The sequence below is a fragment of the Yimella lutea genome (genome assembly GCF_006715095.1).
GTDB lineage: Bacteria > Actinomycetota > Actinomycetes > Actinomycetales > Dermatophilaceae > Yimella > Yimella lutea.
This window is the reverse complement of sequence record NZ_VFMO01000001.1, coordinates 1541620-1598419: the sequence shown is the minus strand read 5'-3', so window position 1 is coordinate 1598419 and position 56800 is coordinate 1541620. Positions and strand designations below refer to the sequence as shown.

Below are 56800 nucleotides of genomic sequence, written 5' to 3'. Positions count from 1 at the left end.
ATAGGTCAACAGCAGGCCGGACATCGGACGCCCGTCGGTGGCGGCGAGTTCGTCCTTCACCGTCGGGTTCCGGCGAAGTTCGCCGTCGGTTACCAACGACAGAAACGGCAGCATGAGTTGGTTGAGCGCAGGCACTGCGGAGTGGGTGAAGATAGTCGTCCGTGCCGGATCGATGCCGGCGGCGAGGTAGTCCAGGACGCAGCCGAAGACGTTCGTCCCCAACTCACCGACGGCGTCCCGGTCGGTGATCACCTGGTAATCGGCGATGATGACGAAGGAGTCGATTCCCTTGTCCTGCAACTCGACCCGGTTGCGAATGCTGGCGAGGTAGTGGCCGACGTGCAGCGGGCCCGTCGGTCGGTCACCGGTGAGCACCCGCAGCTTTCGGCGGGCCGGTGAGTCGGGACCGTCGATCACCGCCTGCACCGTGTTGCTGCGGACCCGGGCGGCCTCGAAGGATTCGTCTGACATGGTTCTGCTCCTGATCGAAGCAGCCGCCCCGCCCGTCGAGACGCTCGCGCATGCGAAACGCCGCCTCGTGCGAGGCGGCGCGAGTGAAGTGGGTATGTCGACACGGCCGCCTAGGAGGACGGCCACCACCCCTGGGCGAGAGTGTTCGACATGCGGATCAGGATACGCCCGACGCACGAGTGGCTGCGCATCGCCTTCGCAGCAACGGAATGATCACGGCCAGAGCAAGCGCCAGCGCGAACAGCACGCCGACGTAGACGACGACGCCCGCCCAGCCGTCGGCCGCGAACCACAGACCGGCCAGAGCGCCGAGCACCGAACTCCCGAGATAGTAGGCGAACAGATAGAGCGCGCTCGCCTCGGCGCGGTGTGCGTCGGCGGTTGCGCCGACCCAACCGCTGGCCACCGAGTGCGCTGCGAAGAAGCCTGCCGTGAACAGCAGGACTCCCCCGAGTACGGCGGGCAGGTTCGCCGGCAGCGTGATCAGTAAGCCGATCACCGCCACCAGCTCAGCGACGACGAGGACGGTCTTGCGCCCGAAACGGTCGGCCAATCGACCCGCGGCGGCCGACGAGACCGTACCCGCCAGATAAAGCAGGAACACCAGCCCGACGGCGGACTGCGGCAGTCCGAACGGCGCTGCGCTCAAACGGAATCCGATCATGTTGTAGACCGCGACGAATCCACCCATCAGCAGAAACGCCGTCACGTACAACGCGACCAGGCGGGCGTTGTGCAGGTGGCCGACAACATTCGTAGTGGTCGCGCGTAGACCGACAGGTTGTGGCACAAAGAACCGGGACCCCGGCGCCCGCCACAGGAACAGCCCGGTGAACGCGAGGGCCGCGATACCGGCTGCTTCGAGCGCCCATCGCCAACTCGCGTGGTCCAGCACGAGAGCGGCCAGCACCCGTCCGCTGAGACCGCCGACAGTGGTGCCGGCGATGTAGCGCCCCATCGCGCTACCGAGATGTTCGGCGTCGACCTCCTCTGTGAGGTAGGCCATCGCGGTGGCGGGCACCCCGGCGAGGCACAGGCCTTGCAAGCCGCGCAGCAGCAACAGGACTTCCATCGACGCTGCCAGCGGCATGAGGCATCCGAGCAGCGCGGAGGCCAGCGCTGCGAAGGCCATCACCCGGACGCGTCCGAATCGTTCGGACAGCGCACTGGCCGGGATGATCGCGAGCGCCAACAACCCGGTGGTGGCCGAGATCGCAAGAGCGGAGGTCGCCGGGCCGACGGAGAATTCGTCCGACAGTTCCGGCAGGACGGCCTGAGCCGAGTACATCGCCACGAAGGTCGCCATGCCCGCCGCGAACAGAGCCAGGGTGATGTTGCGGTAGCCGACGTCGCCGCGCCGGTACCCCTGAAAACTCACGCCTGCCAGTGTCCACCTCGTGGGTGCGACATCGGCGGACGGGTCGAGTCGCGGTGCGGTGGCCCGAAGGGTCAGTCGATACCGCAGGCAGGAACCTGCACGGGTGCGGGTTGTCCGATCGAGGGCATGCCGAGTGCGACCTTGGGCTTGACGGTCGCGCCGTCGGCCTTGCCTTCCTGCAACGCCTGCCACGCGTCACCTCCACGGGAGCGGCGGACGGAGAACGTTCCGCCGCCCAGCACACCGTCGGCGATCAGGTGGTGCCCGGCACCGTAGGTCACGTCGACGGTGGCGAAGTCGCCCGGACGCGGCAGCTCGACGCCCTCCCCGGTCGGCACTGCGAAGTGGACGAGGCGGTTGTCCTGCGCGCGACCGGACATGCGCCCGGTCCGGCTGTCGCGGCGTCCCTCGGTCGGCGCGACGAGCACCTCGATGGTGCGGCCCTCGATCTCGCGGTTCTCGGCCCAGGAGATCTCCTCCTGCAACTGCAGCAACCGGTCGAACCGTTGCTGCACAACGGCTTTCGGAAGTTGTTCGGGCATCGTCGCAGCCGGCGTGCCGGGCCGGATGGAGTACTGGAAGGTGAACGCCGAGGAAAAGCGGGCCTCGCGGACGACGCGCATCGTCTCCTCGAAGTCGGCCTCGGTCTCGCCCGGGAACCCGACGATGATGTCGGTGGTGATGGCAGCGTGTGGGATGCGGTCGCGCACCCGGTCGAGGATGCCGAGGAACTTCGCCGATCGGTACGAGCGCTTCATCTCACGCAGCACCTTGTCCGAACCGGACTGCAGCGGCATATGCAACGACGGCATGACATTCGGGGTCTCGGCCATTGCGTCGATGACGTCGTCGGTGAACGCCGCTGGGTGCGGTGAGGTGAACCGCACTCGCTCAAGCCCTTCGATGTCGCCGCAGGAACGCAGCAACTTGCTGAACGCCTGACGGTCACCGAATTCCACGCCATAGCTGTTGACGTTCTGCCCGAGCAGGGTGATCTCGACGACCCCCTGATCGACCAGCGCCTGGATCTCGGCGAGGATCTCGCCCGGACGGCGGTCCTTCTCCTTGCCGCGCAGGGCAGGGACGATGCAGAAGGTGCAGGTGTTGTTGCAGCCGACCGAGATCGACACCCAACCGCTGTACGCGGAATCGCGGCGTGTCGGCAGCGTCGACGGGAAGGTCTCGAGCGATTCGAGGATCTCGACCTGGGCCTCGGCGTTGTGCCGGGCGCGTTCCAACAGCACCGGCAGCGCGCCGACGTTGTGGGTGCCGAAGACCACGTCCACCCAGGGCGCGCGATCGACGATGGAGGCACGATCCTTCTGAGCCAGACAACCACCGACGGCGATCTGCAGGTCGGGGTTGATGTTCTTCCACGGACGCAGGTGGCCGAGCGATCCGTACAACTTGTTGTCGGCGTTCTCACGGACCGCGCAGGTGTTGAAGACGACGACGTCGGGGACATCGGGACGAGTGTCCGACGACACCGACGCGACGTCGACGTAGCCCGCGGACTCCAGCAGGCCACTGATCCGTTCGGAATCGTGGACGTTCATCTGGCACCCGTGGGTGCGCACTTCGTAGGTCTTCGCCGCGTTCGTCATGACCGATCAAGGGTACGGCGTCAGCGGGGTGGGGCCGAATCACCACCGAGCCCGGGTGAGAATGGGCCCGTGAAGACGCTGCTTAACATCATCTGGTTCGTGTTCGCGGGGTTCTGGCTGTGGCTGGGCTACGCCGTCGCCGGGCTGATCATGTGCCTCCTGGTCGTCACGATCCCGTTCGGGATAGCCTCGTTCCGGCTCGGCAACTTCGCCGTCTGGCCGTTCGGCCGGGCGGTGATCGACAAGCCGACGTCCGGTGTCGGCTCCGCGATCGGCAACGTGCTGTGGTTCCTGCTGGCCGGTATCTGGCTGGCCATCGCCCACGTCGCCACCGCCTGCGCCCTGGCGATCACGATCATCGGGATCCCATTCGCTTGGGCCAACCTGAAGATGATCCCGGCTGCGCTGTTCCCGCTCGGCAAGCAGATCGTCGACGAGCGTGCGCTGCGCGCCGGCGCGTACTACCGCGCCTGAGGTCGGCACTCCGCGTCACTCCGCGGGCCCGCTCGGGTATCCCTCAGTCCCGCTGCCGCTCCGGGGCGTCGTGGCGATCGCCTCACGGATCACTGCCCAGGAGATCGACGAGGAGTAGCCCTTGCGGGCGAGCATGCCGGCCAACCGTCTGGTCTGCACGGTGGCTTCCAGCCCGTGCATCGAACGCATCTTCTTGGCGACGAGCGCGCGGGCGCGCTCCTTCTCCTCCTCGGGATCGACCTCGTCCAACGTGGCTCGGGTGATCTCGTCATCCACGCCCTTCTTGCGCAGTTCCTGGGCGAGCGCACGCTTGGCGAGGCCACGGCCGGCCTGCTGCGAACGCACCAGCATCCGGGCATAGGCCTCGTCGTCGATCAGCCCTACCTCGGTCATCCGGTCGAGGACCGCATTCGCGATGTCTTCGTCGCACCCGCGCTGAGCAAGCTTGTCGGCCAACTGTTTCCGGCTGCGCGGGGCCATCGTGAGCTGACGCAGCACGATCGTCTTCGCGACGTCGTACGGGTTGGCGTCCGGGTCTTGTTCGGGAGCGGGCGCCGGTCGTCGGCGCTCCTGGTCGCCGCCGGCACCGCGCCGGCGATGTCCGCCTCTTCGTCGTTGCCGCGGACCGCGTGCAGGCGATTCGGTGTCGTCGGGCGACGCTTCACCCCAAGGAGTTTCCTCGACGGGTACCGATGCGGCCGAGTCCGCCGGATCAACGAAATCCGGCGGACTCGACTGTCGGTCGAAAGGATTCATCGAACCGATCAGAAGTCGACCGAGACGTCCTTGAGCACCGGCTTGCCGGGCTTACCGGTGTCGGCGGTCAGGTCGACCGGCTCGGCAACCGACTCGGCTTCTTCCTCGGTCCTCGGACCGACGCCGAGCTTCTCCTTGATCTTGCGCTCCAACTCGTCAGTCATGTCGGGGTTGTCCTTGAGGAAGTTGCGAGCGTTCTCCTTGCCCTGCCCCAACTGGTCACCGTCGTAGGTGTACCAGGCGCCAGCCTTGCGGACGAAGCCCTGCTCGACACCCATGTCGATCAGCCCACCCTCTCGGGAAATGCCCTGGCCGTAGAGGATGTCGAACTCGGCCTGCTTGAACGGCGGCGACACCTTGTTCTTGACGACCTTGACGCGCGTGCGGTTACCGACTGCGTCCGTGCCGTCCTTCAGGGTCTCGATGCGACGCACGTCGAGGCGAACGGACGCGTAGAACTTCAGCGCCTTTCCACCCGTGGTGGTCTCGGGCGAGCCGAACATGACGCCGATCTTCTCGCGCAACTGGTTGATGAAGATCGCGGTGGTGCCGGTGTTGTTGAGGGCACCGGTGATCTTGCGCAGCGCTTGGCTCATCAGGCGGGCCTGCAAACCCACGTGGCTGTCGCCCATCTCGCCCTCGATCTCGGCGCGCGGCACGAGCGCCGCGACGGAGTCGATGACGATCATGTCGAGCGAACCGGAGCGGATCAGCATGTCGGCGATCTCAAGGGCCTGCTCACCGGTGTCGGGCTGGCTGACCAGGAGCGAGTCGATGTCGACGCCGAGCTTCTTGGCGTACTCGGGGTCGAGCGCGTGCTCGGCGTCGATGAAGGCGGCAATACCGCCGTTCTTCTGCGCGTTCGCCACCGCGTGCAGCGCGACCGTCGTCTTACCGGAGGACTCCGGGCCGTAGACCTCCACCACGCGACCGCGGGGCAGACCGCCGATGCCGAGCGCGACATCGAGTGCGATCGAACCGGTCGGGATGACCTCGATCGGCGGACGGATGTCGTCGCCGAGGCGCATGACCGAGCCCTTGCCGTGGGCCTTCTCGATCTGGGCCATGACGGCGTCGAGCGACTTGATCTTGTGCGAGTTGTCGGTGGGGTCGAGCCGGGTGCCTGTTGCTGCTGCCATGAGCGGTGCTCCTCATTGAATCTCGTGGTGAACGCGCCTACCGGCGACCGTCCGGAACCTGCGTGTGTGTTCGGATGAGGTCAGACGCTAGGTGCCACCACCGACAACCACCGCTCCCATCCGCACGCCTGTGGACGAAGTGACCTTGGCTCGGCACCTGTGGACAACCCTACGCCACGAGGTCGAACACGCGTACGAAGATGGTTCCCGCGTGTCGCGCGGCCGGCTGCGGACGAAGCAGTCCACTCAGTCGGCGCGGCCACCCTCACGGATCGGTTTGTCGCGGCCGAGCCAGCGCTCCTTCGGCACGTCCATCTCGATGCACAGCGCCCGCCAGACATGTTTGGGGTGCGTACCGTCGGCGAGCGCGTCCGCGCCGGTGCGGTAGCCGAGTTCGCCGAGCACATGCGAGTCGACCAGGACGCGACCGTAACCGTCGCCGAACTCCTCCTCGACCAGTTGCCAGAACTCGCTCATCCGCATTCGACAAGTCTCGCAAAGCTTCGATGTGAAAGTTCCGGCAGGCGTCGGCCATACTCTCGGACTATGCAGTTGATCACAGCATCCGAGGTGCCGATCTCCCTCGCCCGTGTCGACGAACCCGTCGCCGCACCCGTGCGTGTCGCTCTGGTGCAGCACCACTGGCGCGAGGACGCAGGCGAACTGCAGCAGGCGTTGCGGGGCGGCATCGAGCAGGCGGCGAAGGCGGGCGCCCAGGTCGTGTTCCTTCCCGAACTGACTCTTTCCCGCTACCCGGCCGACACCCTGCCCGAAGGTGCGCCGGACCAGACCGCAGAAAGCCTCGGCGACGGCCCGACCTTCACTTTCGCGGCGCAGGCGGCCAAGGACTTCGGCGTATATGTGCACGCCTCGCTGTTCGAGAAGGCGCCCGAGGCGGACGGCCGCGGCCTGAACACCGCGATCCTCGTTTCCCCCGACGGCGAACTCGTCGCCCGCACCCGCAAGACGCACATCCCGGTCACCGCGGGCTACTACGAGGACAAGTACTTCCGTCCGGGACCATCGGACAATGCCTATCCCGTGGTCACACTTGACGATCCGTCGGTGAAGCTCGGCATGCCGACCTGCTGGGACGAGTGGTTCCCCGAGGTCGCACGCTCCTACGCCCTCGGTGGAGCGCAGTTGCTGGCGTACCCGACCGCGATCGGATCAGAGCCGGATCACCCCGAGTTCGACACCCAGCCGCTGTGGCAACACACCATCGTCGGCCACGCGATCGCCAACGGAGTGTTCGTCGTCGTGCCCAACCGCACCGGCAGCGAGGGTTTGATCACCTTCTACGGGTCATCGTTCATCGCCGACCCCTACGGACGCGTCCTGGTCCAAGCACCGCGCGACACCGAGGCCGTCCTGGTCGCCGATCTCGACCTGGCCCAGGGCAAGGACTGGATCGACCTGTTCCCGTTCCTGTCGACCCGTCGCCCGGACACGTACGCGGCGCTGGCCGAACCGATCAAACCCGAACACGTCCGCGCCGACCCGAACGCGTGACGATGACCTGGCGAATGCCCGCCGAATGGGCGCCGCACGATCGCGTATGGATGGCGTTCCCCAGCCAGGGATACACACTCGGCGAGACGGACGCCGAGGCCGAGGCTGCCCGGCGCACCTGGGCGAACGTCGCCAACGCCGTCGCCCGGTTCGAACCCGTCCACATGCTCGTCACGACCGACGACCTCGGCAGTGCACGAGACCTGTTGCACGACAACGTTGTTGTGCACGAAGCCGAGCTGGACGACGCGTGGATGCGTGACATCGGCCCCTCCTTCGTACTCGGCGAACACGGAGAGCTCGGTGCCGTCGACTGGGTGTTCAACGGTTGGGGCGCGCAGGCGTGGGCCAGCTGGGACAAGGACGCCGGTGTCGGTCGTCGTGTCGGCGAGCAGGCCGGCGCCACGGTCGTCGATTCGCCGATCGTCAACGAGGGCGGCGGCATCCACGTCGACGGCGAAGGCACGGTGCTGTTGACCGAGACGGTGCAACTGGATCCGAGTCGCAACCCGCAGGCGTCCAAGGCCGACATCGAGGCCGAGATGGCTCGTTGCCTCGGTGCCTCGACATGCATCTGGTTGCCTCGTGGGCTCACCCGCGATTACGACGAGTTCGGCACCCGCGGCCACGTCGACATCGTCGCGACCTTCACCTCCCCCGGCGTGGTGTTGGTGCACCACCAGGAGAATCCCGACCATCCCGATCACCAGGTCAGCCGCGAGATCATCGCGCTCCTGGAGAACAGCACCGACGCCGCCGGGCGAACTCTGACGGTCGAGCGAATCCCCGCTCCCGCAACGCTTTTCGACGACGACGGACCGGTCGACTACAGCTACGTGAACCACCTCGTCGTCAACGGGGGTGTCATCGCCTGCACCTTCGACGACGAGCACGACGACCGCGCGCTCGACGTGCTGCGTCGGGTGTACCCGGGCCGCGAGGTCGCCGGGGTCGACGCACGCGAGATCTTCGCCCGCGGCGGCGGGATCCACTGCATCACCCAGCAACAGCCGTCCGTCCCGCGCTGATCTCATAACCCCGGACGCGGCCGCGTGAACTGGGTCACTTGATCAACTAGCGTGGCCGAATGAGTGCTCACGAAGGTCGACGTGTCCTGATCACCGGAGCAGCACGAGGCATCGGTGCCGCCCTGGCCGAACGACTCGCCGCACAGGGGGCGAAGGTCGCGCTGCTCGGCATCGAAGCGGAGATCCTCGAGCGGACCGCAGCCCGCTGTCCCGGCTCGATCTGGCGCGAGGTCGACGTCACCGACCAGGACCAGGTCACCGACACGATCGACGAGGTCGCCCGAATGTGGGGTGGACTCGACGTCGTCGTCGCGAACGCCGGCATTGCCTCGCAGTTGCCGTTCGACGGCGGTGACCCGGAGGTCATGCGCGCGCACATCGAGGTCAACGTGATGGGCTGCTACTGGACGCTGCGCGCTGCCGCACCGCACATCAGCCACCTCGGCGGGTACGCCGTGGCAACCGCGTCGCTTGCCGCTGCCGCACATGCACCGATGATGGGTGCGTACAACGCGTCCAAAGCCGCCGTCGAAGCGCTCGGGAACACCCTGAGGATCGAGCTCAAGCCCACCGGCGCGAAGGTCGGTGTCGCCTACTTCGCCGAGATCGACACCGACATGACCTCACGTGGGTTCGGGACCAAGGCCGCCACCACACTGACGGGCGGGGGGACGATCCTCGGTGTCGCGCCGCTCAAGAGCGCGATCGACGCCCTCGACCGCGGCATCAAGAACCGTTCGCGACGCATCTGTGCACCTCGCTGGATCGCTCCGCTCCTGCCCGCGCGGATGCTTGCCCAGCGGGTCATGGAATTGCGCGGCTTTCCCGAACTCGGCCTCGCCCTGCAGATCGCCCGCGAGGAGAACGCGCAACTCACGACCGTCCAGCGAAAGAAGGTGACCTCGTGAGCACGGATGCGAAATCGGCGGTCGCCCGCATCTCGCCCGGCACCCTGAAGGAGCTCGGTGCGCCGGCGTTCGCGATGAGCCGGATCGCCGGCAAGGTCACCGGCACGAAGCCGCCGGCGATCTTCACCACCCTCGCACGAGCCAAGGGCCTGTACTGGGGCTGGCTGCACTTCGCGGCCCGCCTGATGCCGTTCGGTTCGCTCCCGCGCCGCGAGAGCGAACTGGTCATCCTGCGCGTCGCGAACCGCCGTGGGAGTGCGTACGAGTGGGCACACCACCAGCGGCTCGACGTCCGAGTCGGCGTCACGGCCGCGGATACCGATGCGCTGCAACAGGATTCATCGCCCCACTGGAACGAACGCGAAGCCGTGCTCATCGACTCGGCGGACGCACTGCTCGCCGACCGTGACCTCGACGACGCACAGTGGTCACGCCTGCAGGCCAAGCTCTCCGAACGCGAATGTGTGGAGTTCCTCCTGCTGGTCGGGCACTACGACATGCTCGCGACCACGCTGCACACCCTTCGGGTCAGCCCCGACCCGAAGGCCTGACTCACCGAGTGGCCGGGCTATGAATCAGCGGCCGGGATATTGCCCGACCACCAGTTCATAGCCCGGCCACTCGGTGGGAAGTGTCGGTCTGTCGGTGCTGCGTGGGAAGCTGAGCGGCGATGAACTCCCCAATCACCGAACGCTTCTCCCCTGCCACCCGTGCGTGGTTCGAGGGGTCGTTCAGCGCGCCGACCGCCGCCCAGGAGGGCGCGTGGGATGCGATCAGTTCGGGCCAGCACACCGTCGTCGTCGCACCGACCGGCTCGGGCAAGACGCTCTCGGCGTTCCTGTGGGCGATCGATCGGATGGCCGCGACGCCGCCGCCGAAGGACCCGCTCGAACGCTGTCGGGTGCTGTACATCTCCCCGATGAAGGCGCTGGCCGTCGACGTCGAACGCAACCTGAGGGCGCCTTTGGTCGGCATCAAGCACGCCGCAACCCGGCTCGGGCTCCCCGAACCGGAGGTGAGCGTGTCGGTGCGATCCGGAGACACTGCAGCGGCCGACCGCCGTGCGTTCGCTCGACGTCCGACCGACATCCTGATCACGACCCCGGAGTCGTTGTTCCTGCTGCTGACCTCGGCCGCACGTGAAGCCCTGCGTGGCGTCGAGACGGTGATCGTCGACGAGGTGCACGCGGTGGCGGGCACCAAACGCGGTGCGCACCTGGCGGTCTCGCTCGACCGGCTGGATGCGCTCCTGCCGAAGCCGGCGCAGCGCATCGGACTGTCGGCGACGGTCCGTCCGGTCGAGGAAGTGGGTCGCTACCTCACGGGCGGGCGTCCGGTCACCATCGTGCAGCCGCCGTCGACCAAGGAGTGGGAGCTCGAGGTCGTCGTCCCCGTGCCCGATCTCGCCGACCTAGGTAACCAGCCCTCCGACCTCACCGGTCCGGACGACCCCACGCGCTCGGCGTCCGTATGGCCGCACGTCGAGGAGCGGATGGTCGACCTGATCAGCAGCCACCGCTCGACGCTGGTGTTCGCCAACTCACGGCGCCTGGCAGAACGCTTGACCGCCCGCCTCAACGAGATCTGGGCCGACCGCAACGACATCGCGCTGGACGATGAATCCTCTTCTCCCCCGGCCCAATTGATGGGTCAGGCGGGCAGCAGTCACGGCGCGGCGGCGGTGCTCGCCCGCGCGCACCACGGTTCGGTGAGCAAGGAACAACGGGCCGACATCGAGGACGCCCTGAAGGCCGGACGCCTGCCGGCCGTGGTCGCGACGTCGTCCCTCGAACTCGGCATCGACATGGGCGCGGTCGACCTCGTCATCCAGGTCGAGTCACCTCCCAGCGTGGCCAGCGGACTGCAGCGTGTCGGACGCGCCGGACACCAGGTCGGCGCGGTCTCCCACGGGGTGCTGTTCCCCAAGTACCGCGGCGACCTCGTTCAGACCGCCGTCGTCGTCGAGGGCATGCGCGCCGGCACCATCGAGCAACTCAAGATCCCGGCCAACCCGCTCGACGTACTGGCTCAACACATCGTGGCCATGTGCGCGATGGACGACTGGCCGGTCGACGATCTCGAGCAACTCGTCCGCCGCTCAGCGTCGTTCGCGGCGTTGCCACGCACCGCACTCGAAGCCGTGCTCGACATGCTGGCCGGACGCTACCCGAGCACCGACTTCAGCGAACTGCGGCCACGCATCGTGTGGGATCGCACCACCGACACGCTCAGTGCCCGCCGCGGTGCGCAGCAGCTCGCCGTGATCAGCGGAGGCACGATTCCCGACCGTGGGTTGTACGGGGTCTTCCTCGCCGGCGGTGAAGGTCCCGGACGCAGGGTCGGTGAACTCGACGAGGAGATGGTCTACGAGTCGCGCGTCGGAGATGTGTTCACGCTGGGCACCAGCAGTTGGCGGATCGAGGACATCACCCACGACCAGGTGTTGGTCACGCCCGCACCCGGCCAACCGGGACGCCTGCCGTTCTGGCGCGGAGACGCGCTCGGACGTCCTGCCGAACTCGGCCAGGCCGTCGGCAAGTTCGTCCGCGAGGTCGGTTCGCTGCCCGACGAAGGCGCCCGCGAGCGGGTCACACAAGCCGGACTCGACACCTGGGCCACCGACAACCTGATCACCTACGTCCGCGAACAGCAGGAGGCCACCGGCCACCTGCCGACGGACAAAACGGTTGTGGTGGAACGCTTCCGGGACGAACTCGGCGACTGGCGGGTCGTCATCCACTCCCCCTTCGGCGCACCCGTCCACGCCCCCTGGGCACTGTGCATCGCGGCACGCATGCGCGAGCGGTACGGCGTCGAGGTGCAGGCGATGCATGCCGACGACGGCATCGTGCTTCGCCTGCTCGACATGGAGATGGGTGACGGAGAAAACCCCGCCGACGATCTGACCGACGTGCTGGTGCTCGACCCCGACGACGTCTCGCGCATGGTCACCGACCAGATCGGCGGCTCGGCGTTGTTCGCCTCCCGGTTCCGTGAGTGCGCCGCACGCGCGTTGCTGCTTCCCCGGCAGCGCCCGGGACGCCGACAGGCGTTGTGGCAGCAGCGCCAACGATCGGCTCAGTTGCTGGAGGTGGCCAGCCAGTACCCGTCGTTCCCAATCGTGCTCGAAGCCGTGCGCGAGTGCGTCCAGGACGTGTTCGACGTACCCGGGCTCACCGCGCTGATGCGCGATATCCAGTCGCGCACGGTGCGCACGGTCACGGTCGAGACGCCGACCGCGTCCCCGTTCGCCAAGAGCCTGCTGTTCGGATACATCGCGCAGTTCCTGTACGAGGGCGACTCCCCGCTGGCCGAACGGCGTGCGGCCGCGTTGGCGCTCGACCCGTCACTGCTGGCCGACCTGCTCGGTCACGGTGAGGGCGCTGCGCTGCGCGACCTGCTCGACAGCGACGTCGTCGCCACCACCGAGGCCGACCTGCAACGACTCACCGAGAGCCGACAGGCGCGGCACGCCGACGATGTCGCCGATCTCGCCCGCGCACTGGGACCTTTGACCCGCAACGAGATTCGCGCGCGTACTCGTCCCGACGTGACCGACCTCGACGAGATCCTGGACGTTCTGGTCGCCGACCGCAGGCTGATCGTCGTGCGCTGGGGCGACACCGAACGCTTCGCAGCGGTCGAGGACGCTGCGCTGCTGCGGGACGCCCTCGGCGCTGCCCTGCCGACCGGTGTCCCGGCTGCCTTCCTCGAACCCGCCGACGACCCGCTGACCGACCTGATCACCCGGTATGCCCGCACCCACGGCCCCTTCACGGCGTCCGACGCCGCCCAGGCGTTCGGTCTGGGCCGCGCCGTCGTGCACGACACGCTCAAGCGATTGGTGCACCGCGGACGCATCGTCGAAGGAGAACTGCGACCGCTCGGCACCGGCGACGGCCTGTCCGACTTCTGCGACGCCGAGGTGCTGCGCATCATCAAGCGCCGCTCGCTCGCAGCCCTGCGCTCCGAGGTCGAGCCCGTCGCGGCCACCGACTTCGCTCGCTTCCTCCCGCCCTGGCAGGGTGTCGGCACCGGCCAACGCGGGCTCGACGGCGTGCTCCGAGCGGTCGAGCAGTTGGCCGGCGCGAAGGTGCCGGCCTCCGCACTCGAATCGCTTGTCCTGCCTGCACGGGTTGAGCGCTACACGGCCGGAATGCTGGACGAGCTGATGACGGCCGGCGAAGTGATCTGGCAGGGGCACGGCTCCCTGCCAGGTGACGACGGGTGGATCAGTCTGCACCTCGGCGACCAGCTCGACGCAACTCTCAGGGCACCCGACGAGGGCGAACTCGACGACCTGCAGCGCGCCGTCCTGGACGCCATGGCCGGTGGTGGCGCCCACTTCTTCTCCGCGGTCAGCGCTGCCGTCGAGGGCGGCGAGACTCAGATCGCCGAGGCGATGTGGCAACTCGCCTGGGCCGGGCGGATCACCGGAGACACGCTCGCACCGGTGCGAGCCCTGCTGGGTGGAGGTCGAACGACGCACCGCAGCCGCACGGCAGGTCCGCGCCGGTCACGGTACGGACGAAGCGCCGGCCTGCGCACGGGCCTGGCCCGACCCTCGTCCGCCATCCGACCTATCACCACGCCGACCATGGTCGGAAGGTGGTGGGTGCTGCCGCAGTTCGAGTTCAACCCAACCCAGCGGTCGTTGGCGACCACCGATGTCCTGCTCGACCGCTACGGCATCGTGACGCGCGGAAGCGTTGTCGCAGAAGGGATCTCCGGCGGTTTCGCCGAGATCTACCGGGTGCTCGCTGCCGCGGAGGAGCGCGGAAAGGTGCGACGCGGGTACTTCATCGAAGGTCTTGGGGCCGCCCAGTTCGCGGGCACGGGCGCCATCGATCGACTGCGTGCGCGGCCGGCGAACGAGGTCACCCCTCGTAACCCTTGGGACGTCGCGCCGGTCAAGACCATTCCTGCGTTGGTGCTCGCGGCCACGGACCCGGCGAACGCCTACGGGGCCGCGCTCGCCTGGCCGCCGCGCGAGGGCGACACCGGCCACAAACCCGGGCGTAAGTCGGGTTCGCTGGTCGCTCTCGTCGACGGGCAACTGATCGCCTACATCGAGCGCGGCGGACGGTCAGTGCTCACCTGGGACGACACACCGACCCACGCCGACGCAGTCGCCAAGGCACTGGCCGAGATCGTCCGCAGCGGACGCCTGGCCGACCTCAGCGTCCACTCGATCGACGGCACTGCGGCGTTGAGTTCGAGTCATCCGTTGGCAACGGCGTTGACCGACAACGGATTCCACACCACACCCAAGGGCCTGCGGCTGCGCCGATGAGTGCCGATGCCTGAAGGAGACGCCGTCTGGCGCACCGCGCGCCGACTCGACCGGGCGCTGCGCGGTGATGAACTCGTCGGCGTCGATCTACGCATGGGTCGGCTGCCCGAGGTCGAGCTGCGCGGTCGTCGAACGATCGAGGTCGTGCCGCGTGGCAAGCACATCCTGCACCGCATCGACTCCGGGTGGACGCTTCACTCGCACCTGCGGATGGACGGTTCGTGGCGGGTGGTTCCCACGCCGCGGGTCAGTCCTCGGTTCGCGGCACATGCCGACATTCGAGCGCTCGTCGCGACAGCCGAGAAGGCCTGTGCCGGACGCAAACTGGGGATGCTAAACCTGGTCCGCACGCGCGACGAGCACCGGCTCGTCGGGCACCTGGGTCCCGACATCCTTGGCGCCGACTGGGACGAGGATGAGGCACTACGTCGGTTGCGGGCTAACGGCGGACGGCCGATCGGCGCAGCGCTGCTCGATCAACGCAACCTCGCCGGACTCGGCACCATCTGGACGACGGAGCCGCTGTTCGAGCGAGGCGTCGACCCGTGGCTGCCGGTCGATCGATTGGACGAAGGCGACATCCGCGATGTTCTGCAGATCGCCTACCGCATGTTGCACGACGCGATCGGCGAAGGCCGTCACGTGCCGCAGGCGTACGAGCGCAAGGGCTGGCCGTGTCCGCGTTGTGGAGCCAAGCTGCGGATCGGGATGATCGGCGACGCTCCGCAGGCAAGACAGTTGACCTATTGCCCGTCGTGTCAACGGAATCCGACCCACGGCTGAGTCCCAGCGCACCTCACCAGGTTTCGGCGCATGCGGATTCGTTCCTCATCCGCATGGCTCAACCAGCGAGTAAATCCAGTTCCCAGCACGCGTTCCCGGCTTCCGGCGTCGGCGTCGGCGAATAAGCCTGAGCCCCAACCACGCCCGCTGGTTGGGCCGCAAAGATGAGCTTGCGAATCCTCGCGTGCCGAAACCAAGGCGACGCGATACGAAAAGCTCAGGCAGCGGAGACGACGGCGCGGTCGGTCTTGACCGGCAGCGGCACCGGAGCGGTCAGCGCCTCGACACCGGCAACACGCTGCGAGACCAACGAAAGAGTCTGCGACAACGGCATACCGAGCGCGTCACAGATGTGGGCGAGCAACTCCGAGGAGGCTTCCTTCTCGCCGCGTTCGATCTCGCTGAGGTAGCCGAGCGAGACCTTGGCGTCGGCGGACACCTCGCGCAGGGTACGTCCCTGCTCCTGGCGCAGCTCACGCAGAACGTCGCCGAGTTCTTGACGCAGCAAGATCATGACGACTCCTGATTCAACGAACCGAACGGATGAACGAGTCCACGATAACCGCAGGCACCATCACCGTGCGCGGCCATTCCGAACGCTTGTGTACAAGGTGGACCCGTGGGACTGACAACTCTCATCCCGGGCCGGTCATTCCACATCCCCGTGCCCCAGATGCGCAAGGGCGAGCCGAAGTGCTGCGGTGGTGGCCGAGCGACGGATCCGTTCGCGATCGCCGTCCAGGTCGAGGCGGTCGCTCATCACACCGTCCGCCGTCGCGATCGCGATGAACACGACACCGACCTCGACGCCGTCCTGTGGATCGGGCCCGGCGACCCCGGTGGTCGCGAGCCCGTAATCGGCACCGAACACCGTGCGCACCCCGGAAGCCATTTGTTCGGCGACCTGCGCCTGCACCGCTCCCCCGCGCGCGAGCAGTTCTTCGTCGACGCCGAGCAGCGACGTCTTGGTGTCGGTCGCATAGGTGACCGCGCCCCCGCGCAGCACCACGCTGGCGCCCGGGACGGAGGCGATGGTCGCGGCGACCATTCCGGCAGTGAGCGATTCGGCGACCGCGATCGTCTGTCCCAGCCCGGTCAGGTGGGCAACCAGTTGCGTCTCGCTGGGGAACATCAGGCCGCCTTCGCCGTCCGCCGCAGTGACAGCGCGCGGAAGACGTAGTCGACGCCGGTCACGACGGTGACCACGAGAGCGGCGGCCATGACGATCCAGGCGATGACGACGAACGCGCCGGCGTACGGGAGCACGAAGAATCCGATCGCGACTGCTTGCAGGAAGGTCTTCAGCTTGCCGCCGCGGCTGGCCGGGAGCACCCCGTGCCGGATCACCCACAGGCGCAACAGGGTCACGCCGATCTCGCGCACCAGGATCACGATCGTCACCCACCACGGCACCCGATCGATCATCGAGAGTCCGACCAGCGCCATGCCCATGAGGGCCTTGTCGGCGATCGGGTCCATCATCTTGCCGAAGTCGGTGACCAACCCACGAGCACGGGCGATCTCACCGTCGATGCGGTCGGTGATCGACGCGGCGATGAAGACCGCGAACGCGCCCCAGCGGTAGGCGTTGTTGTCGCCGTCCTGCGTCAGAAGCAACCATCCGAACAACGGCACGAGCGCGATCCGCAGCATCGTCAGGACGTTCGCGATGTTCCAGTTGCTGACGTCCTGGCTGGGAATGTCGGCCGGGTCGGGTCGAAGCTCGGGCGCGTGCAGCCGGATCGGCGTGCCGTCCGGACTTCGCAGCGGTTGCCACTCACGCCAGTCGCGCGGCCGGGCGTCCTTGCCGCGGTGCGGGGTGGGTTCGGTCATCCGGTCGGCTCCGCGACGAGGTCGATGCCGATCGTGTCGACCACCTGTACCGTCACGATGTCGCCGATCGAGGGCAGTTCGCGGGCGTCCGGCCAGGTCAGCACGGTCTCGCCGTCGACGTCCGGGCCCTGCTGTCCGGCCCGTCCACGAATCTCGATCTCGCCGGTGTCCTCGTCCTCGATCTGCTCGACGAGCACCTCGAGGTTCTGACCGATGCGCTCGGCGGCACGCTGGTGGTTGAGTTCTTCGACCAGCGAGCGGATGTGCTCCACGCGATCGTCGATCTCGTCCTGCGGCAGCTTCGCGTCGTACGTCTCGGCCTCGGTGCCGTCCTCGTCGGAGTAGCCGAACACACCGGTGACATCGAGGCGGGCCGCCAACAGGAAGTCGGCCAGCACATTGACGTCGTCCTCGGTCTCACCGGGGAAACCGACGATCACATTGGATCGGACGCCTGCCTCCGGCGAACGGTGCCGCACTTGCTCCAGCAGGCCCAGGAACGACTCGGCGTCACCGAACCGGCGCATCTTGCGCAGCAACGGACCACTCGCGTGCTGGAAGGAGATGTCGAAGTACGGGACGACGCCGGGCGTCGAGGTCATCACATCGAGCAGGTCGGGCCTGATTTCGGCCGGCTGCAGGTAGGAGACGCGAACTCGCGAAATGCCATCCACGGCAACGAGTTCGGGCAGCATCGTGTCAAGCAGACGCAGGTCGCCGAGGTCCTTGCCATAGGACGTGGAGTTCTCGCTGACCAGGAAGATCTCGCGGACGTCGTGCTGCCCGAGCCAGCGCGCTTCGGCCAGTACGTCCGCCGGGCGACGCGACACGAACGCGCCACGGAACATCGGGATCGCACAGAACGCGCACCGGCGATCGCACCCGCTGGCGATCTTCAGCGGAGCCCACGGACGTCCGTCCAGACGGGCTCGGATCACCCGCGGTGCCGCGACCGGCGACTCGATGCTGACGTCGGAGGGACGCCGCATGTCACCGTGGCCGGGAGTGGCGACGTCCGAACCCTGACGCGCCAACGGTGACAGCGGCAGCAGCTTGCGCCGGTCGCCCGGCGTGTGCGACGCCGGACGCTCCCCCGCCAGAATCGAGGTCAGGTGGGAGGACATGTCCTGGTAGCTGTCGAACCCGAGGACCGCGTCCGCCTCGGGCAACTGCTCGGCAAGCTGGTTGCCGTACCGCTCGGCCAGGCAACCGACCGCCACCACGGCCTGGGTGCGACCGGTCTGCTTGAGGTCGTTGGCCTCGAGCAACGCGTCGATCGAGTCCTTCTTGGCCTGCTCGACGAATCCACAGGTGTTGATGACGGCGACGTCGGCGGCGGATGCGTCGTCGACCAGCGTCCAGCCCTGCGCGGACAGGCGTCCGGCCAGTTCCTCGGAGTCGACCTCGTTGCGGGCGCACCCGAGGGTCACCACGGCCACACTTCGGGAAGTCATGACGCTCACTGTAGTTGTCCCGGACGCGTCGACCAGCGACCCTCGGCGGGTGGTGCCGTGATTGCATGGGCCCATGTCCAACACCGCTGAACGTATCGCCGCACTGCTGCGCGAACACCCGCTGATCGACGGCCACAACGACCTGCCGTGGCACGCGCGTACGGAAGCCGGCTACGACTTCGACAAGCACGACATCGCCGGCGATCTGAGCGGACGCGGGCACACCGACATCCCCCGGCTGCGCAAGGGCGGCGTCGGAGCACAGTTCTGGTCGGTGTTCGTGCCGTCAAACCTGCCCGGCGGCACAGCAGTTACCGCGACCCTCGAGCAGATCGACGCGGTCCATCAGATGGTCGCGCGCTATTCCGACGATTTCGGGCTCGCCCGCACCGCCGACGAGATCGAGCGCGTCTTCGCCTCGGGGCGCATCGCCTCCTTGCTCGGCGCCGAGGGCGGTCAGTCGATCGACAGTTCGCTGGCGACGCTGCGGATGTTGTACGTCCTGGGCGTGCGCTACATGACGCTCACGCACAACGACAACAACCCGTGGGCCGACTCCGCGACCGACGAGCCCGTGCACGGCGGGCTCACCGCGTTCGGCGTCGAGGTGGTTCGCGAGATGAACCGAATCGGCATGATGGTGGACCTGTCGCACGTGTCGGCCGAGACCATGCGCGATGCGCTCGCCGCGTCTACCGCGCCGGTGATCTTCTCGCACTCCTGCGCCTACGCCGTCTGCTCGAGTCCACGCAACGCACCGGACGACGTCCTGACCACGTTGAAGCAGAAGAACGGCGTGCTCATGGCGACGTTCGTGCCCGACTTCGTCTCCCAGGCGTGCGCCGACTGGCGGGCCGAGTCCCGCGAGGCCGCACTTGCCGAGGGTGTGGACCCCAAGGACCACATCAAGTTCACCGAGTTCAACAAGCAGCGGGCGCAGCAGCACCCGAAGCCGGTGGCCACGCTGGACGACGTCGTCGCCCACTACACCTACCTGCGCGAGGCGGTCGGCGTCGATCACATCGGCGTCGGTGGTGACTATGACGGTGTCGACCGACTGCCCGACGGGCTGGAGGACGTCTCCACCTACCCCGCGTTGTTCGTGGCGCTGGCCGAGCTTGGTTGGTCGGACGACGACCTCGCAAAGGTTGCCGGCCGGAATGTCCTGCGGGTGATGCGGGACGTCGAGGCTGTGGCCAGGGACGAACAGCAGACCCGCCCACCGTCCTTGAAGACGATCGGGGAACTCGGCCACTGATCCCGCTCTAGAATCGTCCTCATGCCTTCGGCCCCCTGGATCGTCGCCGCACTGCTGCTCGTGCTTGCGTTGGTGGTGAGTGCCGCGTTCAAGGTTCGTGACCCGCGCACGACCGAGGACGCCTTCCTCAGCCTGCGGCTGCCGGACGCACTGCGCTCCATGAAGGCGCCGCAGCTGCTGCCGTACGCCGAGTTCGCGCTCGCCGCAGCGCTACTGCTCGTGCCTTCACCGTTGTACGTCGTCGTGGCCGCGCTCGCTCTGGCGTTGTTCGTCGCATACCTCGTGGTCGTCGTCCGCGCCCTCGGGTTCGACGAGCCGGTCACCTGCGGCTGCTTCGGCAAGCTCGGCCTCGGCGAGATCGACAAACGCACCGTGGTCCGCAACGTCCTGCTGGTGGGTGCGGCCGCGCTCGCTCTGGTGGACGCCGTGCGCGGCGGTTCGATGATCGAACGCATCACCGATTTCGGTGGAACCGAATGGGGTTGGGTGCTCGGCGTGCTCGCCGCCGTCGCCCTCACCGGGCTGGTCGTGCACGGGGGCAGCGCAGAGACGACCCCGGTCGCTGAGTCGCTCGAGGACGGCGAAGAGTTCGACTACGTCCGTCAGCCGATCCCGTACGGGGCGCTGATCGCCCGCGACGGCGAAACGGTCGCGCTGCACTCGATCGCGATGAGCAAGCCCGTCCTGCTGGTGTCGGTGAGCCTGGGCTGCGGTTCGTGCATCCGGACGATGGAGCACGTGCCGCCATGGGCAGCCGAGCAGCCGATGCTGCGCGTAGTGATGATCGCTGCGGGCACGCAGGCCGAGGACGCGCCCGACCTCGGCGAGCATGTCGAGTGGATGACCGACCCGAACGGCATCACCACACGGACGCTCGGCATGGCGTACCCGTCCGCGGTCCTGCTGGGCATGGACGGCCAACTGGCGGGTGGCCCGGTCGCCGGGTACGACGAGATCGAGTCGTTCCTGGCCGACATCGACGCCGAACTGTCCGAAGCGCAGGCGCAGTTCGAGGCCGCCCAGGAACAGCAACTGCAGGAACAATCCGTCTGATCAGTACCTCTTGGTGCGACCGATCCGCAGCAGCACCGCGACGAGAGCCGGGATCCAGCCGTAGCGGATTCCGAACCCCGCACCGAGGTCGATCAGTTGGGTGATTCGAGCGCTGAGGTCGCGGTTGACCGCGAACGTGGTGAGCACGCCGGCGATCGAACCTGCGATGGCAACAAGCCCCCACACGGCGAAGAACAAGGCGCCGCGTGAAGGCGAGCGGCGCGACCCGGCCAGCGCGAGCAGCGTCCCGATGAACACCACGAGACCGAGCACTGCCAGCACGAGTCCGAAGATCAGAGCCGACGCGGGCTTGCCGTCGTACGCCCATGACATCTGGTCGAAGAACGTTGCGTGCGACCACAGATCGCGGACCACGACGGAGCCGCCGGGACGCACGTCGTTGCGGATCATCAGCCCGGCGATAGCCGCAACTGCGACGGTCGTGACCGCGGCGGCCAGAGCCGGCAGGAAGGCGCCGAAGCGCTTCTCCCCCGTGGCGTGCCCGTAGGCCGCCGGGACGGGTTCGCGACCGACCGGTCCACCCGCGCCGTAGGTCGGCCGCGGCTGTGCTGGCCCGGAGTACGGATCAGCAGCTGCGGGTCGATGCCCGTACGGGTCGGTCGTGTGTCCCACCCCTGCCGATCGTCCGAACTCGTGAGTATTGTCGGCGCCGTTGACCTGTGGCGCGCGCCCGGTGGGCAGTTCGCTGGTGGAGTCCCGGTCGTCGCCCCAAGCGGGAACACCGGACGGACGGTCGGGGCGCTGGTCGGTCATCGTGTCCTCCGGGGTGTCGATGGGTGTCGATGGGTGTCGATGGATGCTGTCGTCGGTCAGCGACGGAAACGGGTGAGCGTGATGCCGATCAGTCGAGCGACCACCAGGGCGACGTAGTTCACGCCCGCCAACTGCTCCAACATCACTGCCGATCGAGCGTACGGCCCGATGGGCGTGATGTCGGACAATCCGGTGCCGGTCATCGTGGTGAACGACAGGAAGAGCAACTCCATCCACGACAGCGTGCCGTTGTGAGGCGACGCGAATTGGCTTGCACCCCAGATGTACTGGACCGTCGAGTACAGATGGGCGAATCCCCACGCGACGACGGTGAAGCAGGCGCCGGTGGCGAACAGTTCGTCGTTCCCGACGATGTCGTCGGCGAACATGTAACGGATGAGCGCGTAGGCCGTGTAGAAGAAGAAGGTGAAGTGGGTAATGTCCGAGCCCACCACGAACGCTTCGTTGTCCGGCCAGAACAACGTCAGCACGGTGAACACCACAGCCGGTACGCCGACGATCAACGCCCACCGGGTGAGGGCCGGCGTCATCCGGACGGCCCCGACCGCGATGGTGAGCACCAGCAACTGGAACACCGAGAAGACCGTGCGACCCAGTACCGAACCGGTCAGGAACGGGTAGAGCAGGATCCCGAACAGCTGGACTCCGAGCAGCACCCCACACGGGTGCACCCGCAGCATGCGCCAAAAGCCCGTCCCCTGGTTCTGTGCCGCCAGGGTCACTGGCGTCCGTTCTCCGTCAGCGCCCAGGCGTCCTCGTCCGAGCCCTCCTCGACCGGCATGTCCTGGTCGTAGGCCGAGTCGCCGGGCACCTCGTCGCCGCGCAGGCGTGCCATGGTGGCGGGCAGGTCGTCGGGCTTGACCAGCACGTCGCGCGCCTTCGAACCCTCGGAGGGCCCGACGATGCCGCGGCTCTCCATCAGGTCCATCAGGCGGCCGGCCTTCGCGAACCCGACGCGCAGCTTGCGCTGGAGCATCGAGGTCGAGCCGAACTGGCTGTTGATGACCAGTTCGGCGGCCTGCAGCAGCAGGTCGAGGTCGTCACCGATGTCCTCGTCGATCTCCTTCTTGGGAGCCGTCACGGCGACGTCGTCACGGTAGGCCGGCTGCAGCTGTCCCTTGATGTGGCTGACGATCTCCTTGACCTCGGATTCGGGCACCCAGGCGCCCTGCACACGGATCGACTTGTTGCTGCCCATCGGCAGGAAGAGCGCATCACCCTGGCCGATCAGCTTCTCGGCACCGGGCTGATCGAGCACGACGCGGGAGTCGGCGAGCGACGAAGTCGCGAACGCCAGACGCGAGGGCACGTTGGCCTTGATCAGACCGGTAACCACGTCGACGGACGGACGCTGTGTCGCCAGCACCAGGTGGATACCGGCCGCACGGGCCAGCTGGGTGATGCGGACGATCGATTCCTCGACATCGCGGGGGGCGACCATCATCAGGTCGGCGAGCTCGTCGACAACGACGAGGAGGTACGGGTACGGCTGGACGACGCGTTCCGAACCGGGCGGCGGCTGCACCTTGCCCGCGCGGACGGCCTTGTTGAAGTCGTCCACGTGCTTGTAACCGAACGCGGCGAGGTCGTCGTAGCGAGTGTCCATCTCGCGCACGACCCACTGCAGCGCTTCCGCGGCCTTCTTCGGGTTCGTGATGATGGGTGTGATCAGGTGCGGAATACCTTCGTACGCAGTCAATTCCACACGCTTGGGGTCGACCAGCACCATGCGCACCTCGTCCGGCGTCGCGCGCATCATGATCGATGTGATCATCGAGTTCACGAAGCTGGACTTACCGGCACCGGTCGCACCGGCGACGAGCATGTGCGGCATCTTGGCGAGGTTGGCGATGACGTATCCGCCCTCGACGTCCTTGCCGACGCCCATGACCATCGGGTGGTCGTTGCTGCGCGCGGCGTTGCTGCGCAGCACGTCACCGAGGCTGACCGTCTCGCGGTCGGTGTTCGGGATCTCGATACCGATGGCCGACTTGCCCGGGATCGGGCTGAGGATCCGGACGTCGGCGGACGCGACCGCGTACGCGATGTTCTTCGAGAGGGCGGTGACCTTCTCGACCTTTGTGCCGGTGCCGAGTTCGATCTCGTAGCGGGTGACCGTCGGGCCACGGGTGAACCCGGTGACCTGGGCGTCGATGTCGAACTGGTCGAACACCCCGGCGAGGGCGTCGACCACACGGTCGTTGGCAGCCGAACGAGTCTTGTGCGGCGGACCGGCAGCGAGCAGGTCGCTGGAGGGAAGCGTGTAGGTGACGTCGCCGGCGAGCAGCAGTTGCTCGGTGCGCTGCGGCAGCGGCTGGGTAGGCGGGGCCTCGAGCTTGGCAGGCGGTGCACCCGGCAACTGGACCGGCTTGTTCTTCTGCTCCCCCGCGAGCGTCGGTGTGTCCTGCGGAGGATCCTGCGGCCTTGCCGCGGACTCGTGTTCGTCGTGGTCGTAGACCTCGGGTTCGGCCTTCTTCGCACGGCCGCGCCCGGGCTTCTCGGGGACGACGACCGCTGCTTGCTCGTAGGGCTCGTCACCGTCGAGCAGGTCGCCGTTCTCGTCGCGACGCGGCTTGCGACCGCGCGGCTTGCGGCGACTGCCGTCGATGTTCTCGCCGTGCAGATCGAGCGCGACGGCGTCGACCGGGCCGTCTTCGTCGTTCTCTTCCAGCATGCGCCCGTAGAACAGGCGGTCGAGCAGGTGTCGCGCACGGTCGCCGATCTGGTGCACCGGGGTGGCCGTGATCACCAGCAGGCTGAAGAACGCAAGCAGTAGGAGCAGCGGGACGGCGCCCCAGGTGGTGACAGCGGCAACCGTCGGGCTGGATGCCAGGAAACCGATCATCCCGCCGGCTGTTTCGAGCCCCTCGCGGGGGTCCGCGTCCGGCAGGCCCTTCGCGATGCTCGTGAGTCCGCAGACCGCGAACGCCAGCAGTGCGAGGCCGATGCTGATGCGGTTGGTGGCGTGGTGGCCCTTCGGCGTGCGCAGGATGTGCGCCCCGAGGCCGAGCAGGACGACCGGCAGCGCCAGGGAGATCAGACCGAACGTGCCTGCGGTGATGGTGTGGACGATGTCGCCGAAGAGTCCGGCGATGCCCCACCATTCGACGGCAGCGACGATGATCGCTGCGGCGATGAGCGCGAATCCAACTCCGTCTCTGCGCAGTTCGGGTTCGAGGTCGCGAGCACTTGAACCGACCCGACGTGCGGTGCCGCCGGCGACGTGAGCCACACCCATCCAGGTGCCGCGGACGGCGCGCATCGGCAGCGAGGGTCCGCCGCTGCGCGGCTGCGGCTTGCCTTTGACTGTCGAACCCGTGGATTTACGGGCAGCGGGCCGGGACGAAGCGCTCTTGGACGCCGGACGCGCGGACGACGAACGTCCGCGCGAGGCGGTGGACTTTGATGCGGTCTGACGGGTGGCCACCCCGGGAGGCTACGCGACCGTCACATCAATCTCACGCAGCACACGCGTAACGTCGATATTGTTGTCTTCCCGACCTTCCTCAAAACCCCTCACCCTCGGCAGACAACGAGTTCGATCTCCTCAGGAGCGGCCCACGTCGGCTCTTCCTACCTGAGCCCGTACTGGGACGAAATATGTCAACCGTTGCGACGGTGGATCCATGAAGTACGCATGTTCCAGTACACGGTGCGACGTTCGGACGAGGGTTGCCCAGACGCCGCCCCGTGTGGCATAGTCCAGAACAGGTCATGAGACTCAGCGACAAGCCCTGGCTTGCTGAGCGGCAACCCTCCACCGCGGTGGGGTGCTCCAGGTGACGACCGGGCCGTAGCCCGACCGGGTTACGGCAAGCGCGGATCGATGCACTCGCCGCGCCGCCCGTTCGGGTCGGTGCCGCTGCTCGTCGGTCCAACGACCGAAGGAGCACCGATGTCCGTCGCAACCGAGACCCTCACCTGCGCATCGCCAGCGGTTGAGTCCCGCCGGCTTCACCTCGTACCCGCGAATGTCCGGCCGCTGCCGGTAGAACAGCTACAGGGAATCCCGCTCACCGCTCATTACGAACTCGGGGTTCCGACCGTGCACCGAACCGTCGTCGACTTCGCGAACTTCGACCACGGCGCGACCGCACCGGCCCTGCGCTCGGTGGAGACGGCCGTCGCCGCCGTACAGCGCGTGTCCGGCTCGGTGCACCGCGGTGCCGGCCACACCAGCCGACAGACAACTCAGTGGTTCGAGCAGGCCCGAATCGAGGTGGGCAGGTTCGTCGGTGCCCGCGAGCACGACCATGTCGTTTTCACCCGCAACACCACCGATGCACTACGCCTGCTGGCCCACGCACTCCCCCGCCGCACACAGGTCTTCACCTGGGACTCGGCCCACCATGCCGCCCAGTTCGCGTGGACGGGACGCAACGTCCACCGGCTGCCGATCCCGGCAAGCGCCCAGGACGCCCTCGACCTGCTCACCGGTGCACTCGCGACCAGCACGGCCGACCACAAGCTCGTCGTCATCACCGGTGCCTGCAATGTCACCGGTGAGATCTGGCCGATCGCCGAGCTAGCCTCCATCGCAGCAGAATTCGGTGCGCGCACCGTTCTGGATGCTGCCCAGCTCGCGCCGCACCACCGCATCGACATCGATGAACTCGGCGTCGACTGGGTCGCGCTCTCCGGCCACAAGGCATACGCGCCGTACGGCGCCGGCGCACTGGTGGGTCGCTCGAACTGGTTGGACGACGCCCAGCCGTACCTACCCGCCGGCGGAGCGACCCGCACCGTCACCGCTCGGACCGTCGAATGGAATGTCGGCCCCGCCCGCCACGAGGGCGGCACCCCGAACGCAGTCGGCGCGATCGCGCTGGCCGCCGCCTGCGCGACCTTGGCCAAGCATCACGAAGCCATCACCGCCCACGAGCAGGTCCTCTATACGCGGTTGCGTGACGGCCTGGAGTCCATCGATGGCGTCCGCCTGGTTTCGGTACTGGGTTCCGATCGTCCTAACGTCGGGGTGGTGACGTTCACCGTCGACGGCTACGACTGCTCGCTGGTCTCACAAGTGCTCTCGGACGAATACGGCATCGCCGTGCGGGACGGCAAGTTCTGCGCTCATCGCCTCTGCGACCAGGTCATCGGCGGCTGCGCCGTCCGTGCATCCATCGGTCTTGCCACGCAGCCGCACCACGTCGACCGCCTGATCAACGGTGTTCGCAAGCTCCTCGCACACGGTCCTGCGATGGATTACGTGCACACCGAAGGTGTGGGATGGAGCGCGCCACAGGACCCGCGTGATCTGAGCGAGCCGCTGCCCTGGTGACACCGACTCGCTAGCCCCGTTCGTCCCGGTGGTTCCGGCGCGTCGCTCGCAGGCTCACGACGGCTCAACCAGCGGGACAGGTCAGGCGTCGATGACGATCGGGATGATCATCGGCCGGCGGCGCAGTTTGCCACCGACGAAGCCCCCGACCGCACGACGGATGACCTGCTGCAGCTGGTGGGAGTCGTTGACGCCCTTGCGGCGGGCCTCTTCGAGCGCGTCCTCGATCTTGGGTACCACCTTGTCGAAGACGTCGGTGTCCTCGGCGAAGCCACGCGTCCGGATGTCGGGGCCGGCGACGATCTTGCCGGTCGAGGAGTCGCGCACGACGATGATCGTGACGAAGCCCTCGTCGCGCAGGATGCGACGGTCCTTCAGCATGGTCTCATCGGTGGCGCCGACGAGTGAACCGTCGACGTACACGTATCCACACGGCACGACACCGGTGATCGAGGCCTGACCGTCGACGAGGTCGACGACTACGCCGTCCTCGGCCAGCAGCACGTTGCGCTCGGGCACGCCGGTCGCGACCGCGAGGTCACGGTTGGCCACCAGGTGGCGCCATTCGCCGTGGATCGGCATGACGTTCCTGGGCTTGACGATGTTGTAGCAGTAGAGGAGTTCACCGGCACTCGCGTGACCGGAGACGTGCACGAGCGCGTTGCCCTTGTGCACCACGTTCGCACCGAGTCGCATCAGTCCGTTGATCACCCGGTAGATCGCGTTCTCGTTGCCGGGGATCAGCGAGCTCGCCATCAGGACGGTGTCGCCGTGACCGACGTCGATCTGGTGGTCGCGGTTCGCCATCCGCGACAACGCCGCCATCGGCTCGCCCTGCGATCCGGTGCAGATGAGCACCACCTGGTCGTCGCGCAGGTCACCGAGCTTCTTCGCGTCGACCAGGATGCCGTCCGGGATCTTCAAGTATCCCAGGTCGGCGGCGATGCCCATGTTGCGCACCATCGACCGGCCGACCATCGCGACCTTGCGGCCGTGCGCCTCGGCGGCGTTCAGAATCTGCTGCACGCGGTGCACGTGAGAGGCGAAGCACGCGACGATGATGCGCCGCTCGGCCTTTGCGAAGACCCGCTCGATCGCCGGGGTGATGTCCTTCTCGGGCGTGGTGAAGCCCGGCACCTCGGCGTTGGTCGAGTCGGTGAGGAACAGGTCGACGCCCTCCTCACCGAGCCGCGCGAAAGCGCGCAGGTCGGTGATGCGGCCGTCGAGCGGCAACTGGTCCATCTTGAAGTCGCCGGTGATCAGCAGGGTGCCGCCGGGCGTCCGGACGAACACAGCGAGGGCGTCCGGGATCGAGTGGTTCACGGCCACGAACTCGCAGTCGAACGGACCGAGCTTCTCCCGTCCGCCTTCCTTGACCCCCATCGTGTACGGCGTGATGCGGTGTTCCTTGAGCTTCGCCTCGATGAGCGCAAGCGTCAGCGTCGAACCGATCAGCGGGATGTCCGGCTTCAGACGCAGCAGGTACGGGACGGCTCCGATGTGGTCCTCGTGCCCGTGGGTGAGCACGATGGCCTCGATGTCGTCCAGCCGGTCCCGCAGGTAGTCGAAGTCCGGAAGGATCAGGTCGACGCCCGGGTGGTCGTCCGGGAACAGCACGCCGCAGTCGACGACGAGCAGGCGTCCGTCGAATTCCAGCACGGTCATGTTGCGGCCGACCTCGCCGAGACCGCCGAGGGCGACGACGCGGACGCCGTTCTTGGGCAGCGGCGGCGGCGCGCCGAGTTCGGGGTGCGGGTGGCTCACAAAAGTCCTGCCTGGGTCAGACCGTTACGCAGCACGTCGCGGTGTTCGTCGGTGATGGGCAGCAACGGCAGGCGCACGTGGTCGCTGCCGATGATGCCGAGTTCCTTCATCGCCCCCTTGGCCATGATAGCGCCCTGACTGGTGTTCATCAGGGCCTCGATGGCCGGGATCAGCTGGGTATGGATGCTGCGCGCGGTCTCCAGGTCGCCCGCGCCAACGGCGGCGATCATTCGGGCGAACTGCTTGCCCGCCACGTGGCCGACCACGCTCACCACTCCGGACGCACCCATCGCCAACCAGGCCAGGTTGAGCACGTCGTCGCCGGAGAACCAGAGCAGATCGGTCTCGGCCATCAGCTTGGACGCCTCGAACAGGTCGCCCTTCGCGTCCTTGACGGCCCGCATTTCCGGAATCTCCGCCAGACGACGGATGGTGTCGCTCGCGAGCGCCATGCTGGTGCGGCCAGGGATGTCGTAGGCCATGGCAGGCAATCCCGTTGCGGCACAGACGGTTCGGAAGTGCTCGATGATGCCGGGTTGCGTCGGCTTGTTGTAGTACGGGGTGACGATCAGCACGGCGTGCGCGCCCACGGCGGCGATGGCCTCTGCTGCTGCGACGGAGTGTGCGGTGTCGTTGGTGCCGACGCCGGCGGTGATACGAGCGCGGTCACCGACCGCTTCGACGACGGCGTTGACGGTGGCGACGTTCTCCTCGTCCGTGGTCGTCGCCGACTCACCGGTGGTGCCGTTGACGACCAGTCCGTCGTGGCCGTTGTCGACCAGGTGTTTCGCGAGCGCCTGCACTCCGTCGTAGTCGATGGAGCCGTCGTCGTTCATCGGGGTCACCATCGCGGTGATCATGCGTCCGAAGGGGTTGCTCGTCATGGATCCCAGGCTATCGGTGGCGGAAATGGCGATCGCGTTGCCACCCGCTCGGGGGTCCGGGTGGCAACGCGATCACCGGGTACATCGACACGCGCCGCAATCCGTTACAGACGCCTATTGTGATCTGGGTCACACCGACGCAACTCGCGGTCGGGTGCTGTCCGAGCCCGCTGATAGCGTCCGAGTCATGCAGCAATACCTCGATCTGCTCGACCGAATAATGCGCGAGGGCGCCCGCAAGGACGACCGCACCGGCACCGGCACCCTTTCGGTCTTCGGTCACCAGATGCGGTTCGACCTCAACGAGGGTTTTCCGGTGCTCACCACCAAGAAGCTGCACCTGCGCTCGATCTTCGGTGAGTTGTTGTGGTTCCTGCGCGGTGACACCAATGTGAAGTGGCTGCAGGAGCGTCGCATCACGATCTGGGACGAGTGGGCCGACGAGAACGGCGACCTCGGACCGGTCTACGGGCACCAGTGGCGGTCCTGGCCGACGCCGTCCGGGCAGCACGTCGATCAATTGGCGAAGGTGATCGAGTCGATCCGCACCAACCCCGACTCTCGTCGCCACATCGTCTCCGCGTGGAATGTCGCCGAGGTCGACGACATGGCCCTACCGCCGTGTCACACGATGTTCCAGTTCTACGTCTCCCCCGCCGAGGGGTCCGGCGAACGCAAGCTGTCGTGTCAGCTGTATCAGCGGTCGGCGGACGTCTTCCTCGGCGTCCCGTTCAACATCGCCTCGTACGCCTTGCTGACCCACATGGTCGCCCAGGTGACCGGGCTCGGGGTCGGCGACTTCGTGCACACGTTGGGCGATGCCCACCTATATGTGAACCATCTCGATCAGGCCCGCGAGCAGCTGACCCGGAGGCCGAAGCAACTGCCCATCCTGCGGTTGAATTCGCAGATCCGAGAGATCGACGCGTTCGAGTTGGACGACATCTCGCTCGAGGGTTACGTCGCCGACCCAAGCATCAAGGCGCCGATCGCGGTATGACGATCAGCATGATCGCGGCGAGGTCGCGCAATGGAGTGATCGGCCGCGACGGCGACATGCCATGGCACCTTCCCGATGACCTGAAGTACTTCAAACGCACCACCATGGGTCACCCGATGATCATGGGGCGCAAGACCTTCGACGCGATGGGCGTGCTGCCCGGCCGCCGTTCGATCGTGGTCACCCGACAGGCCGGCTGGTCGGCCGAGGGCGTGGAGACCGCGTCCAGCCTCGACCACGCGCTCGCGATGGTCGGCGACGACGACGTGTTCATCGTCGGCGGAGCTCAGATCTACGAGCAGGCCCTGCCGTTCGCCGATCGCATCCTGCTGACCGAGATCGACGTCGAGGTCGAGGGCGACACCTACTTCCCCACGCTCACACCCGACCAGTGGCGCGAAACATCGCGCGATCCGCAGGACGGGTTCACCTGGGTGACCTACGAACGCGCGGTCCCCCGGGCGACACTGGTGCTCGGTGACCGCGTCGGCCGCGGTGCGCGCACGAAAATCGGTGCCTCGGTCGCCGTCATGCAGGGCGGTCGACTGCTGGTCACCCGCCGCGAGGACAACTCGTTGTGGTGTCTTCCCGGTGGAGGCATCGATCCGGGCGAGACGTTCGCCGAGGCCGCGATCCGCGAGGCCTACGAGGAAACCGGAATCCAGGTCGAGGTCGAGTCGCTGATCGGCGTGTACACCGATCCCGACATCGTGATCCGTTCCCGTGGCGGGTCAGCCCATACGCAGATCTATGGAGTGTGCTTCCTGGCTCGGCTGGTGTCGGGTACGCCGGGGCTGTCCGACGAGGTGACCGAGGTCGCGTGGGTCGATGCCGACGAGGCGTCCCGGCTGCCGTTCATCCCGTTGCACCGGCGGCTGGTGAAGGCGGCGTTCGGTTCACCGGATGCGTCCCCGATCTTCGTGTGACCCACCCGTGCACGTAGGTGCTCGTGCGACGATGACGCAATGACTGACAAGGGCTGGCGGCCGGACCCCAAGGACCCGCGCAAACTGCGTTTCTGGGACGGCAACGAGTGGACCGACTTCACCAAACCGAACCCGGATGCGTCGTCCGCGGCTCAGTCGTCGCAACCCGCTTTCGGGGAGTCGCCCGCACCCGGTCCGGTCCGTCTACCGGGCCACCGCAACGACTCGAGCGCGTCGCCGGCGGCAGACCCCTACGCGGCATCGAGGGGCGGCCAGCAGGCTCACGACCCTTACGCCCAGGCACAACCCCGCGACCCGTACGCGCAGGCTGCCCCCAACGCGCAGGACCCGTATGCCCAGACCCCGGATCAGGCTGCGCCTGGCCAGAATTGGGGCGCTCCGCCGCCGACGCAAGCGCCGGGCAACGCACCCCACGACCCGTACGCCGCGGGTGCAAGCCAGCAGCCGGGTTACGTCCAGCAGCCCGGCCAACAGGGGGTCGTCGGTGCGGTCAACCGGTTCAACGACAGTATCGCCCAGGGGTACGGCGACCAGTCGTTCGGCGGGCAGATGAGCGGTCCTGCCGGTCATCGTCCGGCCGAAGCGGGTCGTAACGTGTTCACCGAGAAGACTCTCGTTGTCAGCCAGAAGCGCAAGGTCATCGAGATCACCAACGAGTACACGATCTACGCGGCCGACGGTTCGACGCTCGGGGCCGTCGTGCAGGTCGGCCAGAGCGGCATGCGCAAGGCGATCCGGCTGATGACCAACTACGACCAGTTCCTCACCCACAAGCTCGAGGTTCGCGACAACCAGGGACAGGTGCTGCTGCAGCTGACCCGCCCGGCGAAGGTCATGAAGTCGTCGGTGATCGTGCAGGACCCGCAGGGTCGTGAGATCGGACGCCTGGTGCAGCGCAACATGTTCGGCAAGATCAAGTTCGGAATCGAGGCGAACGGCCAGGAGATCGGTTCGTTGAACGCCGAGAACTGGCGGGCCTGGGACTTCGCGATGCTGGATGCTCACGGCACCGAGGTCGCCCGGGTCACCAAGACCTGGGAGGGGCTGTTGACCACGATGTTCACCACGGCCGACAACTACGCCGTGAACATCCACTACGACCTGCCCGAGCCGTTGAAATCGCTGTGCATTGCTGCGGCGCTGACCATTGACACAGCGTTGAAGCAGGACGAGCGAGGTTAGGGCCGCGCGACACCGCTGAGGCTCAACCACATCCGGCTGAGTCCTCGTTGACCGTCGCCAGGTCTCGATCGCGCTCGGTCGCTAGCGCTCCCTCACTACGCGACCAGCGTGTCTAGGTCAGGCGTCGTAGTCGAGGGTCACTTCGTCGGTGACGGGGTGGGACTGGCAGGCGAGGATGATGCCGGCAGCCACTTCGTCGGGCTCGAGGGCGTAGTTGCGGTCCATCGTGACCTCGCCCGAGACCACGCGCGCGCGGCAGGTGCCACACACTCCACCGGTGCAGGAGAACGGCGCGTCGGGTCGGGCGCGAAGGGTGGCGTCCAGGATGGTCTCGGCCTTGGACGACATCTCGACCTTCGTCGTGCGACCGTCCAGGTTGACGGTGACGACTGCTTCGGCCGGTGCGGGTGTGTCGACCTCGACCCGCTGCTGCGGGGTGGTGCCGTCGTCCACGTGGAAGACCTCGTGATGCACGTGGTCGTCACTGACACCCTTGTCGGACAACAGCTTCCGTGCGGTCTCGACCATCTGGAACGGGCCGCACAGGTACCAGTCATCGACGGTCTCGACCGGGAGCACCGTACCGAACAGCAACTCGAGCTTCTCGGCATCGATGCGGCCGTTGAGCCACTCGACATCCTGCGGCTCGCGCGACAGGACATGCATCAGGTGGACGCGTCCGGGGTACTGGTTCTTGAGGTCCTCGAGTTCCTCCAAGAACATGATCGACTCGGTGCGGCGGTTGCCGTAGACCAGCGTCACGCGGGAGTCGTCGTCCTCCTCGAGCGTCGAGGTCAGCAGTGACAGTATCGGGGTGATCCCCGAGCCGGCCGCGAGCGCGACGTGGTGCCGCGCCTCGGTGTCCGACGGCGCAGAGGTGAACGAACCCAGCGGGGTCATGACGTCGATGCGATCGCCGACCTTGACCTCGCGGTTCAACCAGGTGGACATCAGCCCCCCGTCGACCTCGGCCGATCCCACTCGAATCACCTTGCGGCGCAACGCTTCCGGGCGTGACATGCAGATCGAGTAGGAGCGACGTGCGTCCTCGCCGTTGATGGTGCGGCGCAGAGTCAGGTGCTGACCGGGCGCGAACGTGAAGTCGTCCGCCAACTCGTCGGGCACCGCGAAGGTCACCGCGACGGCGTTGGGGGTCAGGCGTTGGACGTCGACGACCTCGAGTTCGTGGAACTGGGCACGACGCCGGGTAGGTGTGGAGATGAGTGCGGTCACAGCGGCTTGAACTCCTCGAACGGTTCCTTGCAGTCCAGACAACGTCGCAACGCCTTGCACGCGGTCGAACCGAATTCGGATACGACCTGCGAGTGCGCGCTGCCACACACGGGACATGAGACGGTGCGCTGCGCGATCGTCAGACCGACCGGCCCTGCCGGGCGGCCCGCCGGACCAGGCGGTGCGATACCGAACTGTTGCAATGCCTTTCGTCCGGACTCCGACATCCAGTCAGTGGTCCACGGCGGGTCCAGCACGATCTTGACCTGCGGCTCGAAGCCGCATCGGGCGATCACCGATGCGACGGACGACGACATCTCCTCCATGGCCGGGCAACCGGAGTAGGTCGGGGTCATCACGACGTGCACGACGCCGGCATCGATGTCGGCCTCGAACGAGCGGATGACTCCGAGGTCGTCCAGGCTGATCACCGGGATCTCGGGGTCGGGTACGGCGCGAACCGCCGCTTCGACCTTCTCGATCCGAGACATCGTCATCACCATGTGGTGGCGTCCGGGTGCGAGCGGTGGATGTGCTGCATCTCGGCCAGCAGGTAGCCCATCGCCTCGGAGTGCACACCGGTGCGTCCGCCACGTGCGGCGAAACGGGCCGAGTCGACGTACTCCAGGGTAGCTTCCTCGGTCACTGAGCGAACGTACGCGGTTGTCTTTTCACGCAGCGACGACGGCAGGACGCCGACGCCGGATTCTGCTGCGGCAGAGGCGGACTCGGAGTCGTCGAAGAGTTCGGCCACATACGGAGCTACCGCTTCGAGACCGGCCCGCATCCGCTCGTGCGACTCTTGCGTGCCGTCGCCGAGACGCAGCACCCACTGGGCGGCGTGGTCGCGGTGGTAGGTGACCTCCTTGATCGCCTTGCGAGCCACGCCGGCAACGACTTCGTCCGTACTGTTCACGAGTGCGGAGTACAACTCGAACTGGTAGGCGGAGAACCAGAGCAGCCGTGCCATCTCGAAACCGAAATCGCCGCGAGGGCGCTCGACGAGGTGGACGTTGCGGAACTCGCGCTCGTCCCGCAGGTAGGCCAGAGCGTCCTCGTCGCGGCCGGTGCCGTCGACCTGGCCGGCGCGGGTGAGCAGCGCGCGCGCCTGGCCGAGCTGGTCGAGCGCGATGTTGCCGAGCGCCATGTCCTCCTCGATCTGCGGAGCACGCGAGACCCACTCCCCCAGACGCTGGGTGTAGATCAAGGCATCATCCGCCAGGCCGAGCAGGTAGTCAGCGGTCGTCGAATCCGTTTGCACGGCGGCCCTTTCCATCACAGGTATTCGACATCCTTGGGAACGTCGTAGAACGTCGGGTGCCGGTAGACCTTGTCGACCGCCGGGTCGAAGAAGCTGTCGCGCTCGTCCGGGCTGGACGCGCTGATGTCGCAGGCCTTCACCACCCAGACGGAAACGCCCTCCTGGCGACGGGTGTAGAGGTCACGGGCGTTGCGCAGCGCCATCTCCTCGTCCGGTGCGTGCAACGAACCGGCGTGCACATGTGACAGGCCACGCTTGCTGCGGACGAACACCTCGTACAGCGGCCATTCGCGCTTGTCGACATCGGTCATGCCACTGCCCCCTGCGTTCGTGCCTGCTGCTTGTCGGCGTACGCGGTGGCGGCTTCGCGCACCCACGCACCCTCTTCGTGCGCGGTGACCCGGTGGTTCATCCGCTGCTCGTTGCATGGGCCGTCGCCCTTGAGCACGCGCCAGAACTCGTCCCAGTCGATCGGACCGAAGTCGTAATGGCCGCGCTCCTCGTTCCACTTCAGGTCGGGGTCGGGCAGTTCGATGCCGAGCTTGTGCGCCTGCGGCACGGTCATGTCGACGAACTTCTGACGCAGTTCGTCGTTGGCGAAGCGCTTGATGCCCCAGGCCATCGACTGCGCGGTGCGGCCCTCGTTGGCATGCTCACCGGTGTCAGGCGGCCCGAACATCATCAGCGCCGGCCACCACCAGCGGTTCGCAGCATCCTGCACCATCGCCTTCTGAGCCTCGGTGCCCTGCGACATCGTGTACAGCGACTCGAAGCCCTGGCGCTGGTGGAAGGACTCCTCCTTGCAGACGCGGATCATCGCGCGGGCGTACGGACCGTAGGAGCAGCGGCACAGCGGCACCTGGTTCATGATCGCGGCGCCGTCGACCAGCCAGCCGATCGCACCCACGTCGGCCCAGGACACCGTCGGGTAGTTGAAGATCGAGGAGTACTTCTGCCGACCCGAGTGCAGCTTGTCGAGCAGCTCGCTGCGATCGACACTGAGCGTCTCGGCTGCGGAGTACAGGTACAAACCGTGACCGGCCTCGTCCTGCACCTTCGCAATGAGAATCGCCTTGCGCCGCAACGACGGAGCGCGGGTGATCCAGTTGCCCTCGGGCTGCATGCCGATGATCTCCGAGTGGGCGTGCTGGGCGATCTGGCGGATGAGCGTCTGGCGGTACTCCTCCGGCATCGCGTCACGCGGCTCGATGCGAAGGTCCGCGTCGATGAGGTCCTCGAAATCGCCGCCGTCACCACGCTGGGTGGCGGTGCCGAGCACGTCGTCCAGACCGCCGCCCTCGGCTGCGTTCAAGGCCTCGTCGGGATCACCGAAGTCGTTGCCGTACATACCGTCCAGTGTGACCCGTATTACACCGAATTGCAATTGTGCACGAAGGTGTCACATCGGTCAGCGGACCACGTGCCGTGCGCCGTCGGCGTCCCGGCAGGTCCACCCCTTGGCGTCGAGGAGTTCCAGCAGCGGAATCACGACGCGCCGTGAGGACCCGAGCGCCTGTCGGGCCTGACTGGCGGTGAAGGGTTGATCGAGCGTCGCGAGGGTCCCCATGGCAAGTGCCGGTGCGGTGGGCAGCAGCACGACACCCTCTGCGATCCGGATGATTCGGCCTGCCCGTTCGGCTGCGGCGAGCTGTCGGACGCCGAGCCCCCAGTCGCTGAGCTGTTGCGCGGTCGGCGCCTCGAACGGCGTGCCCTTCAGGTGAGCTTCCAGGGCAGCGACGGCCGGCTCGAGCGCTCCGAGACCGGCGTCGCCTGCGCAAATGCGTCCGGCGCTCATCCTCAGACCGGACTTCCGCGCCAGCGGGCCGAGCAGGGCGACGTCGGGAAGACCGAGACGATCCTTCGCGGCCGCCACGGTGAGGCCGGCACTGAGTGGGTCGCTGCGCCGGTCGGTCTCGACGGCCCCCCGCAAACGCTCGGCCCATCGATCCCATGCCGCTGCGTCCACCCACCAGACGTCGACGGACAGCACGCCCGGCGGTGGTTCAGACACGTCGAAGCCGAGCTGTCCAAGGTGTTCCGGACGCACCGTCGCGCGCCGCTTCACCTCCGTGGCGCAGTCGCCATCGGTCGGACGTTCGGCGAGCGCTTCGGCGAGCTGCGTGGCAGCACCTCTGCGCCGCAACGGCATCGGTTCCGGATCGATGATCTGTACTCCCGCCACGATGCGGCGCCCCGGATCGCGCAGCACCATCCGGTCGCCGAGGCTGAGCGGAAGCGGACGCTCCAGTACGAGCCGAGCATGATCGTCGCCCAGCGGCCGGACGTGGACGGGTACCGCAGCGGTCCCGACGTGCGCGACCAAATGCTCCGGCGCTTCCCGCAGGCTGTCACCACTGACCCGTCGAACGTCGATGGTGTCGATCGCGCGCCACGCGCCCGGAGTGACGAGCGCGTCGCCGCGACCGACGTCGTCGTGGGACACCCCTCGCAGGTTCAGCGCAACACGGCTGACCGGCCCGACGCGCTCCAGCGACTCCCCCGAACTCTCGATGCCGCGGACCGACATCGACCCTGTTTTCTTGCCTAGCAGCTCCAGGTGGTCGCCATGCGCGACAGCGCCGGCGGGCAATGTTCCGGTGACGACGGTGCCGGCGCCCTTCACGGTGAACGAGCGATCGACCCAGAACCTGACTCGCGACGTCGGATCCGGTTCTGGAAGTTCGTGGATCAGTGTTGCGAGGGCTGATCGCAATTCGTCGAGGCCGTCGCCGGTGCGCGCGCTGACGGCCACTGCGGCGGAGTTCGCCAGCCCGGTACTCGCCAACTCCGTTCTGACCTGGGCGATCACGTCCTGCACCGAGTCCGGGGCCAGGTCGGATTTGGTCACGACGACCAGGCCGCGATCGATACCGAGCGCCGCGATCACGTCCCGATGATCACTGGACTGTGCCTGCCAACCGGAGTCGGCGGCCACCACGAACATCACCACCGGCGCCGGACCGAGGCCGGCGAGCATGTTGGCGATGAATCGTTGATGACCGGGCACATCGACGAACGCAAGCTTGGCGCCGGATGCCGTTGTGGTGAAGGCGAATCCGAGGTCGATGGTGAGACCGCGGCGCTTCTCCTCCGCCCAGCGGTCGGGATCGCTGCCGGTCAGTGCACGCACCAGCGCGCTCTTGCCGTGGTCGACATGACCAGCGGTGGCGACGACGTACATCAGGAACCGAGCGCGGCCCGAAGTGCGTCGAGCACACGGGCGTCGTCCTGCTCGGGAACGCATCGCAGATCGAGCAGGCAGGCTCCGTCGTGTACCCGCGTCAGGATCGCCGGGTCACCGGTGCGCAGCAGTGCAGCGACCTTCTCCGGTAGATGAATCGCCCACCCCGACAACGCAACTCCGGGTGCTCCCCCGCCACCCACGCGTCCGTCGTGCGGCACGACCTGCACGCCGAGCGGCCCAGCGATCGCCTCGGCACGCTTCCTGAGCTGGGCGGCGTCCGCGTGCAAGTACTGGCTGACCGGAGGCGTCGGCCCGGCGAGGGTCGCCTCCAGCGCGGCCAGGGTGAGTTTGTCGACCCGGACGGCCCGGGCCAGCGGGTGCTTCGCCAGCCGCTCGACGAGCTCGGCTTTGCCCAGCAGGATGCCTGCCTGCGGCCCCCCGAGCAGTTTGTCGCCGCTGGCGATGACGAGGTCGGCCCCGTCGGTCAGAGCAGTCGACGCGTCAGGTTCGTGGGGCAAGGTCGGGTCCGGCGCCAGTAGACCGCTGCCCAGGTCGTGGACGATTGGGAGTTCGCCCACCGCAGAGCGCAGTTCGGCCACGTCCGCCGACCGGGTGAAGCCGTGAACCCGGAAGTTGCTCGGGTGCACCTTGAGGATGCACCCGGTCTCTTCGCTGATCGCATCGACGTAATCGGCCACCGAGGTGCGGTTGGTCGTGCCGACCTCACAAAGACGCGCACCGGTGGACTCGATGAGGTCGGGTAGCCGGAACCCGGCTCCGATCTCGATGAACTCACCCCGACCGAGGATGACCTTCTTGCCGGCAGCGAGGGCCGTGGTGGCAAGGACGAGCGCCGCTGCTGCGTTGTTCACCACGAGCGCGGCCTCAGCCACCGGGCACGCGTCGAGCAGTGCGTCGCGGGCTGCGGTGCCCCGCTTGGACCGGACGCCGGCAGCCAGATCCATCTCCACATCGACGTAACCGCTCGCCTGCTGCACCGCAGCGGCGGCTGCCGGGGACAACGGGGCTCGGCCGAGATTGGTGTGGACGACGACCCCGGTCGCGTTGATGACCGGGGTCAGTCGCGAAGGTCGTTCTGCGGAAAGGCGATCCGACAACTCGGGCTCGACCGATTCCGGTGCGATATCACCTCGGCGAGCCCGCGCGAGGACGTCCTGGACGACTTGCTGGATGCGTCCCTCCGCCAGGCACGTCCGTGCGTCCTGCGCCGCAGGAGAGGTGAGGAGTGCGTCGGTGCGCGGGATACGGCTGCGCGGATCGTCCGTGCTCACTCGCCCTCCCCGAACCCTGAAATGTGTGGCGGAGGCGGACGGGAATCGAACCCGCCAGCCCGAGATACTCGGACTCACCGGTTTTGAAGACCGGGGGGCCCACCAGGAACCCTGACGCCTCCGCGGACAACCTAACCGAAAGTCCGCATGACTCGCGGGTCAGGTCACTCCTTCTGCGGACACCTGGTGTCCGTACAGTGACGGCATGGCGATCGACCGCAACGACTACCGGCTCACCGACTACACCCATGGCGGCGGGTGTGCCTGCAAGATCCCGCCCGGCGAGCTCGAGGACGCCGTCCGCGACCTGGTCGGCCAGCGGGGCGATGACATCCTGGTCGGCATCGATGCCGGCGACGACGCAGCTGCTGTCCGCGTGCGCGACGACCTCGCGGTGCTCTCGACCGCCGACTTCTTCACCCCCGTCGTCAACGACGCGTACGACTGGGGCCGCATCGCCGCCGCCAACGCACTGTCGGACGTGTACGCCATGGGTGGGCGACCGGTCGTTGCCATCAACCTGGTCGGTTGGCCACGCGACGTGCTGCCGATGGAATTGCTGACCGAGGTGCTCCGCGGCGGTCTTGCAGTCGCGGACGAAGCCGGCTGCCCGGTGCTCGGCGGACACAGCGTCGACGATCCGGAACCGAAGTACGGTATGGCGGTCACCGGCGTCGCCGACCCGAAACGGTTGCTACGCAACGACGCTGCCCGCGCCGGCCTACCGATCACCTTGACCAAGCCGATCGGCGTCGGACTGTTGAACAACCGGCACAAGGCCACCGGCGAGGTCTTCGCGCAGGCCATCGAGTTGATGACCACGCTGAACCGGGATGCGTCGGTTGCCGCGGTGGACGCCGGTCTCGAAGCCGCCACCGATGTCACGGGGTTCGGGTTGCTCGGACATCTGCACAAGATGATGCGCGGGTCCGGTGTCGGTGCCGTGATCGAACGCGCGGCAGTGCCGGCAGTCGATGGTGCACTGGACGCGTTGCGCGACGGGTTCGTGTCGGGTGGGACGCGACGGAACCTGGACTGGGTCCGTCCGCATCTGTCGGTCGGTTCGGGCGTGAGTGAGGACGACCTGCTGTTCCTGGCGGACGCGCAGACGTCCGGCGGGTTGTTGGTCGTCGGCGAGTTGCCCGGCCACCCGGTGATCGGGCACACCGTGGACGGCGCGGGCATCGAGATCATCGCTTGACCCCCACCTGACCGTCGCCCGAGGTGAGGCGACTGTTGCGAGTCCCGGCAGCGCAACAGTTGCAGTCAAGGTGCGAAACTTCGCGAAGTTTCGCGTTCCGCACGCAACAGTGGCGAGTACCAGCGACGCACCGGTCAGGTCAGCGGGCGGTCGTGATCGAGTCGTCGGTGATGCCCTGGGCCCGACGGGCGGCGAGGCGGCGCTTCTGCGGCTCGATGGTGTACTTCGGGTCCTTGGCCGACTCGATGCCGGCCTCGAACACGCCGAAGCGGGTCAGCGCCGACGCGGTCAACAACGCCGCTCCGGAGACGACCGCGATCGGACGAAGTCGTCCGCCGATCAGGGCACCGACACCGCCGGCGACGGCGAGGCGTTCGGCCCACCGCAGCATCTTGCCCGGATTGCCGTGATGCAGCGTCTCCACGACGGTCGGGTCCATCGAGCGCTCCAGCACCTTCATGTTCACCACGTCGCCGACGACGCCGAGCGCTGCCAACAAGCGCACCGGACCGGTCTCGGACGCCGGGGTCGTGATCATCGCCAAGCCCGACGCAGCAAGAGTCGCCGAACTGACGAACACGAACGGCAGATACTTGCGAGCGTCGTTCCAGGTGGGATTCGCGGTGTCCGACAACAGAACTGCGGTGTACGAGGCAAGCGGCGGTGAGAACAACGCCGCTTCGAAACCGGAGAAGGGTTCGACCCAGCGCAGCACCGGGCGCAGCGGCCCGAACGGCAATCGGTCAGCGGTCAGCCGGTCGATCTCGGCGACCGCCGCCACGCCGGCACCGACGCTGTAACCGGTGAGGATCCACGAGCCCATGCTCATCGGCGAGGTCACCTTGAAGGTGCGCAGCATGTTGTAGAACCGGTCGGGACGACCGAGGTCCTTCACCAGCGCTGCGCCGCCGAGGCTGATCGCGGCCAGGCCACCCAGACGTGCGTTGCGGCGCAGCAGTTCGCGACCGGTCAACTGAGCGGCGAAGGCGATCAGGCCGGATCCACCGGCGACTCCACCGAGGAACAGGTAGGCCGGCACCTCGTGGCCCCAGGGCGGCGGCTTCACGACGGGTCGCCCGTAGTACGAGGTGAACTCGACATCGGGCACCATCAGCATCTCGCGCGCACCGTCGCCGCCGTCGCGCCACCCACGGGCACGCTTGCGGACCGCGCCACCGATTTTGTCGCGGCGCCGCTTGCGGGGCGGCTCCGGCGACCGGTAACTGTCGAAGTCGCTCATAGGCCCCTCGCGAACGCGACCGCCGTTGCCGCGATCATGCCGACAGCCGCCACGGTCGCACGGCGGTACATCGAGTTGAGGTCTGCGGTGGGCACCCGCGGGTCGGGCGGCAACCCGTAGACCTCGGGTTCGTCCAGCAGCAGGAACACCGATCCGATGCCGCCGACGCCGTCGTTCTCGTTCGCGCCGTACAGACGTGCCTCGGTGCGCCCCTCGGCGTGCAACTGCGCGACGCGCTCCTGGGCGGTCTCGACCATGTCGTCGTGATCGCCGAACTTGATGGACGTGGTCGGGCAGGTCTTCGCACACGCCGGCGTCTGGTCGTCGAGCAACCGGTCGTAACAGAGCGTGCACTTCTGCGCGACGCCGCTGTTCTTGACGTGCTTGCCCCGCTCGGTGCGCGGAGCGGCCGTGCCGTCACTACGCCGTTCGACGACACCGAACGGACACCCGGCGACACACGTGCCGCACCCGTTGCAGACATCGTCCTGGACGACGACCGTGCCGAACTCGGTGCGGAACAAGGCACCTGTCGGGCAGACGTCCAGGCACCCGGCGTGGGTGCAGTGCTTGCAGACGTCGGACGCCATCAGCCAGCGGAACTCAGGGGTGTCCGCAGGTGTGGGGTCGGGTTCGGGTGCCACGGGTGCGCCGACCTTCGGCATGCCCAACGACACGAGTTGTCGACCCGACTCGCGAGCCTGCTCGATGTCGGCCTTGCCCTGCTCGATGAACGCGACGTGGCGCCAGGTGTCAGCACTCAGTTCGCCGGTGTTGTCGTAGGAGGAGTCCAACAGCTTGAAGTCGCCGTCGGCGGGGTTGTGATTCCACTCCTTGCACGCCACCTCGCACGCCTTGCAGCCGATGCAGATCGAGGTGTCGGTGAAGAAGCCTTTGCGCTCCTCGTGCGTGTGCCAGTGGGCGTCGGCGGTGGGATCGGTCGGCCCGGAGAACTGTCCCATCAGCTCAGCCCTCCTTCTCGTTCGAACTCTTCTGCGAACCCTGCGAATCGTGTTGTGCCGGAGCGCTTTCGTCCTGGTCGCTCTCCTGCGAATCCGGGTTCACGGTCTCGTGCGCCGGATCGGTGATGCGCAGGTTGTCGGTCTCCAGGTCGGTGCCCGAGCGAGCCTGGTAGGAACGCACCAGGTCCATCACTGCGGCTCCGGTCGGCCGACGTCCGGGACGGATGTCGCACAGTCCCGCCTTGGACCCCTGGATCTGGGTGTTCGGATCGAGCGCAAGACCGATGAGGTCGTTGGCGGCGTCACCGCTGACCAGCGCCTCGTTGCCGACGCCCCAGTGGTAGGGCAGCCCGATCTGGTGGACCGTACGACCACCGACCTGCAGCGGTGTCATCCGGTCGGTGACCAGTACCCGCGCCTCGATCGCCGCGCGCGCGGAGATGATCGTCGCCCAGCCGTAGGCCTCCAGCCCGACCTCCTGCGCAAGTTGCGGTGACACCTCGCAGAACATCTCCGGCTGCAGTTCGGACAGGAACGACAGGAACCGGCTCATGCCGCCCGCGGTGTGGTGCTCGGTCAACCGGTAGGTCGTGAACACGTACGGATACACCTGCGACGCACCGGCGCTCGGCGCCTGCAGGTTGTCGTCCCGCGCGATGATCAGACGCGTCGGACTGTCCTGCTGCGGGTACAGCGCGTTGGTCACAGGCGACTCCGGCGGCTCGTAGTGCGTCGGGATCGGGCCGTCGACCAGACCGTTGGGTGCGTACAGCCATCCCTTGCCGTCGGCCTGCATGACGAACGGGTCATCGCCCGAAAGGCCTTGTGGCCCACCGATACCCGCGTGCGGATGCGTACCCGGCGCGAGGTTGTCCGGGAAGTCCGGGATGTCGTCGCCGACCCACTTGCCCTGCTCGGCGTCCCACCACAGGTACTTCTTGCGTTCGCTCCACGGCCTGCCGTCGGGGTCGGCGGACGCGCGGTTGTACAGGATGCGGCGGTTCGCCGGCCAGGCCCAGCCCCACTCGGACTGCGCGGGCTTGGGACCGCCGTGCGGCACCCGATCGGCCGCGTGGTTGACGCCGTCGGCGTACACGCCGGCGTAGATCCAGCAGCCGCAGATCGTCGAGCCGTCGTTCTTCAGCTCGGTGTAGGCGTTGATCGGCTTGCCGGCGTTCGGGCCCGTCACGTAGCGACCGTTGATCTCGGCCAGCACAGCCTCGGAATCGGTCTCGCCGTGCGCGTCCTTCGGGTAGTCCCAGGTGAGATCGAGCAACGGGCGGTCGCGCTCGTCGGTCGAGTCGGCGAGCCTGGCGCGGATACGAACTCCGAGTTCGTGGAAGAACTCCAACTCGCTCTGCGACTCCCCCGGTGGCTGCACCGCCTGGTGACGCCACTGCAGCAGGCGCTGGGTCTGCGTGAACGACCCCGCCTTCTCCACGTGGGTCGCGGCAGGCATGAAGAAGACCTCGGTCTCGATGTCCTCGGTGCGCATTTCGCCCGAGGCGATCTCGGGGCCGTCCTTCCACCAAGTTGCGGACTCGATCATCTGCAGGTCACGCACGACCAGCCACTTCAGGCGGGCCATCCCGAACCGCTGCATGCGTCCGTTGGCCGAGCCGACCGCAGGGTTCTGACCGAGGATGAAGTAGCCCTCGACCTGGTCGGCGAGCATGTTCTGCACCGTCTGGTAGGTGCCGGCCGGCCCGTCGAGACGGGGCAGATAGTCGTAGGCGAAGTCGTTGTCCCCCGTCGCCGCATCGCCCCACCACGCTTTGAGCAGGCTGATGAGGTAATCGTCGGCGTTGGCCCAGTAGCCCTTCTCCGACTTGCTGTGAACGCTCGTCAGGTAGTCGTCCAGCTTGTCCTGCTTGCCCGCGAACGGCATCGGCAGGTAACCCGGCAACAGGTTGAACAACGTCGGGATGTCGGTCGAGCCCTGGATGCTCGCGTGACCGCGCAACGCCATGATGCCGCCACCCGGACGACCCATGTTGCCCAACAGCAACTGCAGCACCGATGCGCAACGGATGAACTGGGCGCCGAGCGTGTGCTGGGTCCAGCCGGTCGCGTACGCGAAGCAGGTCGTGCGCTCGCGACCGGAGTTCTCGGTGATCGCCTTCGCGAGGTACTCGAAGTCGGCGGCCGTGATGCCACAGACGTCCTGCACCGTCTCGGGGGTGTAGCGGGCGTAGTGCCGCTTGAGGATCTGGAAGATCGTGCGCGGGTGCTGGAGTGTTTCGTCACGACGCGGCTGGCTCGTGCCCGTGTTCGCGCCACCGGAACCGAGCTGATCACCAGCCGCGCGAGCGGACGCCTGCGCGCCGTGCTCCTTGCCCGCCGCTGCCTGGGAGTCAGGCTCACCCTGCTCGTAGGCCCAGGTCTTCGGGTCGTACTTGCCGGTTTCGGGGTCAAAACCGGAGAACAGGCCGCCGAGGTCCTCGGTGTCGCGGAACTCCTCGTTCACCAGCGTCGCGGCGTTGGTGTAGGCGACCACGTACTCCTTGAACCACAGATCGTTGCTGAGCACATAGTTGATCAGCCCACCGAGCAGGGCGACGTCGGAGCCGGCACGGATCGGTACGTGCTTGTCGGCGACGGCACCGGTACGCGTGAAACGCGGATCTACATGGATGACCCTCGCACCTCGCGCCTTCGCCTCGGCAACCCACTGGAACCCCACCGGGTGTGCTTCGGCCATGTTGCCGCCTTGCAGCACGATGCAATCGGAGTTGGCCATGTCCTGCAGCGATTGGGTGGCGCCGCCGCGCCCGAACGAAGCTCCCAGACCGGGAACCGTGGCGGAGTGTCAAATACGAGCTTGGTTCTCGATCTGGATCGCGCCGGCCGCGGTGAACAACTTCTTGATGAGGTAGTTCTCCTCGTTGTCCAACGTGGCTCCGCCGAGCGAGGCGATGCCCATCGTTCGCCGCAGTGGGCGACCTTGGTCGTCGTGGTCCTGCCAGCCGCGTCGGCGGGCATTGATGAAGCGTTCGGCGATCATGTCGATCGCGGTGTCGCGGTCCAGTTCGGACCAGTCCTTCGCCCGCGGCGCACGGTACAGAACCTTGGTCTGTCGGTCGGGTGAGTTGACCAGTTGCTCGCTGGCAGATCCCTTGGGACACAAGCGTCCCCGCGAGATCGGCGAGTCGGGATCGCCCTCGATCTGGACGACGCGTTCGTCCTTGACGTAGACCTTCTGGCCACAGCCGACGGCGCAGTACGGGCAGACGCTCTGGACGACGCGGTCGGCGGTCGCGGTGCGGGGCTGCAATGATCGGGTGGTGGGCGAGGTGGCGGCCGGGCCACGACCGAACAGGTCGCCCGAACGCGCCTGCCGGACGACCGGCCACTCCAGGGGACTCCACGACGCCATGCCAGACACTTTAATCACGTCGGTGCAAGGTCGTGGGACCAGCGCGCGACTATCCCATCCTGGCTGCGAGAATCGGTCGGGTGAGCGATGCGAGTGTGCGAACGGCACGGACCGACGATCTCCCCGCGGTCGGGGAGGTGCAGGCGCAGGTCTGGCGACGGGCACTCGCCGACGTCGTCGAACCGGAGACCCTCCAAGCCTTCGAGGCGGCCGAGTTCGAGCAGGCGTGGCGCTCCTCGCTCGCTGCTCCCCCATCGCCGGTCCACCGACTGTTGGTCGCCACCGAACTCGACACGATCGTCGGGTTCGTGGCGGTCGGGCCCGTCATGCGGGACGGCGCGCACGAGGGTGAAGCGGAGATCCTGGCCGGAGGCGTGCACCCCGATCACCGCGGAAAGGGTCACGGGTCCCGGCTGCTCAACGCCGCGATGGACACTCTCGCCGCCAACGACCGCAGCTACGTCCGCGTCCGGATCATGGAGCGCGACACGCCTCTTGTCCGTTTCCTCGCGACCGCGGGTTTCGTGGTGTCCGGTGGATACGCCGACCGCATCGTGACGTCCGCGGGCGACACCGTCCGGGAGATCGAACTGCACACCGATTCCTCGGCGCCGCTCGAGGAGCAAGCGCACGACCATGAGCATTAGGCCGCTTCGACCCCACCTCACCGCAGATACGAAACCCGTTGCCCGCCAAGGCCTTTGGATCGGCGTTGCCACCGGCCTGTACGGCACGAGCTTTGGCGCACTGGCCGTCGCCGCCGGGCTCGATGTGTGGCAGGCGATGGTGCTGTCGCTGTTGCTGTTCAGCGGCGGGTCCCAGTTCGCGCTCGTGGGCGTGATCGCGTCCGGAGGCACCGGGGTTGCCGCCGTCACCACCAGCACGCTGCTCGGGCTGCGCAACGCGTTCTACGGCTTGCAGGTCTCGCGACTGCTTCAGGTGAGCGGCTGGCGCACGGTGGTCGCTGCCCACCTGACGATCGACGAGTCGACTGCCGTCGCGATCGCACAGCCCGATCGCGAGCGCACCCGGGTCGGCTTCTGGTGGACCGGTATTGCGGTCTTCGTCTTCTGGAATCTGATGACCTTCGCCGGCGCTCTGCTCGGCAACGCACTCGGCGATCCGAAGAAATGGGGTCTGGACGCCGCAGCGGCAGGCGCCTTCATCGCGCTGCTCTGGCCGCGACTGACGACGCTGCGGACGCGGCTCACCGCCGCGGCCGCGGCAGCGATCGCGCTGATCGTGGCGCCACACGCACCGGCGGGGACGCCGATCCTCATCGCTGCACTCGCTGCAGTTGTCGCCGGTGCCTTGCCGGATGCGTCCGAGGGGTCCGACGGCGAGGCGATCGTGGACGAGGACCTGCAGGCCAGGCTCGGGCATCACCTCGACAAGACGATCGACCCACAGGACGACCGCCGATGAGTCTGTGGGCGATCGTGCTGGTCGCCGGAGCGCTGTCGCTGGTCACCAAGCTGCTGGGCTATCTCGTCCCGCACGACTGGCTCGGTGGACCGTTGATCAGCCGGATCATGAAGTACCTGCCGATCGCCCTGCTGGCAGCACTCGTCGCGGTGCAGGCATTCGGCGGACCGCAGGGTTCGACCGTCGTGGACGCCCGCGCCGCCGGACTCCTCGTCGCGATCCTCGCACTGTGTCTGCGAGCGCCCTTCCTGCTGGTGATCGTGCTTGCTGGAGCGACCGCGGCGATCCTGCGGGCGATCGGCTGGGGCTAGGCCCGGTCTGGTTCAGTGCAGCCGGGGCATCGCCTCGTAGGCGGACCAGATGTGGTGCTCGACCAGATCGGCTGCCTCGGCGGCGGACCGCGCGTCGATGGCGGACATGAGCGCGTGGTGCTGACTGCGCAACTGACTACGCAGCAGGTGCCAGTCGGCCACTTCGTCGAAGCCGCGCATGATCGGCTGCCGCATCGATTCACGGATCGCCACGGTCAGGTCGGTGGCCAGCCGGTTGCCCGCGGCACGCGCGATCGCGACGTGGAACCCGGTGTCGAACCGGTTGAACTCCTTGCGGGTCAGTTCATCGTCGTCCATCGCATTCAACGCCTCGCGCATCCGGGCACGCGCGCCGTCGTCCGCGTGGGCGCAGGCCAGTGAGGTCGACAAACGCTCGAGCACGACGCGCACCTGCGTGACGTCGCGGGCAGGAAAGTTCGCGAGCGCGACGTGCATGCGCAACATCCGGGTCAGCGCCACGTGTGGTTCGCCGGCAACCATCGTCCCCCCGGTCGCGCCCGCGCCGACGTTGGGACACAGCACCCCGCTGGCCTGCAGGGTACGGACGCCCTCACGCACGGCTGCTCGACTGACCCCCAGTTGCGTGGCTAGCTCGCGTTCGGCGGGCAGTATCGATCCACGAACCAGCCGACCGTCGAGGATCCGTTCCTCCACCCAGCCGACGACCACTTCCCATGTCTTGGCCCCCGAAGGCCGTGCGTCATCTTCCGGCATCCGAGCAGCGTAGGCCGTGCCCCGGACCAAGCCGGCAGGCGCCGACGACACGCGAGAGCGGCGAAATGACTTGCCGGTAACCGAAGTGATGCCGCTATGGTGTGCATCACATCTTTGGTCTGACCATACGGTCGCGTACGGAAGGCTCCCCGATGACGAGCACCTTCACCCCACCGCTGGCGCCGGTGGCCGACAGCCTCTGGCTGTCCGCACTGGTGGGTCTGCTGCCCCTCCTCACCGTTTTCATCACGCTCGGCGCACTGCGATGGAAGGCCCACTGGGCCGGCCTGTCGGCGCTGGCCGTCGCGATCCTCGTCGCCGTCCTGGCGTTCGAGATGCCCGTGAACCTCGCACTGCTGTCCGCGTCCGAGGGTGCGGTCTTCGGTCTCTTCCCGATCATGTGGATCGTCTTCTGCGCGATCGTGCTCTACCAGATCACCGTCGTGAGCGGCCGCTTCGACGACCTGCGCGCATCCTTCCACCTCGTCTCGGACGACCCGCGTATCCAGGCGATCATCATCGCCTTCTGTTTCGGTGCGATGCTCGAAGCCCTCGCCGGCTTCGGAGCGCCCGTCGCGATCACCGGAGTCATGCTGATGGCCGTCGGCTTCTCGCCGCTGCGTGCCGCCGCTGTTGCTCTGCTGGCCAACACCGCGCCGGTCGCCTTCGGCGCCGTCGGCACCCCGATCATAACCGCTGGCACGCTCACCAAGATCGACTACAACGAGATCGGCGCGTACGTCGGCCACCAGACGCCGGTCCTGGCCCTGTTCGTCCCGCTCATGCTGGTCGCCCTGGTCGACGGCAAGCGCGGCATGAAGCAGACCTGGCCGATCGCCCTCGTCGTCGGCTTCGCGTTCGCCGTCGCCCAATGGGTTTCGGCCACCTGGATCTCGGTGGAACTGACGGACGTCATCGCCGCACTCGTCGCACTCGCGGCCGCCGTCATCATGCTGCGCTTCTGGCAGCCGAAGGGACGCGACGAGGCGCTCGCCGACCTCGCCGCCGCCCGCAAGCGGGAGCTGGCCTCGGTCGGCTCCGGTTCGGCCGGATCGGGTTCGCTCGCCGATGACGCCGACGCGGACGACGCAGTGGAGAGCAAGGACGACATGGACGTCCGCGCTCGCGACCTGACTCCCGGACGCATCGGAATGGCTCTGTTCCCCTACCTGCTGGTCATCGCGGTGTTCGCCGCAGCCAAGCTGATCGAACCCATCAAGGAGTTCCTGGTCGGCACGGACCAGAAGATCGAGTGGCCCGGTCTGCACGGCGAGATCGTCAACGCCGCCGGCAAGGTGTCGTCCACCACGACCTACAACTTCCAGTGGCTCTCCTCCCCTGGCACCCTGCTGCTGATCTGCTCGCTGATCACGGCGCTGGTGTACAAGGTGTCGCTCGGCAAGTGGGCCAAGGAGTTCGGTGAGAGCGCGATCAAGCTGCGCTTCGCCTTCCTCACCGTCGCATCCGTGCTGGCGCTGGCGTACGTGATGAACCTGTCGGGCCAGACGATCACCATCGGCACCTGGATCGCCGGCACCGGTACCGCCTTCGCCTTCCTGTCCCCGATCCTGGGCTGGTTGGGCACCGCAGTCACCGGGTCCGACACCAGCGCGAACGCGCTCTTCGCCACGCTGCAGCAGACGGCCGGGCAGAAGGCAGGCATCGACCCGACCTTGCTGGTCGCAGCCAACTCCTCCGGCGGTGTCGTCGGCAAGATGATCAGCCCGCAGAACCTCACGATCGCCGCCACCTCGGTGGGTCTGCTCGGTCGCGAGTCGGACATCTTCCGCAAGGTCGTGCTCTGGTCGCTCGGTCTGCTCGCGCTCATGTGCGTGCTCGTCGGCCTGCAGGCCACCGTCCTGTCGTGGATGCTGCCCTGATGCGAGTCGCACTTTTCGCAACGTGTTTCAACGACACCATGTGGCCCGAAACCCCGAAGGCGACGGTGCGCCTGCTCCGTCGCCTCGGGGTGGACGTCGAGTTCCCCTCGAAGCAGACCTGCTGCGGCCAGATGTTCACCAACACCGGCTACGCCGACGAGGCAATTCCGTTGGCGCGCAAGTTCGTCGACGTGTTCGAGGGCTACGACGCTGTCGTGTCGGTCAGCGGTTCGTGCACCGGTTCGGTGCGTGAGCAGTACGCGGACCTGGCCGCCCGGTCGGGCGACGCCGCGCTCGCCGACGGTGTCGCGAAGGTCGCGCCCAAGACCTACGAACTCTCGGAGTTCCTCGTCGACGTGCTCGGCGTGACGGACGTCGGTGCGTACTTCCCACACCGGGTCACCTACCACCCGACCTGCCACTCATTGCGCATGCTGAAGGTGGGCGACAAGCCGCTGCAACTCCTTCGGCAGGTTCGTGGCATCGACCTGGTCGAACTACCCGCTGCCGACGAGTGCTGTGGCTTCGGCGGCACGTTCGCGATGAAGAACGCCGACGTGTCGGTGGCGATGGGCAGCGACAAGGTGCGCCGCATCCGCGACACCGAGGCCGAAGTGGTCGTCGCCGGAGACAATTCCTGCCTCGCCCATATCGGTGGGTTGCTCGGTCGCCTGCGTTCCGGCGTCCGCACCCTGCACCTGGCCGAGATCCTCGCCTCGACGGACGGAGATGTCTTATGAGCGCCCCCCTTGCGAAGACCACGCCGACCTTCGTCGGGATGCCGAAGTTCCCGGCCATGGCCAAGGATGCTCTGGCCAACACCCAGCAGCGGCGCAACCTGCTACACGCCACGCACACGATCCGTGCCAAGAGAGCGTCCGTGGTCGAGGAGGTGCCTCAGTGGGAGGCGTTGCGACTCAACGGTGCCGACGTGAAGGACGAGGTGCTCGCCAACCTCGACAGCTACTTGCTGCAGTTCGAGGAGAAGCTCACCGAGCGCGGTGCGACCGTGCACTGGGCACGTGATGCCGAAGAGGCCAACCGCATCGTGCTCGACCTGGTTCGCGCCGAGGGTGTCGACGAGGTCGTCAAGGTGAAGTCGATGGCCACCCAGGAGATCGAGCTCAACGAGGCGCTCGAGGCTGCGGGGATCCATGCGTGGGAGACCGACCTGGCCGAACTCATCATCCAGTTGGGCCACGACCGTCCTTCGCACATCCTGGTGCCGGCAATCCACCGAGGCCGCGCCGAGATCCGGCAGATCTTCCGCCAGGAGATGGGCAAGGTCGGCCGCCCTGCCCCTGAAGACATGACCGACGCTCCACGCGAACTCGCCGAGGCAGCACGGTTGCACCTGCGGGAGAAGTTCCTGCGGGCCAAAGTCGCGATCTCCGGAGCGAACTTCGCGATCGCCGACACCGGCACACTCGTGGTACTGGAGTCCGAGGGCAACGGACGCATGTGCCTGACCCTGCCCGAGACCCTGATCAGCGTCGTCGGCATCGAGAAGGTGCTGCCGACCTGGGAGGACCTCGGCACGTTCATGCAGTTGCTCCCGCGCTCCTCGACCGGTGAACGGATGAACCCGTACACGACGATGTGGACCGGCCCGGCCGAAGGTGACGGGCCCCAGAACGTGCACGTCGTATTGATCGACAACGGACGCACGCGCGTACTGGCTGACGAGGTCGGACGGCAGACGCTGCGCTGCATCCGCTGCTCGGCCTGCCTCAACGTCTGCCCGGTGTACGAACGCGTCGGTGGCCACGCCTACGGCTCGGTCTACCCCGGACCCATCGGCGCGGTGCTCACGCCGCAGCTGCGCGGTACATCGAGTGCGATCGACCAGTCGTTGCCGTACGCGTCCAGCCTCTGCGGTGCGTGTTTCGAGGTGTGCCCGGTGCGCATCGACATCCCGCGCCTGTTGGTGAAACTGCGCACGCAGGTCGTCGACGAGCACCGTGGGCACAATTCCGTGGAGTCCAGGACGATGCAGGCGGCGGCATGGATGTTCGCCGACAGCCGCCGCTTGGCGAAGGCACAGAAGGCATCCACGTTGGGCGGGAAGTTGTTGGGTCGCCGGACAGCCCTGGGGGCACTCCCCTGGCCCGCGTCCTCGTGGAGCAGCGCTCGCGACGTGCCCGTGCCACCCAAGGAGACGTTCCGGCAGTGGTGGGACCGTACCGGTGGAGGTCAGGCATGAGCAGCGCACGCGAAGAGATCCTCGGCCGCATCAGGTCGACGCAAACGGGTTCGGCTGCAACGGTTTCGGTGGCTCCCGCTCCTGTCACGGAGCCGATGGAGACCGAGGCCATGCTTGATCTGTTCGTGGAGAACATGCGCGACTACCGGGCGATCGTGCGTGAGGTGTCGGTCGACGACATCGCTGCGGCCGTGGACGCGGTGCTGGCCGAACACGGTTGCCACACGGTCGTCGTCCCGCCGGATCTACCGCCCGAAGTAGCACCCACGTCCATCGAGACGACCGTCGACGATGATCTGTCGGCGACGGCACTCGACGACATCGCCGCAGTGGTGACCACGTCGAGCGTCGGCATCGCGGTCACCGGAACCATCGTGCTGGACCACTGCGCCGGTCAGGCCCGGCGAGCACTGTCGCTGGTGCCGGACGTGCACATCTGCGTCGTGCATGCCGATCAGGTGGTGACCTCAGTGCCGGAGGCGATCACCCGGCTGCGAGCGTCCGTGGAAGCAGGGCGTCCGCTCACCTGGATCAGCGGTCCGAGCGCCACCTCCGACATCGAGTTGAACCGGGTCGAGGGAGTGCACGGGCCTCGCAACCTCGAGGTCATCCTCGTGCGCTGATCCGATCGGTGTTGCCCGTCGGTTGCGGGTCCTCGGCTTCGACCGGGGACCCGCTGCGTTGTCGCCGAGCGAGGAGCCAGCGGACCAGTTCGATGAGGGCCGAGACCGCGATCGCCATACCGAGGCCGAGCGCGAGTCCTTTGAGCGGTTCCTGCTCGAAGGCGTGGCCGCCGATGTAGCCCATCAGCGTGCCGTGCAGTGCCCACGCCGTCACCCCGATCGCGTCGAACATGGTGAACCGCACTTGTGGATAACGCATCGCACCGAAGACGACCGTGGTGGCGATGCGTCCCCAGGGAATGAACCGGCCGATGACCAGGGCCATGCCACCACGGGACTCCAGCAACCGCTTCGCGCCGGCGATCGCCCTACCGCGGCGGGTGTGCTGCGGGATTCGATCGATCTTGCCGGCTGCGGCCCGACCGATCGAATACGCGATGTGGTCGCCTGCCATCGCCCCGGCGCCCGCGCAGAGCATGATCAGAATCAGGTTCGGTGAGCCCGTCGATCCCGCGTACACACCGGCCATGATCAAGGGCGCTTCGCTGGGGAAGATGGGCACGATCGCATCGACCAGGGAGATGACGGCGATCAGCGGGTAGATCCACAGCGACCCCATGAGATCGCCGAGGGCATTCAGCAGACCGTCGAACATCGTGTCCCCATGGGTGGACGCTAACCACGTCGAGCAACATCCAGTTGAACGACATGTGGCCGGGACGGATCACAGACCCAGGAAGTTCTCCAGACCGACGGTCAGACCCGGGTGCTTGCCGACCTCCCGGACACCGGTGAGGACGCCTGGCATGAAGCTGATCCGGTCGAACGAGTCGTGCCGGATCGTCAGCGCCTCACCGACTCCGCCGAACACGACCTCCTGATGCGCCACGCGTCCGCGCAGACGCAGCGCGTGCACAGGGACGCCGTCGACGACGGCTCCGCGGGCACCGTCCGGGTCGTGCTCGGTGGCGTCCGGGACGTCGCCCAGACCGGCCTCGCGCCGTGCCTCAGCGATGATCCGGGCCGTCCGCGCGGCGGTGCCGGACGGCGCGTCCACCTTGTCGGGGTGATGGGTCTCGACGACCTCGACGGACTCATAGAAACGGGCCGCCTGCTCGGCGAACGACATCATCAGCAGCGCGCCAATGGCGAAGTTCGGCGCGATGAGGACGCCGACCTCCGGTTGCTGAACCAATTCCTTCTCCAACGCGGCGAGCTTCTCCTCCTCCCAGCCGGTCGTGCCGACCACGGCATGGACTCCCTGACGGACGCAATGGGCGATGTTCGCAGCTGACGCCGACGGAACGGTCAACTCCACAGCAACCTGGGCTCCGCCGAGGTCACCGAGGTCGTCGCCCTGGTCGAAGGTGCCCACGAGTTCGAGGTCGACGGCGTCCTGCACCGCCCGCACCGCCTGGGAACCCATGCGGCCCGAAGCACCGATCACTGCCACCTTGATGCGCTCAGTCACCCGGCAACCCTAGGCGGTGACACCCCGGACTCTGCAAGACTGTCCACTTCGCACACGAAGGGGAACGCGAGGATGCTCGACTCGGACGCGTACGACGCGATCGTGCTGGCCGGCGGCCGTGGGTCACGGCTCGGCCTGGTCGACAAGGCGACACTCGACGTCGGTGACGGTCCACTCCTGGACGGAGTGCTGAAGGCGGTCGACAGCGCACGCAATGTCGTCGTCGTCGGCCCGCCTCGCGACCTGCCGCCGAGCGTGCACCAGATTCGGGAGGACCCCGTCTTCGGCGGACCGGCTGCCGCAACGGTCACCGGTCTGCGCAAACTCGAGGGCGAACGCGCACCGTGGACGCTGGTGCTCGCCTGTGACCTGCCGTTGGCGCGGGAGGCCGTGCCGCTGTTGCTCGCCGGCCGCGATCGCGATGGCTGCGTGCTGGCCGACGGCCGCGGGCATACCCAATGGGTCGCAGGTGTGTACCGCACCGAGCCGCTCGTGCAGGCCGCGTCAGCCCTGCACGATCCCACCGACAAATCGATGCGCGCCCTCTTCGGCGGCATCGACGTCACCGCGATCGAAGCGCCCAATCGCGTCTGCGAGGACGTCGACACCTGGGACCAGGTCGCCTCCTGGAACGACTACTTCATCGAAGGAGATCCCGATGACTGACGACAAGCCCGCAGAACCCACCCGCAAGGAGCAGCAGGCATGGCTGCGCGCGGTGTGCGTCGAGATCGGTGTCGACCCGGATCTGCTGGATGCCGGACTCGTGCTTGACGTCACCAAGGAGGTGGCGCACCGCTTCGTGCGGCCAATGGCGCCGGTGAGCTCGTACGCACTCGGGATCGCCGTCGGGTTGGCGGCTGCCTCCGGGGGGCCGGTGGATCAGAAGGCAATCGCCGACAAGATCGTCGGCACGCTTCCCCCTGCATCCGACTGACCGGATCTCAGCGCCCTCGGGCGCGAACTCTGGTGAGCGAGAACGCTGTCGGGGTCACTCCGTTGTATCGGAGCGCCGTCTCCTTGACGACCTTCAATGACCGGTCACGAGCAACGGCATCGGCGAACCGGCGCTTGTCGTCGGTGATGATCACCGCCCGCCCGTCCTGAGTCAGTACTCGACCCAGTTCCCGCACCAGGCCGGGGTACAACGTGTCGTTCTCCTGGTTCGAACCGATCCGCTTGCCGAACGGGACATCGGAGACGACCCGATCGACGGACGCGTCCGCCAGGTCGAGGTAGGTGGCGTCCCCCTCTTCGGTGAACACCCGGTCCTTCAGACCGAACGTGCGAATATTTTTGCGCGCCAAGGCGATCGACTCGGGGCTGAGGTCGACGATCAATCCGCGCCCGTCTCGTCCGATCGCGTCCACGATGGGGATCGTGCCGACACCGCCGCACGGGTCGAGCAGCGCCATTGCGGGCTGCAGTTTCGCCAAACGCAGCACGCCGGCCGCGACCGACGGCGGAGTGGTCGCGGGAAGACGCTCCATCGCACCGAACCGGGCTGCCCAGGCGAGCGGGCCGATCTCGGCTCGATTCGTCCCCGGAACAAGGTTGACCTGCCAGTCCCCCGGTTCATTGCGCCATCCGGTCTGATATCCGACCG

The 56800-nt window shown here is 67.3% G+C and carries 52 protein-coding genes, 1 tRNA gene and 1 riboswitch (2 of these 54 running past the window's edge); of the genes, 23 read left to right on the top strand and 30 right to left on the bottom strand.

What is annotated here, in order from left to right:
* From trpS to miaB, 3 genes are all read right to left on the bottom strand, one after another.
* Nucleotides 1-471, bottom strand: the 5' end (the start) of a protein-coding gene (gene trpS, locus FB459_RS07595) for a tryptophan--tRNA ligase (RefSeq protein WP_141928029.1). It extends 600 nt beyond the left edge of the window; 471 of the gene's 1071 nt are visible here — the first part of the coding sequence; the start codon lies at nt 469-471; the stop codon falls past the left edge of the window.
* 157 nt (nt 472-628) lie between these two features.
* Nucleotides 629-1849, bottom strand: coding sequence for an MFS transporter (locus tag FB459_RS07590; protein WP_246092367.1), 1221 nt, complete (start codon nt 1847-1849; stop codon nt 629-631).
* 71 nt (nt 1850-1920) lie between these two features.
* The gene (miaB, locus tag FB459_RS07585; protein ID WP_141928028.1) at nt 1921-3453 is read right to left on the bottom strand and encodes a tRNA (N6-isopentenyl adenosine(37)-C2)-methylthiotransferase MiaB; all 1533 of its coding nucleotides are present in this window, start codon (nt 3451-3453) and stop codon (nt 1921-1923) included.
* A 69-nt stretch (nt 3454-3522) separates the two neighbouring features.
* On the opposite strand from miaB, the gene FB459_RS07580 reads away from it, so the two are divergent.
* Entirely contained in the window at nt 3523-3927 is a 405-nt protein-coding gene (locus FB459_RS07580; protein WP_141928027.1) for a YccF domain-containing protein, read from the top strand.
* 15 nt (nt 3928-3942) lie between these two features.
* Here the strand turns inward: FB459_RS07580 and FB459_RS17765 are convergent, their stop codons facing one another.
* The 3 genes from FB459_RS17765 to FB459_RS07565 form a co-directional block, all read right to left on the bottom strand.
* Entirely contained in the window at nt 3943-4683 is a 741-nt protein-coding gene (locus FB459_RS17765; protein ID WP_141928026.1) for a regulatory protein RecX, read from the bottom strand.
* Between the two features lie 8 nt (nt 4684-4691).
* A complete protein-coding gene (recA, locus tag FB459_RS07570; RefSeq protein WP_425472373.1) occupies nt 4692-5750 on the bottom strand; it encodes a recombinase RecA in 1059 nt (352 codons plus the stop codon).
* Between the two features lie 318 nt (nt 5751-6068).
* Nucleotides 6069-6299 carry a DUF3046 domain-containing protein gene (locus tag FB459_RS07565; protein ID WP_425472300.1) on the bottom strand — a complete coding sequence of 77 codons (231 nt, stop codon included), beginning with the start codon at nt 6297-6299 and terminating at the stop codon, nt 6069-6071.
* A 69-nt stretch (nt 6300-6368) separates the two neighbouring features.
* On the opposite strand from FB459_RS07565, the gene FB459_RS07560 reads away from it, so the two are divergent.
* The 6 genes from FB459_RS07560 to FB459_RS07535 all read left to right on the top strand — a co-directional run bounded on the left by FB459_RS07560 (nt 6369) and on the right by FB459_RS07535 (nt 15346).
* The gene (locus tag FB459_RS07560) at nt 6369-7334 is read left to right on the top strand and encodes a nitrilase-related carbon-nitrogen hydrolase (protein ID WP_141928024.1); all 966 of its coding nucleotides are present in this window, start codon (nt 6369-6371) and stop codon (nt 7332-7334) included.
* A gap of 2 nt (nt 7335-7336) precedes the next feature.
* Nucleotides 7337-8362, top strand: a complete 1026-nt coding sequence (locus FB459_RS07555; protein WP_141928023.1) for an agmatine deiminase family protein — start codon at nt 7337-7339, stop codon at nt 8360-8362.
* A gap of 59 nt (nt 8363-8421) precedes the next feature.
* Nucleotides 8422-9270, top strand: a complete 849-nt coding sequence (locus FB459_RS07550; RefSeq protein ID WP_141928022.1) for an SDR family NAD(P)-dependent oxidoreductase — start codon at nt 8422-8424, stop codon at nt 9268-9270.
* Nucleotides 9267-9821 (top strand): carboxymuconolactone decarboxylase family protein, encoded by a 555-nt coding sequence (locus FB459_RS07545; protein ID WP_246092366.1) that lies wholly within the window; start codon nt 9267-9269, stop codon nt 9819-9821. Before FB459_RS07550 ends, FB459_RS07545 begins: the two co-directional genes overlap by 4 nt.
* A gap of 119 nt (nt 9822-9940) precedes the next feature.
* A complete protein-coding gene (locus FB459_RS07540) occupies nt 9941-14563 on the top strand; it encodes an ATP-dependent helicase (protein WP_141928021.1) in 4623 nt (1540 codons plus the stop codon).
* 6 nt (nt 14564-14569) lie between these two features.
* Entirely contained in the window at nt 14570-15346 is a 777-nt protein-coding gene (locus FB459_RS07535; RefSeq protein WP_141928020.1) for a DNA-formamidopyrimidine glycosylase family protein, read from the top strand.
* 217 nt (nt 15347-15563) lie between these two features.
* On the opposite strand, the gene FB459_RS07530 is transcribed toward FB459_RS07535, so the two are convergent.
* The 4 genes from FB459_RS07530 to rimO all read right to left on the bottom strand — a co-directional run bounded on the left by FB459_RS07530 (nt 15564) and on the right by rimO (nt 18633).
* Nucleotides 15564-15860, bottom strand: a complete 297-nt coding sequence (locus tag FB459_RS07530) for a helix-turn-helix domain-containing protein (RefSeq protein WP_129624953.1) — start codon at nt 15858-15860, stop codon at nt 15564-15566.
* Between the two features lie 135 nt (nt 15861-15995).
* Nucleotides 15996-16478: a CinA family protein gene (locus FB459_RS07525; RefSeq protein WP_141928019.1), complete on the bottom strand. Its 483-nt coding sequence runs from the start codon at nt 16476-16478 to the stop codon at nt 15996-15998.
* Entirely contained in the window at nt 16478-17179 is a 702-nt protein-coding gene (pgsA, locus tag FB459_RS07520; protein WP_211345151.1) for a CDP-diacylglycerol--glycerol-3-phosphate 3-phosphatidyltransferase, read from the bottom strand. The genes FB459_RS07525 and pgsA overlap by 1 nt, the downstream gene beginning before the upstream one ends.
* On the bottom strand, nt 17176-18633 hold the full coding sequence (gene rimO / locus FB459_RS07515; RefSeq protein ID WP_141928018.1) for a 30S ribosomal protein S12 methylthiotransferase RimO: 1458 nt from the start codon (nt 18631-18633) through the stop codon (nt 17176-17178). The genes pgsA and rimO overlap by 4 nt, the downstream gene beginning before the upstream one ends.
* Nucleotides 18634-18706: 73 nt before the next feature.
* Here rimO and FB459_RS07510 point away from each other — a divergent pair, with 73 nt between their 5' ends.
* The gene (locus FB459_RS07510; protein WP_141928017.1) at nt 18707-19891 is read left to right on the top strand and encodes a dipeptidase; all 1185 of its coding nucleotides are present in this window, start codon (nt 18707-18709) and stop codon (nt 19889-19891) included.
* A 21-nt stretch (nt 19892-19912) separates the two neighbouring features.
* On the top strand, nt 19913-20944 hold the full coding sequence (locus tag FB459_RS07505; RefSeq protein WP_141928016.1) for a TlpA family protein disulfide reductase: 1032 nt from the start codon (nt 19913-19915) through the stop codon (nt 20942-20944).
* Here the strand turns inward: FB459_RS07505 and FB459_RS07500 are convergent, their stop codons facing one another.
* From FB459_RS07500 to FB459_RS07490, 3 genes are read right to left on the bottom strand one after another with little or no spacing between them, the layout of a single operon-like run.
* Nucleotides 20945-21718 (bottom strand): MIP/aquaporin family protein, encoded by a 774-nt coding sequence (locus tag FB459_RS07500; RefSeq protein ID WP_141928015.1) that lies wholly within the window; start codon nt 21716-21718, stop codon nt 20945-20947.
* Nucleotides 21719-21774: 56 nt separating this feature from the next.
* Nucleotides 21775-22461 (bottom strand): ion channel, encoded by a 687-nt coding sequence (locus FB459_RS07495; RefSeq protein WP_246092365.1) that lies wholly within the window; start codon nt 22459-22461, stop codon nt 21775-21777.
* Entirely contained in the window at nt 22458-24977 is a 2520-nt protein-coding gene (locus tag FB459_RS07490; protein WP_141929455.1) for an FtsK/SpoIIIE family DNA translocase, read from the bottom strand. The genes FB459_RS07495 and FB459_RS07490 overlap by 4 nt, the downstream gene beginning before the upstream one ends.
* 472 nt (nt 24978-25449) lie before the next feature.
* Nucleotides 25450-25564, top strand: a riboswitch (SAM riboswitch).
* Nucleotides 25565-25634: 70 nt separating this feature from the next.
* On the opposite strand from FB459_RS07490, the gene FB459_RS07485 reads away from it, so the two are divergent.
* Nucleotides 25635-27020 carry an aminotransferase class V-fold PLP-dependent enzyme gene (locus FB459_RS07485; protein ID WP_246092364.1) on the top strand — a complete coding sequence of 462 codons (1386 nt, stop codon included), beginning with the start codon at nt 25635-25637 and terminating at the stop codon, nt 27018-27020.
* An 81-nt stretch (nt 27021-27101) separates the two neighbouring features.
* On the opposite strand, the gene FB459_RS07480 is transcribed toward FB459_RS07485, so the two are convergent.
* Nucleotides 27102-28784: a ribonuclease J gene (locus FB459_RS07480; RefSeq protein WP_141928013.1), complete on the bottom strand. Its 1683-nt coding sequence runs from the start codon at nt 28782-28784 to the stop codon at nt 27102-27104.
* Nucleotides 28781-29668, bottom strand: coding sequence for a 4-hydroxy-tetrahydrodipicolinate synthase (dapA, locus tag FB459_RS07475; protein ID WP_141928012.1), 888 nt, complete (start codon nt 29666-29668; stop codon nt 28781-28783). The genes FB459_RS07480 and dapA overlap by 4 nt, the downstream gene beginning before the upstream one ends.
* 187 nt (nt 29669-29855) lie before the next feature.
* On the opposite strand from dapA, the gene FB459_RS07470 reads away from it, so the two are divergent.
* The 3 genes from FB459_RS07470 to FB459_RS07460 are packed head-to-tail and all read left to right on the top strand — an operon-like array spanning nt 29856 to nt 32797.
* Nucleotides 29856-30668 carry a thymidylate synthase gene (locus FB459_RS07470; RefSeq protein ID WP_141928011.1) on the top strand — a complete coding sequence of 271 codons (813 nt, stop codon included), beginning with the start codon at nt 29856-29858 and terminating at the stop codon, nt 30666-30668.
* Nucleotides 30665-31594 carry a dihydrofolate reductase gene (locus FB459_RS07465; protein ID WP_141928010.1) on the top strand — a complete coding sequence of 310 codons (930 nt, stop codon included), beginning with the start codon at nt 30665-30667 and terminating at the stop codon, nt 31592-31594. Before FB459_RS07470 ends, FB459_RS07465 begins: the two co-directional genes overlap by 4 nt.
* Before the next feature lie 39 nt (nt 31595-31633).
* The gene (locus tag FB459_RS07460; protein ID WP_141928009.1) at nt 31634-32797 is read left to right on the top strand and encodes an LURP-one-related family protein; all 1164 of its coding nucleotides are present in this window, start codon (nt 31634-31636) and stop codon (nt 32795-32797) included.
* Nucleotides 32798-32914: 117 nt separating this feature from the next.
* On the opposite strand, the gene paaE is transcribed toward FB459_RS07460, so the two are convergent.
* The 8 genes from paaE to FB459_RS07420 all read right to left on the bottom strand — a co-directional run bounded on the left by paaE (nt 32915) and on the right by FB459_RS07420 (nt 39889).
* On the bottom strand, nt 32915-34030 hold the full coding sequence (gene paaE, locus FB459_RS07455; RefSeq protein WP_141928008.1) for a 1,2-phenylacetyl-CoA epoxidase subunit PaaE: 1116 nt from the start codon (nt 34028-34030) through the stop codon (nt 32915-32917).
* Nucleotides 34027-34521 (bottom strand): 1,2-phenylacetyl-CoA epoxidase subunit PaaD, encoded by a 495-nt coding sequence (gene paaD / locus FB459_RS07450; protein ID WP_342771090.1) that lies wholly within the window; start codon nt 34519-34521, stop codon nt 34027-34029. The genes paaE and paaD overlap by 4 nt, the downstream gene beginning before the upstream one ends.
* Nucleotides 34522-34526: 5 nt before the next feature.
* Complete coding sequence (gene paaC / locus FB459_RS07445) at nt 34527-35306, bottom strand: 1,2-phenylacetyl-CoA epoxidase subunit PaaC (RefSeq protein ID WP_141928006.1); 780 nt, start codon at nt 35304-35306, stop codon at nt 34527-34529.
* Nucleotides 35306-35602, bottom strand: a complete 297-nt coding sequence (gene paaB / locus FB459_RS07440) for a 1,2-phenylacetyl-CoA epoxidase subunit PaaB (RefSeq protein ID WP_129624937.1) — start codon at nt 35600-35602, stop codon at nt 35306-35308. Before paaB ends, paaC begins: the two co-directional genes overlap by 1 nt.
* Entirely contained in the window at nt 35599-36639 is a 1041-nt protein-coding gene (gene paaA, locus FB459_RS07435; RefSeq protein WP_141928005.1) for a 1,2-phenylacetyl-CoA epoxidase subunit PaaA, read from the bottom strand. The genes paaB and paaA overlap by 4 nt, the downstream gene beginning before the upstream one ends.
* A gap of 60 nt (nt 36640-36699) precedes the next feature.
* On the bottom strand, nt 36700-38472 hold the full coding sequence (selB, locus tag FB459_RS07430) for a selenocysteine-specific translation elongation factor (protein WP_141928004.1): 1773 nt from the start codon (nt 38470-38472) through the stop codon (nt 36700-36702).
* A complete protein-coding gene (gene selA, locus FB459_RS07425) occupies nt 38472-39767 on the bottom strand; it encodes an L-seryl-tRNA(Sec) selenium transferase (protein ID WP_141928003.1) in 1296 nt (431 codons plus the stop codon). The genes selB and selA overlap by 1 nt, the downstream gene beginning before the upstream one ends.
* A gap of 26 nt (nt 39768-39793) precedes the next feature.
* Nucleotides 39794-39889 (bottom strand) — tRNA-Sec (locus FB459_RS07420).
* A gap of 83 nt (nt 39890-39972) precedes the next feature.
* Between FB459_RS07420 and selD the strand changes: the two genes are divergently transcribed.
* Nucleotides 39973-40968, top strand: coding sequence for a selenide, water dikinase SelD (selD, locus tag FB459_RS07415; RefSeq protein WP_141928002.1), 996 nt, complete (start codon nt 39973-39975; stop codon nt 40966-40968).
* 139 nt (nt 40969-41107) lie between these two features.
* On the opposite strand, the gene nrfD is transcribed toward selD, so the two are convergent.
* Genes nrfD through fdh form a run of 3 tightly spaced genes read right to left on the bottom strand, consistent with a single transcriptional unit; the run spans nt 41108 to nt 46546 of the window.
* Nucleotides 41108-42208, bottom strand: coding sequence for an NrfD/PsrC family molybdoenzyme membrane anchor subunit (nrfD, locus tag FB459_RS07410; protein WP_141928001.1), 1101 nt, complete (start codon nt 42206-42208; stop codon nt 41108-41110).
* Nucleotides 42205-43170, bottom strand: coding sequence for a 4Fe-4S dicluster domain-containing protein (locus FB459_RS07405; protein ID WP_211345150.1), 966 nt, complete (start codon nt 43168-43170; stop codon nt 42205-42207). The genes nrfD and FB459_RS07405 overlap by 4 nt, the downstream gene beginning before the upstream one ends.
* Nucleotides 43171-43174: 4 nt before the next feature.
* Complete coding sequence (gene fdh, locus FB459_RS07400; RefSeq protein WP_246092362.1) at nt 43175-46546, bottom strand: formate dehydrogenase; 3372 nt, start codon at nt 46544-46546, stop codon at nt 43175-43177.
* A gap of 80 nt (nt 46547-46626) precedes the next feature.
* Between fdh and FB459_RS07390 the strand changes: the two genes are divergently transcribed.
* From FB459_RS07390 to FB459_RS17525, 3 genes are read left to right on the top strand one after another with little or no spacing between them, the layout of a single operon-like run.
* Complete coding sequence (locus FB459_RS07390; RefSeq protein ID WP_246092361.1) at nt 46627-47193, top strand: GNAT family N-acetyltransferase; 567 nt, start codon at nt 46627-46629, stop codon at nt 47191-47193.
* Nucleotides 47183-47971, top strand: a complete 789-nt coding sequence (locus FB459_RS07385) for an AzlC family ABC transporter permease (protein ID WP_211345148.1) — start codon at nt 47183-47185, stop codon at nt 47969-47971. Before FB459_RS07390 ends, FB459_RS07385 begins: the two co-directional genes overlap by 11 nt.
* Complete coding sequence (locus FB459_RS17525; RefSeq protein ID WP_211345147.1) at nt 47968-48282, top strand: AzlD domain-containing protein; 315 nt, start codon at nt 47968-47970, stop codon at nt 48280-48282. Before FB459_RS07385 ends, FB459_RS17525 begins: the two co-directional genes overlap by 4 nt.
* 12 nt (nt 48283-48294) lie before the next feature.
* Here the strand turns inward: FB459_RS17525 and FB459_RS07375 are convergent, their stop codons facing one another.
* Nucleotides 48295-49017 carry a FadR/GntR family transcriptional regulator gene (locus FB459_RS07375; RefSeq protein WP_141927996.1) on the bottom strand — a complete coding sequence of 241 codons (723 nt, stop codon included), beginning with the start codon at nt 49015-49017 and terminating at the stop codon, nt 48295-48297.
* A 152-nt stretch (nt 49018-49169) separates the two neighbouring features.
* Here FB459_RS07375 and FB459_RS07370 point away from each other — a divergent pair, with 152 nt between their 5' ends.
* Genes FB459_RS07370 through FB459_RS07355 form a run of 4 tightly spaced genes read left to right on the top strand, consistent with a single transcriptional unit; the run spans nt 49170 to nt 53723 of the window.
* Nucleotides 49170-50897 carry an L-lactate permease gene (locus FB459_RS07370; protein WP_141927995.1) on the top strand — a complete coding sequence of 576 codons (1728 nt, stop codon included), beginning with the start codon at nt 49170-49172 and terminating at the stop codon, nt 50895-50897.
* The gene (locus FB459_RS07365; RefSeq protein WP_141927994.1) at nt 50897-51637 is read left to right on the top strand and encodes a (Fe-S)-binding protein; all 741 of its coding nucleotides are present in this window, start codon (nt 50897-50899) and stop codon (nt 51635-51637) included. Before FB459_RS07370 ends, FB459_RS07365 begins: the two co-directional genes overlap by 1 nt.
* Nucleotides 51634-53100 carry a LutB/LldF family L-lactate oxidation iron-sulfur protein gene (locus tag FB459_RS07360; RefSeq protein WP_141927993.1) on the top strand — a complete coding sequence of 489 codons (1467 nt, stop codon included), beginning with the start codon at nt 51634-51636 and terminating at the stop codon, nt 53098-53100. Before FB459_RS07365 ends, FB459_RS07360 begins: the two co-directional genes overlap by 4 nt.
* Nucleotides 53097-53723: a LutC/YkgG family protein gene (locus FB459_RS07355; protein WP_141927992.1), complete on the top strand. Its 627-nt coding sequence runs from the start codon at nt 53097-53099 to the stop codon at nt 53721-53723. Before FB459_RS07360 ends, FB459_RS07355 begins: the two co-directional genes overlap by 4 nt.
* On the opposite strand, the gene FB459_RS07350 is transcribed toward FB459_RS07355, so the two are convergent.
* The gene (locus FB459_RS07350) at nt 53707-54378 is read right to left on the bottom strand and encodes a DedA family protein (RefSeq protein ID WP_141927991.1); all 672 of its coding nucleotides are present in this window, start codon (nt 54376-54378) and stop codon (nt 53707-53709) included. The genes FB459_RS07355 and FB459_RS07350 overlap by 17 nt on opposite strands.
* Nucleotides 54379-54447: 69 nt before the next feature.
* Complete coding sequence (dapB, locus tag FB459_RS07345; RefSeq protein WP_141927990.1) at nt 54448-55194, bottom strand: 4-hydroxy-tetrahydrodipicolinate reductase; 747 nt, start codon at nt 55192-55194, stop codon at nt 54448-54450.
* Nucleotides 55195-55266: 72 nt separating this feature from the next.
* Here dapB and mobA point away from each other — a divergent pair, with 72 nt between their 5' ends.
* Both mobA and FB459_RS07335 read left to right on the top strand, forming a co-directional pair.
* Entirely contained in the window at nt 55267-55860 is a 594-nt protein-coding gene (gene mobA, locus FB459_RS07340) for a molybdenum cofactor guanylyltransferase (protein ID WP_129624919.1), read from the top strand.
* Nucleotides 55853-56131, top strand: a complete 279-nt coding sequence (locus FB459_RS07335) for a DUF6457 domain-containing protein (protein WP_141927989.1) — start codon at nt 55853-55855, stop codon at nt 56129-56131. The genes mobA and FB459_RS07335 overlap by 8 nt, the downstream gene beginning before the upstream one ends.
* A 7-nt stretch (nt 56132-56138) precedes the next feature.
* Here FB459_RS07335 and FB459_RS07330 read toward each other — a convergent pair whose 3' ends face one another.
* On the bottom strand, nt 56139-56800 hold the 3' portion of the coding sequence (locus FB459_RS07330; protein ID WP_170221771.1) for a TRM11 family SAM-dependent methyltransferase. Its footprint extends 289 nt past the window's final position; the window shows 662 of its 951 coding nt (coding positions 290-951); its start codon lies beyond the right edge, outside the window; the stop codon is at nt 56139-56141.

What these genes read in the sequence shown, in the direction of transcription:
- FB459_RS17765 (WP_141928026.1), bottom strand. Translation starts at nt 4,683, where the DNA reads ATGAATCCTTTCGACCGACAGTCGAGTCCGCCGGATTTCGTTGATCCG.
- FB459_RS07355 (WP_141927992.1), top strand. Translation starts at nt 53,097, where the DNA reads ATGAGCAGCGCACGCGAAGAGATCCTCGGCCGCATCAGGTCGACGCAA.
- selB (WP_141928004.1), bottom strand. Translation starts at nt 38,472, where the DNA reads ATGTACGTCGTCGCCACCGCTGGTCATGTCGACCACGGCAAGAGCGCG.
- nrfD (WP_141928001.1), bottom strand. Translation starts at nt 42,208, where the DNA reads ATGAGCGACTTCGACAGTTACCGGTCGCCGGAGCCGCCCCGCAAGCGG.
- FB459_RS07550 (WP_141928022.1), top strand. Translation starts at nt 8,422, where the DNA reads ATGAGTGCTCACGAAGGTCGACGTGTCCTGATCACCGGAGCAGCACGA.
- FB459_RS07565 (WP_425472300.1), bottom strand. Translation starts at nt 6,299, where the DNA reads ATGAGCGAGTTCTGGCAACTGGTCGAGGAGGAGTTCGGCGACGGTTAC.
- FB459_RS07360 (WP_141927993.1), top strand. Translation starts at nt 51,634, where the DNA reads ATGAGCGCCCCCCTTGCGAAGACCACGCCGACCTTCGTCGGGATGCCG.
- FB459_RS07465 (WP_141928010.1), top strand. Translation starts at nt 30,665, where the DNA reads ATGACGATCAGCATGATCGCGGCGAGGTCGCGCAATGGAGTGATCGGC.
- FB459_RS07500 (WP_141928015.1), bottom strand. Translation starts at nt 21,718, where the DNA reads ATGACCGACCAGCGCCCCGACCGTCCGTCCGGTGTTCCCGCTTGGGGC.
- FB459_RS07560 (WP_141928024.1), top strand. Translation starts at nt 6,369, where the DNA reads ATGCAGTTGATCACAGCATCCGAGGTGCCGATCTCCCTCGCCCGTGTC.
- selD (WP_141928002.1), top strand. Translation starts at nt 39,973, where the DNA reads ATGGCGATCGACCGCAACGACTACCGGCTCACCGACTACACCCATGGC.
- FB459_RS07510 (WP_141928017.1), top strand. Translation starts at nt 18,707, where the DNA reads ATGTCCAACACCGCTGAACGTATCGCCGCACTGCTGCGCGAACACCCG.
- FB459_RS07505 (WP_141928016.1), top strand. Translation starts at nt 19,913, where the DNA reads ATGCCTTCGGCCCCCTGGATCGTCGCCGCACTGCTGCTCGTGCTTGCG.
- dapA (WP_141928012.1), bottom strand. Translation starts at nt 29,668, where the DNA reads ATGACGAGCAACCCCTTCGGACGCATGATCACCGCGATGGTGACCCCG.
- paaC (WP_141928006.1), bottom strand. Translation starts at nt 35,306, where the DNA reads ATGGAAAGGGCCGCCGTGCAAACGGATTCGACGACCGCTGACTACCTG.
- FB459_RS07385 (WP_211345148.1), top strand. Translation starts at nt 47,183, where the DNA reads ATGAGCATTAGGCCGCTTCGACCCCACCTCACCGCAGATACGAAACCC.
- FB459_RS07540 (WP_141928021.1), top strand. Translation starts at nt 9,941, where the DNA reads ATGAACTCCCCAATCACCGAACGCTTCTCCCCTGCCACCCGTGCGTGG.
- FB459_RS07485 (WP_246092364.1), top strand. Translation starts at nt 25,635, where the DNA reads ATGTCCGTCGCAACCGAGACCCTCACCTGCGCATCGCCAGCGGTTGAG.
- paaD (WP_342771090.1), bottom strand. Translation starts at nt 34,521, where the DNA reads ATGTCTCGGATCGAGAAGGTCGAAGCGGCGGTTCGCGCCGTACCCGAC.
- FB459_RS17525 (WP_211345147.1), top strand. Translation starts at nt 47,968, where the DNA reads ATGAGTCTGTGGGCGATCGTGCTGGTCGCCGGAGCGCTGTCGCTGGTC.
- FB459_RS07530 (WP_129624953.1), bottom strand. Translation starts at nt 15,860, where the DNA reads ATGATCTTGCTGCGTCAAGAACTCGGCGACGTTCTGCGTGAGCTGCGC.
- FB459_RS07350 (WP_141927991.1), bottom strand. Translation starts at nt 54,378, where the DNA reads ATGTTCGACGGTCTGCTGAATGCCCTCGGCGATCTCATGGGGTCGCTG.
- rimO (WP_141928018.1), bottom strand. Translation starts at nt 18,633, where the DNA reads ATGACTTCCCGAAGTGTGGCCGTGGTGACCCTCGGGTGCGCCCGCAAC.
- FB459_RS07470 (WP_141928011.1), top strand. Translation starts at nt 29,856, where the DNA reads ATGCAGCAATACCTCGATCTGCTCGACCGAATAATGCGCGAGGGCGCC.
- FB459_RS07370 (WP_141927995.1), top strand. Translation starts at nt 49,170, where the DNA reads ATGACGAGCACCTTCACCCCACCGCTGGCGCCGGTGGCCGACAGCCTC.
- FB459_RS07460 (WP_141928009.1), top strand. Translation starts at nt 31,634, where the DNA reads ATGACTGACAAGGGCTGGCGGCCGGACCCCAAGGACCCGCGCAAACTG.
- FB459_RS07525 (WP_141928019.1), bottom strand. Translation starts at nt 16,478, where the DNA reads ATGTTCCCCAGCGAGACGCAACTGGTTGCCCACCTGACCGGGCTGGGA.
- FB459_RS07490 (WP_141929455.1), bottom strand. Translation starts at nt 24,977, where the DNA reads ATGGGTGTGGCTCACGTCGCCGGCGGCACCGCACGTCGGGTCGGTTCA.
- miaB (WP_141928028.1), bottom strand. Translation starts at nt 3,453, where the DNA reads ATGACGAACGCGGCGAAGACCTACGAAGTGCGCACCCACGGGTGCCAG.
- pgsA (WP_211345151.1), bottom strand. Translation starts at nt 17,179, where the DNA reads ATGACCGAACCCACCCCGCACCGCGGCAAGGACGCCCGGCCGCGCGAC.
- FB459_RS07555 (WP_141928023.1), top strand. Translation starts at nt 7,337, where the DNA reads ATGACCTGGCGAATGCCCGCCGAATGGGCGCCGCACGATCGCGTATGG.
- mobA (WP_129624919.1), top strand. Translation starts at nt 55,267, where the DNA reads ATGCTCGACTCGGACGCGTACGACGCGATCGTGCTGGCCGGCGGCCGT.
- FB459_RS07535 (WP_141928020.1), top strand. Translation starts at nt 14,570, where the DNA reads ATGCCTGAAGGAGACGCCGTCTGGCGCACCGCGCGCCGACTCGACCGG.
- recA (WP_425472373.1), bottom strand. Translation starts at nt 5,750, where the DNA reads ATGGCCCAGATCGAGAAGGCCCACGGCAAGGGCTCGGTCATGCGCCTC.
- paaB (WP_129624937.1), bottom strand. Translation starts at nt 35,602, where the DNA reads ATGACCGATGTCGACAAGCGCGAATGGCCGCTGTACGAGGTGTTCGTC.
- FB459_RS07335 (WP_141927989.1), top strand. Translation starts at nt 55,853, where the DNA reads ATGACTGACGACAAGCCCGCAGAACCCACCCGCAAGGAGCAGCAGGCA.
- FB459_RS07365 (WP_141927994.1), top strand. Translation starts at nt 50,897, where the DNA reads ATGCGAGTCGCACTTTTCGCAACGTGTTTCAACGACACCATGTGGCCC.
- FB459_RS07405 (WP_211345150.1), bottom strand. Translation starts at nt 43,170, where the DNA reads ATGGGACAGTTCTCCGGGCCGACCGATCCCACCGCCGACGCCCACTGG.
- FB459_RS07375 (WP_141927996.1), bottom strand. Translation starts at nt 49,017, where the DNA reads ATGCCGGAAGATGACGCACGGCCTTCGGGGGCCAAGACATGGGAAGTG.
- paaA (WP_141928005.1), bottom strand. Translation starts at nt 36,639, where the DNA reads ATGTACGGCAACGACTTCGGTGATCCCGACGAGGCCTTGAACGCAGCC.